General features: G+C 67.9%; 49 protein-coding genes (2 of these 49 only partly in view). 27 read left to right on the top strand and 22 right to left on the bottom strand.

The window, feature by feature from the left end:
* The 6 genes from IB268_RS12335 to IB268_RS12310 all read left to right on the top strand — a co-directional run.
* A protein-coding gene (locus IB268_RS12335) for a VWA domain-containing protein (protein ID WP_192354314.1) crosses the window boundary here: on the top strand, positions 1-387 show its final stretch. The gene continues 636 nt to the left of window position 1, outside the view; 387 of the gene's 1,023 nt are visible here — the last part of the coding sequence; the start codon falls outside the window, past its left edge; the stop codon is at positions 385-387.
* Positions 372-1,967: a VWA domain-containing protein gene (locus tag IB268_RS12330; protein ID WP_192354313.1), complete on the top strand. Its 1,596-nt coding sequence runs from the start codon at positions 372-374 to the stop codon at positions 1,965-1,967. Before IB268_RS12335 ends, IB268_RS12330 begins: the two co-directional genes overlap by 16 nt.
* On the top strand, positions 1,964-3,385 hold the full coding sequence (locus tag IB268_RS12325; RefSeq protein WP_175213401.1) for a BatD family protein: 1,422 nt from the start codon (positions 1,964-1,966) through the stop codon (positions 3,383-3,385). The genes IB268_RS12330 and IB268_RS12325 overlap by 4 nt, the downstream gene beginning before the upstream one ends.
* Positions 3,382-4,380 (top strand): HAD family phosphatase, encoded by a 999-nt coding sequence (locus IB268_RS12320; RefSeq protein ID WP_175213400.1) that lies wholly within the window; start codon positions 3,382-3,384, stop codon positions 4,378-4,380. The genes IB268_RS12325 and IB268_RS12320 overlap by 4 nt, the downstream gene beginning before the upstream one ends.
* Before the next feature lie 46 nt (positions 4,381-4,426).
* Positions 4,427-6,064, top strand: a complete 1,638-nt coding sequence (locus tag IB268_RS12315) for an arylsulfatase (RefSeq protein ID WP_175180961.1) — start codon at positions 4,427-4,429, stop codon at positions 6,062-6,064.
* 75 nt (positions 6,065-6,139) lie between these two features.
* The gene (locus IB268_RS12310) at positions 6,140-8,695 is read left to right on the top strand and encodes a fused MFS/spermidine synthase (protein WP_192354470.1); all 2,556 of its coding nucleotides are present in this window, start codon (positions 6,140-6,142) and stop codon (positions 8,693-8,695) included.
* A 2-nt stretch (positions 8,696-8,697) separates the two neighbouring features.
* Here the strand turns inward: IB268_RS12310 and IB268_RS12305 are convergent, their stop codons facing one another.
* The 3 genes from IB268_RS12305 to IB268_RS12295 form a co-directional block, all read right to left on the bottom strand.
* Positions 8,698-9,132 (bottom strand): hypothetical protein, encoded by a 435-nt coding sequence (locus IB268_RS12305; RefSeq protein ID WP_119449217.1) that lies wholly within the window; start codon positions 9,130-9,132, stop codon positions 8,698-8,700.
* A 219-nt stretch (positions 9,133-9,351) separates the two neighbouring features.
* A complete protein-coding gene (locus tag IB268_RS12300) occupies positions 9,352-9,990 on the bottom strand; it encodes an FMN-dependent NADH-azoreductase (protein ID WP_192354312.1) in 639 nt (212 codons plus the stop codon).
* Complete coding sequence (locus IB268_RS12295; protein WP_192354311.1) at positions 9,987-10,433, bottom strand: GNAT family N-acetyltransferase; 447 nt, start codon at positions 10,431-10,433, stop codon at positions 9,987-9,989. The genes IB268_RS12300 and IB268_RS12295 overlap by 4 nt, the downstream gene beginning before the upstream one ends.
* 93 nt (positions 10,434-10,526) lie before the next feature.
* Here IB268_RS12295 and IB268_RS12290 point away from each other — a divergent pair, with 93 nt between their 5' ends.
* Positions 10,527-11,957 (top strand): PLP-dependent aminotransferase family protein, encoded by a 1,431-nt coding sequence (locus IB268_RS12290; RefSeq protein ID WP_192354310.1) that lies wholly within the window; start codon positions 10,527-10,529, stop codon positions 11,955-11,957.
* Here the strand turns inward: IB268_RS12290 and IB268_RS12285 are convergent.
* Positions 11,954-12,433: a carboxymuconolactone decarboxylase family protein gene (locus IB268_RS12285; RefSeq protein WP_119449220.1), complete on the bottom strand. Its 480-nt coding sequence runs from the start codon at positions 12,431-12,433 to the stop codon at positions 11,954-11,956. The genes IB268_RS12290 and IB268_RS12285 overlap by 4 nt on opposite strands.
* A 109-nt stretch (positions 12,434-12,542) precedes the next feature.
* A complete protein-coding gene (locus IB268_RS12280) occupies positions 12,543-13,838 on the bottom strand; it encodes an ATP-binding protein (RefSeq protein ID WP_119449221.1) in 1,296 nt (431 codons plus the stop codon).
* A 226-nt stretch (positions 13,839-14,064) separates the two neighbouring features.
* On the opposite strand from IB268_RS12280, the gene chrA reads away from it, so the two are divergent.
* Positions 14,065-15,315 (top strand): chromate efflux transporter, encoded by a 1,251-nt coding sequence (chrA, locus tag IB268_RS12275; protein WP_054454855.1) that lies wholly within the window; start codon positions 14,065-14,067, stop codon positions 15,313-15,315.
* A 35-nt stretch (positions 15,316-15,350) separates the two neighbouring features.
* On the opposite strand, the gene IB268_RS12270 is transcribed toward chrA, so the two are convergent.
* Complete coding sequence (locus tag IB268_RS12270; RefSeq protein WP_054454340.1) at positions 15,351-16,145, bottom strand: enoyl-CoA hydratase; 795 nt, start codon at positions 16,143-16,145, stop codon at positions 15,351-15,353.
* A 53-nt stretch (positions 16,146-16,198) separates the two neighbouring features.
* Complete coding sequence (locus IB268_RS12265; protein ID WP_054454857.1) at positions 16,199-17,398, bottom strand: multidrug effflux MFS transporter; 1,200 nt, start codon at positions 17,396-17,398, stop codon at positions 16,199-16,201.
* 73 nt (positions 17,399-17,471) lie between these two features.
* On the opposite strand from IB268_RS12265, the gene IB268_RS12260 reads away from it, so the two are divergent.
* Complete coding sequence (locus IB268_RS12260; RefSeq protein WP_054454343.1) at positions 17,472-17,792, top strand: SelT/SelW/SelH family protein; 321 nt, start codon at positions 17,472-17,474, stop codon at positions 17,790-17,792.
* 55 nt (positions 17,793-17,847) lie between these two features.
* Here IB268_RS12260 and IB268_RS12255 read toward each other — a convergent pair whose 3' ends face one another.
* The 3 genes from IB268_RS12255 to IB268_RS12245 form a co-directional block, all read right to left on the bottom strand.
* On the bottom strand, positions 17,848-19,374 hold the full coding sequence (locus IB268_RS12255) for a tripartite tricarboxylate transporter permease (RefSeq protein ID WP_054454346.1): 1,527 nt from the start codon (positions 19,372-19,374) through the stop codon (positions 17,848-17,850).
* Positions 19,375-19,377: 3 nt separating this feature from the next.
* The gene (locus IB268_RS12250) at positions 19,378-19,848 is read right to left on the bottom strand and encodes a tripartite tricarboxylate transporter TctB family protein (protein ID WP_054454349.1); all 471 of its coding nucleotides are present in this window, start codon (positions 19,846-19,848) and stop codon (positions 19,378-19,380) included.
* Positions 19,849-20,098: 250 nt separating this feature from the next.
* Entirely contained in the window at positions 20,099-20,611 is a 513-nt protein-coding gene (locus tag IB268_RS12245; protein ID WP_054454352.1) for a GFA family protein, read from the bottom strand.
* Between the two features lie 404 nt (positions 20,612-21,015).
* Between IB268_RS12245 and IB268_RS12240 the strand changes: the two genes are divergently transcribed.
* On the top strand, positions 21,016-21,153 hold the full coding sequence (locus IB268_RS12240) for a hypothetical protein (RefSeq protein ID WP_166738303.1): 138 nt from the start codon (positions 21,016-21,018) through the stop codon (positions 21,151-21,153).
* A gap of 47 nt (positions 21,154-21,200) precedes the next feature.
* On the opposite strand, the gene IB268_RS12235 is transcribed toward IB268_RS12240, so the two are convergent.
* Both IB268_RS12235 and IB268_RS12230 read right to left on the bottom strand, forming a co-directional pair.
* Positions 21,201-22,751, bottom strand: coding sequence for a sensor domain-containing diguanylate cyclase (locus IB268_RS12235; RefSeq protein ID WP_192354309.1), 1,551 nt, complete (start codon positions 22,749-22,751; stop codon positions 21,201-21,203).
* Positions 22,752-22,798: 47 nt separating this feature from the next.
* A complete protein-coding gene (locus IB268_RS12230; RefSeq protein ID WP_192354308.1) occupies positions 22,799-23,881 on the bottom strand; it encodes a site-specific integrase in 1,083 nt (360 codons plus the stop codon).
* 147 nt (positions 23,882-24,028) lie between these two features.
* Here IB268_RS12230 and IB268_RS12225 point away from each other — a divergent pair, with 147 nt between their 5' ends.
* From IB268_RS12225 to IB268_RS12195, 7 genes are all read left to right on the top strand, one after another.
* Complete coding sequence (locus IB268_RS12225) at positions 24,029-25,063, top strand: DNA-binding protein (protein WP_175213397.1); 1,035 nt, start codon at positions 24,029-24,031, stop codon at positions 25,061-25,063.
* A gap of 160 nt (positions 25,064-25,223) precedes the next feature.
* Complete coding sequence (locus tag IB268_RS12220) at positions 25,224-26,672, top strand: transporter substrate-binding domain-containing protein (protein WP_119452036.1); 1,449 nt, start codon at positions 25,224-25,226, stop codon at positions 26,670-26,672.
* A 156-nt stretch (positions 26,673-26,828) separates the two neighbouring features.
* Positions 26,829-27,959, top strand: a complete 1,131-nt coding sequence (gene ydiK / locus IB268_RS12215) for an AI-2E family transporter YdiK (RefSeq protein WP_054454367.1) — start codon at positions 26,829-26,831, stop codon at positions 27,957-27,959.
* 267 nt (positions 27,960-28,226) lie between these two features.
* A complete protein-coding gene (locus IB268_RS12210) occupies positions 28,227-28,952 on the top strand; it encodes an RNA pseudouridine synthase (RefSeq protein ID WP_054454369.1) in 726 nt (241 codons plus the stop codon).
* Positions 28,953-29,164: 212 nt separating this feature from the next.
* Complete coding sequence (locus IB268_RS12205) at positions 29,165-30,106, top strand: LD-carboxypeptidase (protein WP_192354469.1); 942 nt, start codon at positions 29,165-29,167, stop codon at positions 30,104-30,106.
* A gap of 120 nt (positions 30,107-30,226) precedes the next feature.
* Positions 30,227-30,571, top strand: coding sequence for a helix-turn-helix transcriptional regulator (locus tag IB268_RS12200; RefSeq protein ID WP_192354307.1), 345 nt, complete (start codon positions 30,227-30,229; stop codon positions 30,569-30,571).
* A gap of 13 nt (positions 30,572-30,584) precedes the next feature.
* Positions 30,585-31,889 carry a type II toxin-antitoxin system HipA family toxin gene (locus IB268_RS12195; protein ID WP_244958647.1) on the top strand — a complete coding sequence of 435 codons (1,305 nt, stop codon included), beginning with the start codon at positions 30,585-30,587 and terminating at the stop codon, positions 31,887-31,889.
* 18 nt (positions 31,890-31,907) lie between these two features.
* Here the strand turns inward: IB268_RS12195 and IB268_RS12190 are convergent, their stop codons facing one another.
* Complete coding sequence (locus IB268_RS12190; RefSeq protein ID WP_225591365.1) at positions 31,908-32,771, bottom strand: cyclopropane-fatty-acyl-phospholipid synthase family protein; 864 nt, start codon at positions 32,769-32,771, stop codon at positions 31,908-31,910.
* 60 nt (positions 32,772-32,831) lie between these two features.
* Positions 32,832-34,130 (bottom strand): APC family permease, encoded by a 1,299-nt coding sequence (locus IB268_RS12185; RefSeq protein ID WP_054454863.1) that lies wholly within the window; start codon positions 34,128-34,130, stop codon positions 32,832-32,834.
* A gap of 450 nt (positions 34,131-34,580) precedes the next feature.
* Between IB268_RS12185 and IB268_RS12180 the strand changes: the two genes are divergently transcribed.
* Positions 34,581-34,967, top strand: coding sequence for a DUF6152 family protein (locus tag IB268_RS12180; protein ID WP_054454374.1), 387 nt, complete (start codon positions 34,581-34,583; stop codon positions 34,965-34,967).
* Between the two features lie 11 nt (positions 34,968-34,978).
* The gene (locus IB268_RS12175) at positions 34,979-35,467 is read left to right on the top strand and encodes a DUF6644 family protein (RefSeq protein ID WP_054454377.1); all 489 of its coding nucleotides are present in this window, start codon (positions 34,979-34,981) and stop codon (positions 35,465-35,467) included.
* A 43-nt stretch (positions 35,468-35,510) separates the two neighbouring features.
* Here IB268_RS12175 and IB268_RS12170 read toward each other — a convergent pair whose 3' ends face one another.
* Both IB268_RS12170 and IB268_RS12165 read right to left on the bottom strand, forming a co-directional pair.
* The gene (locus IB268_RS12170) at positions 35,511-36,101 is read right to left on the bottom strand and encodes a YceI family protein (RefSeq protein ID WP_054454380.1); all 591 of its coding nucleotides are present in this window, start codon (positions 36,099-36,101) and stop codon (positions 35,511-35,513) included.
* A 226-nt stretch (positions 36,102-36,327) separates the two neighbouring features.
* On the bottom strand, positions 36,328-36,954 hold the full coding sequence (locus IB268_RS12165) for a glutathione S-transferase family protein (protein WP_192354306.1): 627 nt from the start codon (positions 36,952-36,954) through the stop codon (positions 36,328-36,330).
* Positions 36,955-37,182: 228 nt separating this feature from the next.
* On the opposite strand from IB268_RS12165, the gene IB268_RS12160 reads away from it, so the two are divergent.
* Positions 37,183-37,587, top strand: a complete 405-nt coding sequence (locus tag IB268_RS12160) for a DUF2946 family protein (protein ID WP_054454382.1) — start codon at positions 37,183-37,185, stop codon at positions 37,585-37,587.
* Between the two features lie 247 nt (positions 37,588-37,834).
* Entirely contained in the window at positions 37,835-39,898 is a 2,064-nt protein-coding gene (locus tag IB268_RS12155; protein ID WP_192354305.1) for a TonB-dependent copper receptor, read from the top strand.
* A 23-nt stretch (positions 39,899-39,921) separates the two neighbouring features.
* Here the strand turns inward: IB268_RS12155 and IB268_RS12150 are convergent, their stop codons facing one another.
* From IB268_RS12150 to IB268_RS12125, 6 genes are read right to left on the bottom strand one after another with little or no spacing between them, the layout of a single operon-like run.
* Positions 39,922-41,295: an MmgE/PrpD family protein gene (locus tag IB268_RS12150; RefSeq protein ID WP_192354304.1), complete on the bottom strand. Its 1,374-nt coding sequence runs from the start codon at positions 41,293-41,295 to the stop codon at positions 39,922-39,924.
* A complete protein-coding gene (locus tag IB268_RS12145; protein WP_119452027.1) occupies positions 41,292-42,194 on the bottom strand; it encodes a polysaccharide deacetylase family protein in 903 nt (300 codons plus the stop codon). Before IB268_RS12145 ends, IB268_RS12150 begins: the two co-directional genes overlap by 4 nt.
* A gap of 28 nt (positions 42,195-42,222) precedes the next feature.
* Positions 42,223-43,008: an enoyl-CoA hydratase gene (locus IB268_RS12140; RefSeq protein WP_119452026.1), complete on the bottom strand. Its 786-nt coding sequence runs from the start codon at positions 43,006-43,008 to the stop codon at positions 42,223-42,225.
* Positions 43,005-44,201: a CaiB/BaiF CoA-transferase family protein gene (locus tag IB268_RS12135; RefSeq protein WP_054454392.1), complete on the bottom strand. Its 1,197-nt coding sequence runs from the start codon at positions 44,199-44,201 to the stop codon at positions 43,005-43,007. Before IB268_RS12135 ends, IB268_RS12140 begins: the two co-directional genes overlap by 4 nt.
* A 14-nt stretch (positions 44,202-44,215) precedes the next feature.
* On the bottom strand, positions 44,216-45,571 hold the full coding sequence (locus tag IB268_RS12130; protein WP_192354303.1) for an amidase: 1,356 nt from the start codon (positions 45,569-45,571) through the stop codon (positions 44,216-44,218).
* The gene (locus tag IB268_RS12125; RefSeq protein ID WP_192354302.1) at positions 45,564-45,734 is read right to left on the bottom strand and encodes a hypothetical protein; all 171 of its coding nucleotides are present in this window, start codon (positions 45,732-45,734) and stop codon (positions 45,564-45,566) included. Before IB268_RS12125 ends, IB268_RS12130 begins: the two co-directional genes overlap by 8 nt.
* 119 nt (positions 45,735-45,853) lie before the next feature.
* On the opposite strand from IB268_RS12125, the gene IB268_RS12120 reads away from it, so the two are divergent.
* The 6 genes from IB268_RS12120 to IB268_RS12095 all read left to right on the top strand — a co-directional run.
* On the top strand, positions 45,854-46,513 hold the full coding sequence (locus IB268_RS12120; RefSeq protein WP_054454398.1) for a GntR family transcriptional regulator: 660 nt from the start codon (positions 45,854-45,856) through the stop codon (positions 46,511-46,513).
* Between the two features lie 175 nt (positions 46,514-46,688).
* On the top strand, positions 46,689-48,011 hold the full coding sequence (locus tag IB268_RS12115) for an MFS transporter (protein WP_192327873.1): 1,323 nt from the start codon (positions 46,689-46,691) through the stop codon (positions 48,009-48,011).
* 286 nt (positions 48,012-48,297) lie between these two features.
* Entirely contained in the window at positions 48,298-49,374 is a 1,077-nt protein-coding gene (locus IB268_RS12110) for a BamA/TamA family outer membrane protein (protein WP_192354467.1), read from the top strand.
* Positions 49,371-49,658 (top strand): hypothetical protein, encoded by a 288-nt coding sequence (locus IB268_RS12105; protein WP_225588731.1) that lies wholly within the window; start codon positions 49,371-49,373, stop codon positions 49,656-49,658. Before IB268_RS12110 ends, IB268_RS12105 begins: the two co-directional genes overlap by 4 nt.
* 239 nt (positions 49,659-49,897) lie before the next feature.
* Positions 49,898-56,626 (top strand): autotransporter outer membrane beta-barrel domain-containing protein, encoded by a 6,729-nt coding sequence (locus IB268_RS12100; protein ID WP_192354301.1) that lies wholly within the window; start codon positions 49,898-49,900, stop codon positions 56,624-56,626.
* A gap of 132 nt (positions 56,627-56,758) precedes the next feature.
* On the top strand, positions 56,759-57,234 hold the 5' portion of the coding sequence (locus IB268_RS12095; protein WP_192354300.1) for a sigma-70 family RNA polymerase sigma factor. The gene runs 25 nt beyond the window's last position; the window shows 476 of its 501 coding nt (coding positions 1-476); the start codon lies at positions 56,759-56,761; the stop codon falls past the right edge of the window.

Below are 57,234 nucleotides of genomic sequence, written 5' to 3'. Positions count from 1 at the left end.
GTGCCGCCGGACCGCGCCGCGGCCATGGCGGCCGCGCGCCATATCGTCGTGCATACCGTGGGCATAGGCGATCCGCAGGCGCAGGGCGAGGAGAAGGTCGATTTCGACGCCTTGCGCGCGATCGCCGCCAAGACCGGCGGCCGCTTTTTCCAGGCGCAAGACCAGACGTCGCTACGGCAGGTCTACGCCGAACTGGACCGCATCACGCCGCACGAAGTGCGCGAATTGCGCCACCAGCCCAAGCAGGATTTCTTCTGGGTGCCGCTGGGCCTGGCGCTGTTGCTGCTGGCTGGCTGGCACTTGGCCGCGGCGCTGGGCGGCCGGCGGCGCGACGCCCGGCCGCAAGGGGATGCGCGCGTGGAGGAGGGCGGATGGAAATCGACCTGAGCGCCTTCCATTTCCTGCGCCCCTGGTGGCTGCTGGCGGTCGCGGCCGCGGCCTTTGTGCTTTGGCGGCGGCGCAACGAGGACGGCCGGCTCGGCTGGCGCAGCAACATCGCGCCGGCGCTGCTGCCATACCTGACGGTGCGCACGCCGGGCAGCCGCGGGCCGCGGCCCGCGCAACTGCTGGCCGCCTTGCTGGCGCTGGGCGGCATCGCCGCTGCCGGGCCGACGTGGCAGCAGGACCGCCCGGCATTCCTGGACAATCTTGCGCCCCTGATCGCGGCGGTCGACCTGTCGCCCTCGATGGACGCGGCGGATCTTCCGCCCAGCCGGCTGGAAGCCGCCAAGCGCAAGCTGCGCGATCTGCTGAAACGGCGCGCAGGCGCCAAGACCGGCCTGATCGTCTACGCCGGCTCGGCGCATCTGGTGTTGCCGCCGACCGACGATCCGGCTTTGCCCGACATGTTCGTGCAGGCCCTGTCCACCGGTCTCATCGCCGCGCCCGGCAAGGATGCAGCGGGCGCGATCTCGCTGGCCACGAGCCTGCTGCAATCGGGCGAGGCGGGCGGCACCCTGCTGCTGGTGACGGACGGCGCGGACACCGGCCAGCTGGCCGAAGTCGAGCGCCTGGCGCGGGCCAATTCCTTCCAGATCCTGGTGTGGGCGGCAGGCACGCGCGATGGCGGCGTGGTGCGCGACGCCCGCGGCCAGCCGCGCCTCGACGCGCAGGGCCGGCCCTTGCTGGGCAGTTTCGACGAGGATGCGCTGAAACAGCTGGCGCAAGCCGCCCGCGCGCCGCTGGGCAGCCTGACCCTGAACGACGACGACCTGGACTGGGTAACGCTGCATGCCGAACGGCACTTCCAGGAGGTGCAGGACGCGGACAAGCCGCTGCACTGGAAGGACGCCGGCTATTGGTTGTGCTGGCCGCTGGCGCTGCTGGCATTGCTGGCGCTGCGGCGCGGCTGGAACATCAACTGGACGGCCTGCCTGCTGCTCGCCGCCACGGCTACGCTGCATACCCCGCGCGCGGAAGCAGGCGCGCTGGCCGACGCCTTTTTCACGCCCGACCAGCAGGGCCGCTGGGCCTATGAACACAAGCGCTATGCCGAGGCTGCCGCCTTGTATGCCGATCCTTACTGGAAGGGTCGCGCCGCCTATGACGCCGGCGACTATCAGGCGGCGCTGGCCGCATTCGCCAAACTGGAAACGCCCGAAGGCGACTTCTATCTGGGCAATACCCAGGTCCGTCTGCGCAGCTACGACGCCGCGCTGGCGGCGTACGACCAGGCGCTGCGCCTGCGGCCGGATTTTCCCGAGGCGCGCGAAAACCGCGAACTGGTCGCCAGATTGATCGCCGCCGCCGAAAGCGAGCAACAGGACGACGACTCGGAGAAACCGGACGAGACCCGCGTGGACAGCGACAAGGGCGCGGGCAAGATGATCCGCACGCAGGCGCCGCAAGCCGCGTCCGACGAGGTCTGGCTGCGCAACCTGAGCCTGTCGCCGGCCGGCTTTCTGAAGCAGAAATTCGCGATCGAAGACGCACGCAAGGCCGCGCCGGCGCAGGGGAGGCAGCCATGATGCACCGCCATGCCGCGCTGCTGCGTTGCCTGGGCCTGCTGCTGATGCTGCAACTGGGCCTGTGCGTCGGCGTGGCGCGAGCCCAGCAGGCGGATGGCGGGCCGCAGTTGCACGCCGAGGCGCGCATAGCGGCATCGGGCGACCTGATGGCTGGCGCCACCGCCATCCTGCAGGTGGACGTGTTGACGTCGACCTGGTTCACCCAGCCCCCGCAGATGCCGGCCCTGGACATCCCTGGCGCGCTGGTGTCGGGGCCGTCAGGGCAGGCCACCATCATCCGCGCCACCATCGGCGGCGTGGCCTACAGCGGATTGCGCTACGCCTATCTGGTCAGTCCCGAGGCGGCGGGCGACCTGCGCGTGCCGGCCATCCGGGTCAGCGCGCAGGTGGGACAGGCGACTGCGCCCCTGGTTGCGCAGACGCGCCCGTTCGAGGCGCGCGCCGCCGGACCGCCAGGCGGGGTAGCCGGTCATGTCCTGGCGGCAAACTCGGTCCAGGCGACCCAGCAGATCCGCTATTCGGCCGAGCCTCCCGCCGTCGGCGACCACGTCAGCCGCGTCATCACCGTGCAGGCCCAGGGCGCCCAGGCCATGCTGATCCCGCCGCCTGCCGCGGCCGCCGTGCAGGGCCTCAAGCTGTACCCGTCCGAACCCGAATTGACGCAGATGTCCGACAGCCGCGGCGGTTTCCTCGGCGGACAGCGCATCGACCGCCTGGACTATGTGATCGAAAGCGGCGGCGCCCATGAACTGCCGGCGGTGGAAATCCGCTGGTGGAACGTCGCGGCCAACAAGGAAGAGCGCGTCACGCTGCCCGCGCAACGCTTCGAAGCGCGGGCGGGCGCCGCCTACCAGGCGCCATTCTCGGTCGAACAGGACCTGCGCGACATGGGCCGGCAAGTGCAGGTGCGCGTTCCGGGAGGATGGCTGGCGCTGGCCGCGGGCGCGGCGCTGGCGGCGTTGGCCTGGTGGCTGGGTGCGCCCTGGTTGCGGCGGACATTGGCCCGCCTGCGGGCCGGACTGCGGGCGCGGCGCGAACAATGGCACGCCTCCGAACCCTATGCGGCAATGACCTTGCGACGCTTGTTGGCGCAGCCCCAGCCGCGCATGGACGCGCTATACGCATGGCTGCGCCGAGCTTGCGGCGCAGCCACGATCGCGCAGGGGACGGCCGGCCTGGACCCGGCGCTGCGCCAATCCGCAGACGATGCGCTGCGAGCCTGCTATGGCCGGGAGCCAAACGCGGCGCGCGGCTGGCGCGGATTGCGCGGGATGTTCCCGCGTTGGCGCCGTGCCTTGCGCTCACCGGTACGAGAGGGCGGCGCACAAGACCTGCCTACGCTGAATCCCCGTTCGGCCGCAACATCGCGCGGACTTGCGGGCATGCCGCCCGCCGATACTCCAGGAGATCTCCCATGACGACGCCTTTGCTTGCCCGCCGCTGGTTCGCGCTGCTGCTCCTGTTGCTCCTGGCCGGGCTGGCGCGCGCGCAGACGCCGCTGCCTTCCTGGAACGAAGGACCTTCGCGCCAGGCCATTCTTGGATTCGTGCAAACCGTCACGACGGAGGGCAGCCCGGACTATGTGGCGCCGGCCGACCGCATCGCGGTGTTCGACAACGACGGCACGCTATGGAGCGAGCAACCTTTGTACTTCCAGCTGATCTTCGCGCTGGACCAGGTCAAGGCCATGGCGCCGCAGCATCCCGAATGGTCGACCGAGCAACCCTACAAGGCTGCGATCGAGGGCGACCGCCAGGCGCTTGCCGCCTCGGGCACCGAAGGACTGCTGAAGATCGTGGGCGCCACCCATACCAACATGACGACGCAGGCCTTCGGCGCGGAGGTCCGGCAATGGATCAAGACCGCCCGCCATCCGCGCTTCAAGCAGCCGTACACCAGCATGATCTATGCGCCGATGCTGGAGCTGCTGGACTATCTGCGCGGCAACGGCTTCAAGACTTACATCGTGTCGGGCGGCGAAGTGGAATTCATGCGGGCCTGGGCGCAGGACGTCTACGGCATTCCGCCCGAACAGGTGATAGGCACCACGTTCGTCACCGAGTTCCAGATGCAGGACGGCAAGCCCGTGCTGATGCGCACGCCCAAGCTCGACTTCAACGACGACGGCCCGGGCAAGCCCGTGGCCATCAACAAGTTCATCGGCCGCCAGCCCATATTCGCCTTCGGCAATTCCGACGGCGACCTGCAGATGCTGCAGTGGACGGCGGCCGGCAGCGGCAAGCGCTTCGCGGGCCTGGTGCATCACACCGACGCCCGGCGCGAATGGGCCTATGACCGGGATTCCAAGATCGGCAGGCTGGACCGCGCGCTGGATGAAGCGCAGCAAAAGGGTTGGGTAATCGTAGACATGGCAAAGGAGTGGAGAAGGGTATACGCATTTGAAACACAGTGATTCGTTTACGTGACTGGGAACCGCCCGCGAGGGTCAGGAGAAAGCGATGAACGCAAGAAAACTGTTGAGCGCGGCGCTCTTCGCCGCAACAGGCCTCATGGCACTGGCAAGCGCGCAGGCGCAGACCCAGGCGCCTGCGGCCAATCAGGGCCAGGCGGCGCCATCGGGCAAGAAGCCGAACATCCTGGTGATCTTCGGCGACGACATCGGGCAGGCGAATATCAGCGCCTATGCGCACGGCGTGGTCGGCTATCAGACGCCCAATATCGACCGCATCGCCAAGGAAGGCGCGATGTTCACGGATTACTACGCCGAGAACAGCTGCACGGCAGGCCGCTCGTCCTTCATCACGGGTCAATCGCCACTGCGTACCGGCTTGTCCAAGGTCGGCGCACCCGGCGCGACGGTCGGATTGCAGAAGGGCGACATCACCATAGCCGAGGCCTTGAAGTCGCAGGGCTACAACACGGCGCAGTTTGGTAAGAACCATCTTGGCGACCGCGACGAATACTTGCCGACGCGCCATGGCTTCGACGAGTTCTTTGGCAACCTGTATCACTTGAATGCCGAAGAAGAGCCCGAACGCCCGTACTGGCCCAAGGACCCCAACGATCCCTACGTGAAGAACTTTTCTCCGCGCGGCGTGATCAAGGCCACGGCCGACGGCAAGGTGCAGGACACGGGCGCCTTGACCACCAAGCGCATGGAGACCATCGACGACGAAACCGTTGGCGCCGCTATCGAGTACATCGACAAGCACGGCAAGGAAGACAAGCCGTTCTTCGTGTGGATGAACACCACGCGCATGCACATCTACACGCATATCCGGCCCGAACACAAGGGCAAGAGCGGCATGCCCGGCAATGACTACGCCGATGGCATGTGGGAGCATGACCAGGACGTGGGCAAGCTCTTGAAGAAGCTGGACGACATGGGCATCGCCGACAACACCATCGTCGTCTACACCACCGACAACGGACCCAACGCCTTCACCTGGCCGGATGCCGCCACTACGCCATTCCGCAGCGAAAAGGACTCCAACTGGGAAGGCGCGTTCCGCGTGCCAGCCATGGTCCGTTGGCCTGGCAAGATTCCCGCCGGGGAAGTCAAGCGCGGCATGGTATCCGGCATGGACTGGTTCCCGACTCTGCTGGCCGCCACCGGCGACGCCAACGTGAAGGAACGGCTGCTGGACGGCTGGGCGCCGCAGGCCGGCGGCACCAAGTTCAAAGTGCATCTGGACGGCTACAACCAGCTGGGCTATTTGACTGGCAAGCAGGACAAGAGTGCGCGCGACGAGTTCTTCTACTTCAACGACGACGGCCTGCTGGTAGGCATGCGTTGGGGCGATTGGAAGGCCGTGTTTTGCGAACAGCGCGCGCCGGGGAACTTCAACGTCTGGCAGGATCCCTTCGTCTGCCTGCGCGTGCCGAAAATCTTCAACCTGCGCATGGATCCGTATGAGCGTGCCGACATCACCTCGGATCAGTACAACGACTGGCTGGCCAAAAACTCCTACCTGACGGCCATCGCCACCATGAAGGCGTCAGCGTTCCTGGAGACCTTCATTACCTATCCGCCCAGCCAGCGGCCGGCCAGCTTCAGTGTGGACCAGGTGCAGGAGCGGGTGAACAAGGCTATGGAGAAACACTTCGAAGATATGGAGAAACAGAAGTCGAAGTAGCCGGTTCCGGCGCAAGCCGGGACAGTACCGGGCGGCGCCTGTCGCGCCGCCCGGCAACGCAGCAGGAGCAGCATGATGGGCATGGGGGCAAGCGAGGCAGCGATGCAGGGACATGATGTGGACGACAAGGCGGCGCAAGGGCGCGCCCTGACGGCGGTCCGGCCGGCCGCGCTGCTGTTCCTGTCCGGAACGGCGGCCCTGGTGTTCCAGGTGCTGTGGATCAAGCAGTTGTCGCTGGTGGTGGGCGTGGAGGTCAGCGCCATCGCCGGCGCTGTCAGCGCATTCTTCCTGGGCCTGGCGCTGGGCGGCTGGCTGTTGGGCCGCAAGGCGGACCAGTTGCGGCGCCCGGTACGCTTCTACGCCATGCTGGAAGCGGGCGTGGCGCTGTCCTGTGTCGCCGTCACATGGCTGCTGGCGCGCAGCGCCGCCGCCTTTGTCGCGGTCGAGGCCCATAGCAGCCTGGCGGCCTGGCTGGCGGTAGGGCTGATGCTGGCCGTCCCCGCATTCTTGATGGGCGGTACCTTGCCGGTGCTGCTGCGCGCCGTGAGCCGGCATCAGGGCACGGACGTGAGCCGCTCTGGCGGGGCGATGTACGCCGCGAATACCTGCGGCGCGATCCTGGGCGCATTGCTGCCCGCGTTTTTCCTGATTCCGCGCTTCGGCGTGCAAGGTGCGGCGCTGGCCGCGGCCTCGCTCAACGTGCTGGCGGCGCTGGGCGCCTGGATGCTGGACCGCAGGGCAGGCGGCAGCGCGGCGCCCGCCGACAATCCGCAGGCCGCTGCGGCGCCCTTGTCGGGCGAGGCGCGCCTGGCCGTGGCGCTGTACGCGGTGGCTGGCGCGGTGGCGCTGGGCTACGAAGTGATCTGGTCGCAGATGATCGTGCCCTTCATGAGCACGCGTGCGTTCGCCTTCGCCATCGTGCTGGCCACCTATCTGGCCGGGCTGGCCATCGGCGCGGCGCTCTATGCGCGCTGGGCCCATCGCGTGCGCAATCCCTGGCCGGTGTTCGGCTTCCTGATCGCTGGCGCAGGCCTGATCGCGGTGCTGGAGGTGGCCTTGCTGGGCAAATGGCTGATCGTGGCCCAGACGCAGGCGGAAGCGGCGGTCTTTCAATGGACGGGCAGCGGCTTTGCCGGCATGTGCGCGCGCTTCGCGGTGGCGGCGGCCAGCCTGGTGCTGGCGCCCACGCTGCTGCTGGGCGCGGCGTTTCCCGCCGTGCTGCGTATCGCGGTGGGCGACCGGCAAGTGGGGCGGGAAGCCGGGGCCGTGCTCGCCTGCAACACGCTGGGCGGCATCGCGGGCACCTTGTTGACGGGATTCCTGCTGTTGCCCGCCCTGGGGCTGGTACGCACGCTGAGCGTGCTGGCGGCCATCGCCGCGGCGGTGGGCGCCGTTGCCGCCTGGCGCGGGCGTGCGGACGGCCGCGCCGCCACCGGGTGGGCCACCGGCATCGCGGGCCTCGCCACGCTGGCGCTGATCGCCACGCTGCCGGCAGACCAGTTTGCGCGGCTACTGCCTGGGGCGAGCGGCGCGGGCCTGGTGTTCTACGAGGAAAGCCATGGCGGCACCGTGGCCGTGGTCGAGCGCGCCGGCAACGGCAACCGCTTCCACCGCCTCTACATCCAGGGCGTATCGAATTCGGGCGACGCCATGCCTTCGCTGCGCTACATGCGGCTGCAGGCGCTGCTGCCCTTGATCGTGCATGCGGGCGAACCCAAGTCCGCGCTGGTCGTGGGCTATGGCACCGGCATCACGGCGGGCGCCTTGTCGCAATACCGCGGGCTGGAAAAGCGGGCGGTCGCCGAGCTGCTGCCAGCGGTGCTGCGCGCCGCGCCGCACTTCCAGGGCACGTTCCAGGCCGCCACCGATCCTGGCCTGGACAAGCGGCTGCGCGACGGACGCCGCGAGCTGCAGGCCAGCGCCGAACGCTGGGACCTGATCACGCTGGAGCCGCCGCCGCCTTCCGCCGCGGGCGTGGTGAATCTGTATTCCCGCGACTTCTACCAACTGGCCGCAAGCCGGCTGGCGCCGCAAGGCATCGTGGCGCAATGGCTGCCGCTGCCCACGCAGAACGAAGACGACACCCGCGCGCTCATCGCCAGCTTCATCCAGGTGTTTCCGCATGCCCAGCTCTGGACCAGCGAACTGCATGAAATGCTGCTGCTGGGTTCCATGCAGCCGCTGACGCTGGACGCGGCCCGCATCCAGGCGCGCTACGGCCAGCCCGATACCGCCGCCGCGTTGCAGGCTGTGGGCGTGCCATCCGCCGCCGCCTTGTTGTCCACCTGGGTCACGGACCGGGAAGGCCTGGCGCGCTTTGCCGGCGATACCCCGGCCGTGACCGACGACCGCCCGGGCATCGAGTACGCGACCTGGGTCCGCCCGCGCGAAGTGGCGCGCGTCCTGCCCGCGCTGCTGGCCCTGCGCAGCGAACCGCCGCTGACCGGCGCGTCCGACGCGCTGCGCGCCGACATGGAACTGGAGCGGGCGCGGCTCGACACGTTCTACCGGGCGTCGCTGGCGGCCTATGTGGGGGATCGTGAAACCTGGGGCAGGGAAATGAACAAGCTGGCGCGCGATGATGGCGACAACGCCTACTACCGCTGGTTCATGCCCAGCGCCAGGCAGTAGGGCTAACTACATATGCGCCGCCATGGCGCGACCCCGTGGGGCGAGCAATAGCCCGCGCAGGGCGTCGCCATCGACATGCCGCTCTGGCAGCGCAGGTCCGGCGCCCGTTCGCCATAGGGCACCATGCCCTGGCAATCGCATGAGGCAAGGCCGGCTCCGGACGGCAGTTTCTTGGGCAGCTCCGGCACAGCGGCGCGTTCGGCCTTGGCCTTGGGCGCGGGCGGCGGCGCTTCGTCGTTCGCATCGGCGCGCTCGATCACGCCCCGGACCTTGGCCGTCGGCATGCTGCAGGCTTTGGCAATGGCGTTGACCGTGCGGCCGTCGTTGGCCATCGCCACGATCTTCTTGTCGCTGCAGGCCGCCTCGGCGCGCGGCGCGGCGAGGACCCACAGCGCAAGCGCGGCCGCCAGGAAAATACCAGGACTGGTCAGTGTCATTGCACGCCTCCTGCACCCATGCCCGAATGAGGAAGTACGGCGTAGTCTGGTCAGGCGAGAGGGTTCTGGCCAAGAGCGTAGTGCCGGCTATTTGGGGGTGTCAACGCAGCCCGATTGCCTAATACTTCTTGCGTAAGCGGGCTCGGCGCCGGCGCTATTCCTAAGCATGAGGCGGCTTGGTGCGCGCGCCATGATGCGCGGGCACCAGCCCCGGCGCGATCAAGCTGCCGCGAATTCCGGATGCAGACCCGCCGCGAACGGATGCGCGACGATCTCCGATTGCGCCTGCGCGCGGGCCGCCTGCAACGCGTCCGCGCCCCGCGCCGTGCCCTGCACCGAAAAGAACGTCACGTTCTTCAGGCCCATCGTGCCCAGCACGTGCCTAAGATAAGGCGTGAGAAAGTCCGGCTGGCTTTGCCCGTCGCAGCCGAAGTCGCCGCCGGACGAGATCGCCACGTATACCGGACGGTCCTCCAGGCTGCCTTCCTTGCCGCGCGCCGTGATCTGGAAGGTGCTGCGCACCCGCACCACGTGGTCGATCCAGGTTTTCAACGATGCCGGCACGGTGAAGTTGTGCATCGGAGTCGCGATGACGACGTGGGTCGCGGCCTGCAGGGACTGGATCAGTTCGGTTGAGCGGCCCAGCGCGCCCCGATTCTCGCGTCCGTCCGTGGGGTCCTGGCGCGCGCTCAGCGTGGCGGCGTAGTCGGAGTCGACCAGGGGCAGGGCGGTCGCGTCGACGTCGACCACGGCCGCGTCGGGCGCGGCGGCGGTGAATTGGTCGACGATGGCTTGCGACAGGCGATAGCTTTCGGAGGCGCGGCCGCGCGGGCTGCAGATGATGCGCAGGATATTCATGAGGCGGAGGTTTCCAGGGATTTGCTGAATCGGATGGCGCTGGTCAACAGACCGGCGCGGAAATAGAAGCGTTGGGCCAGGGCGTTGCCCAGGCCGGTGTCGAGCACCAGGCGGGCGCAGCCGTGGCCGCGCGCGGCGGCGTCCAGGGCTTGCAGGAGCCGGGCGCCCCAGCGTTCGCCGCGGCGGCCGTCCGCCACCACCAGGTCGTCCACGTACAGAAAGCGGCCGTAGATCAGGTTTTCCTGCACGCGGTAGCCGGCCAGCGCGACGGCTTGGCCATGGTCCATGGCGGCCAGCAGCCGGTAGCCGTCGGCGCGCATGCGGCACACGCGTTCGACGAAATCGGCTTCGTTTTTCAGATGGGGCCTGAGCTCGCGCATGAGCGGCAGGCAGGCCCTTAGGTCCTGCGGGCTTTCGAGGTGTTGCATAGTGGCGTCGGTCATGGATGCACTGGCGGTGTCAGGGTTCAAGTGCAGTCATGTTAGGAGCCGCATGCCATAATTAGAAGGGCCATAAATTGAATTCTGGACTATGCCATGATCAGCCCGCAGCCCCAGGACCCGCCCGTGCCGCCGGACGGCGCCGAGCCTCTGTACCGCCAGGTCTACGAGCGCTTTCGCGGCGCCATCGCGCAGGGCACGCTCAAGCCAGGCGACCGCATTCCATCGGCGCGGGCGCTGGCCAAGGAGATGGGCGTGGCGCGCGGCACGGTGGAGGTCGCGTATTCACTGCTGGCGTCGGAAGGCTATATCCAGGCGCGCGGCCAGGCCGGCACGGTGGTGGCGCCCGACCTGCAGCCCCAGCACGCGCCGCCGCCCGCCGTGGCCATTCCTGCCGAGACGCCCGGCGACGGCCCGGGCTGGCGCGAACCCTCGGGCCTGCGGCCGTTCCAGATGGGCTTGCCGGCGCTGGATGAATTTCCCCGCAAGCTCTGGGCCCGCCTGGGCGCGCGGCAACTGCGCGGCCTGCAGGCCGGGGACCTGGCCTATCCGCCCAGCGGCGGCCTGCCAGCCCTGCGCAGCGCGACCGCCGCCTATCTGCAAGTGGCGCGCGGCATCCATTGCCAGCCCTCGCAGGTGTTCATCACCACCGGCTACAACAGCACGATGGCGCTGATCCTGCAGACGCTGTTCGAAGCCGGCGACCAGGTCTGGATGGAAGATCCAGGCTATCCGCCAACCCGCGCGCTGCTGGAGCAGGCGCGCTTGAAGCCTGTGCCCGTGCCGGTGGACCAGGACGGCATCATGGTCGGCGCCGGCATCGAGCGGGCGGGGCGGGCGCGCGGCGCGGTGGTGACGCCTGCCCATCAAAGCCCCTTGAGCATGTCCTTGTCATTGCCGCGCCGGCAGGCCTTGCTGGACTGGGCCGAACGCTGCGGGGCCTGGATCGTGGAAGACGATTACGACGGCGAATACCGCTACGTCGGCCGTCCGCTGCCGGCCTTGAAGAGCCTGGATACGCAGGAGCGGGTGTTGTATGCGGGCACCTTCAGCAAGGTGCTGTTTCCCGGCCTGCGGCTGGCCTATCTGGTGGTGCCCGAGGCGCAGGCTGGACGCTTCGCGCAGTCCGCGCGCTTGCAGGCGGGCGCTGCGCCTGGCCTGACCCAGGCCATATTGAGCGCCTTCATGGCCGAAGGCCATTTCGGCCGCCACATCCAGCGCATGCGCAAGCTGTACGCGGAACGGCGCGCCGCGACCGTGGCGGGCCTGAATGATGCGCTGGAGCAGCGCCTGCGGATCGAGCCGCAGCCCGGCGGCATGCATCTGGTGGCGCGCCTGGAAGACGGCCAGAGCGACGTGGGGTTGGCCGGGCGGATGGAAGAGCAGGGCATGTATGCGGGCGTATTGTCGCGCTGGCACGCCGCCCCGCAGGGGCAATCGGCGCTGCTGCTCAGCTTCACCAATATCGCCACGCAGGCGCAGGCCCGTGAACTGGGTCTGCGCATACTGCAGCTGATGCAGTCCTAGTTCAGCCCGGCCTTGTCCAGGCCGTAGGCCGCGTCGGCCGAACCCGGCACGGTGCGCAATGCCACGTTCAGCCGGTTCCAGCCGTTGATCCCGACCACCAGCAGGGTCAGGTCGGAAATTTCCTTTTCGGACAGCTGCGCGCGCACGTCCTCATAGACCGCATCCGATACGCCCTGCGCCGACAGGGTGGTGACCGCCTCGGTCCAGGCCAGCGCGGCGCGCTCGCGCGGCGAGAACAGTGTGGACTCGCGCCAGATGGCGATGTGATGCAGGCGCAGTTCGCGCTCGCCGGCGATGCGGGCCTGCTTGACGTGCATGTCCAGGCAAAAGCCGCAGCCGTTGATTTGCGACGCGCGGATATCCACCAGTTCGCCGACCTCCTGCACGATGGGGGTCTTCTTCAGCGACATGCTGAATTCCAGGTACTTCCTGGACTGTTCCTCGGATACCTGGAAGTAATTCAAACGCTGGGTCATGTTCCTACCTTTTCGATGCGTGTTGCCGAGCGGAATCTCGTGCCGACAGGATGCCGCGGCTTGGACCAGGAAGGTAGTGCCATAAATGGAGTTTTCGCCTGGGCCATGCTCAGGCCGGCCAGCGCAACACGAAGCGTGCGCCGCCCAGGGGGCTGTCGTGGATTTCGATACCGCCGCCGTGGCTGGCGGCCACTCGCCAGACGATGGCCAGGCCCAGGCCGGCGCCGCCGGTGCCGCGGTCGCGGCTTTCATCCAGGCGGATGAAGGGTTCGAACACGCGTGTCCGGTCGGCGGGCGCGATGCCGCCGCCGTCGTCGTCCACGATCAGCTCGAAGCCGCCCGACGGGCACTGGGTGAGCTTGACCTCCACGTGGCGGCTGGCGTAGCGCACCGCGTTCTGCACCAGGTTCAGCAAGGCCCGGCTCATGTAGCGCGGATGCAGCCGCACGCGCGGCGGGTAGTCGCGATGCACATGGCACTGGATCGCACGCGCCTCGGCCTGGTGCGCCACCTGCGCCAGCGCTTCGCCCAGCCAGTCGCAGGTGTCCACGGTTTCCAGCCGGACGGTGTCGTCGGTGGGGCGTTCCAGCCGCGCATAGACCAGCAATTCGGCCACCAGCGTTTCCAGTTCGCAGATGTCGGCCTGCATGTCGCGCAGTATCTGGTGCCGCTTGGGCAGGTGCTGGTCCTGGCCCAGCATGGCGACCTCGAAGGACAGTCGCGCCAGCGGCGTGCGCAATTCGTGGGAGACCGCGTTGGTCAGGCTGCGCTGGTTTTCGACCAGCGCCGAAATGCGCTCGGCCATCTGGTTGAAGCTTTCGCCCACGTGCCGCATGCCGGCCAGGCGCGACAGCCGCACCCGCGCGCCCAGGTCTCCCTGGCCCATGCGCAGCGTGGCGTTGCGCAGCCGGTCCAGGTCGCGCCACAGGGGCAGGGCCCACAGCAGCAGCAGGATGATGCCCACGATCAGGCTCAGCGCGGTCCAGACGCCGACGGTGACCCATCGCTCCAGCACCGGCGCGCGCGGCAGGCGGACTTCCAGCCACTGCCGGGGCTGGCCCGCCAAGGGCGCGAGATAGACGTTGTAATCGTCGCGCATGATGATGCCCAGCGTGGCCAATTGCCGCTGTTCCTCTGTGCTGGGCGTGACGTCGGCATCGGCCAGCAGACCCAGGCCCAGGCCGTAAAGCGGCTGGATGTCGTCGCGCAGGCGCTCGGCGCGAGCGGCCGGCGCAATGCTGTCGAGTTCCGTGCGCAGCACATGCATCTGTCCCCGGACAGCCTGGTACGACAGATCCGCGCTGACCGAATCCAGCAGATACATCAAGCTGCGTTCCACCAGCTGCGACCCCGCGACATAACCGATGGCGGCGACGACGAAGATGCGGATCGCGAACTTGAACATGGGGGATACGGCCGGATGAGGACTCGCGATGCTAGGGGCATGCCGCCGGGCAGTCCGCCGATATTTGTAGGGTATTTGTAAAGTTGTTTGTAGCGGCTACGCGGGCGAGGTAAACCCGCCATATGGCCCGGCCCGTTCAGGCGGTTGAATCCGCCGCGGCGCCCGGCTATAAGCATGGGGCGGGGGCAGGACCCTCATGCCCCGCCTGCCGATGAAGCCGAATCCCATGCCGCCGCTGCCTCCCCACCAAGACGAACACGTCGCCAGCAAGCCCGCCACTGCCACGCGCGAGCAGCCCGGCCGGGGGTCCTGTCTGGAAGTCTTCCTGGTATTCCTGCGCCTCGGGCTGACGTCCTTCGGCGGGCCGGTGGCGCACCTGGCGTATTTCCGCACGGAATTCGTGGAGCGCAGGCGCTGGCTGGACGACTATGCGTATTCCGACCTGGTGGCGCTGTGCCAGTTCCTGCCGGGGCCGGCCAGCAGCCAGGTCGGCATGGCGATAGGCCTGAAACGCGCCGGATGGGCCGGCATGCTGGCGGCCTGGGTGGCGTTCACGCTGCCCACGGCCGTGGCGCTGATCCTCTTCGCGCTGGGGCTGGCGCAGTTCGGCTGGCTGTCCGCGTCGGGCGCCATCCATGGACTGAAGATCGCCGCGGTGGCCATCATTGCGCAAGCGGTCTGGGGCATGGGCCGCTCGCTCTGTCCTGACCGCGAACGGGCGGGACTGGCGGTGGCGGCGGCGCTCATCACCATCCTCATGCCGACGACCCTGGGGCAATTGAGCGCGATCCTGCTGGGCGCCATCGCCGGCCTGGCCGCGCTGCAGGTGCCGCCGCGACCTGCGCTGGCGGTGCCGCCGTTGAATGTGTCGCGCCGCGCGGGATACACGGCCCTGGCGCTGTTCGTGCTGCTGCTGGCGGTCTTGCCGGCCTGGGCGGCGATCAGCGGCATGCCGCTGGCGCAGCAGCTCTCAGGCTTCTACCGCGCGGGCGCGCTGGTGTTCGGCGGCGGCCACGTGGTGCTGCCCTTGCTGGAATCCGCCTCGGTGGCGGGAGGCATGGTTTCCAACGCCGATTTCCTGGCAGGCTATGGCGCGGCGCAGGCCATGCCGGGGCCGCTGTTCGCCTTTGCCGCCTTCCTGGGCGCGATGTCGTCGGGCCCCTTGTCGGGCTGGGCCGGCGGACTGGTGTTGCTGGCGGCGATCTTCCTGCCGGGCGCCTTGCTGGTGGCGGCGGCGCTGCCGTTCTGGGAAAGCCTGCGGCGGCGGCCCGGCGTGCGCAACCTGATCGCGGGCGTGAACGCGAGCGTCGTGGGCATCCTGCTATCGGCCCTGTACGACCCGGTCTGGACCAGCGCCATCCGCGATCGGGTGGATTTCGGCCTGGCCTTGCTGCTGTTCGGCCTGCTGGTCTATGCACGCTGGTCGCCCGTCTGGGTGGTGCTGCTGGCCGCGGCCGGCGGCTGGGCCTTGGCCTAGCGGAGCCGCGGGCGGCGCGGCCCCGCAGCGTCGAATCAGGACTGCCAGCGCGGCGGACGTTTTTGCAGGAAGGCGTCTATGCCTTCGCAGGCGTCGGCTTCCATCATGTTGCGCGCCATCACGTCGCCCGCATAGTCGTAGGCATCCGCCAGCGCCATCTGCCGCTGCTTGTAGAACATGCGCTTGCCGTAGCGGATGGCCGTGGGGCTCTTGGCCAGGATGTCATCCACCAGTGCGCGCACGCGCTGATCCAGTTGCGCCTCGGGCACGGCGTCGTTGATGAGGCCCCAATCCCTGGCCTGGCCGGCATCGATGAAGCGCGCCGTCACCAGCATTTCGAAGGCGCGCTTGGCCGATACGTTACGACTGAGGGCGACAGCGGGCGTGGAGCAGAACAGGCCGACGTTGATGCCCGACACCGCGAACTTCGCCGTGTCGGCCGCCACGGCCAGGTCGCAGCTGGCCACCAGTTGGCAGCCCGCCGCGGTGGCGATGCCGTGCACCTTGGCGATCACCGGCACCGGCAATGCCTGCAAACCTTGCATCACGGCGCTGCATTTCCTGAAAAGGTCGCGGTAATAATCCAGCGAGGGCTGGCTGCGCATTTCGCGCAGGTCGTGGCCGGCGCAGAACGCCCGGCCGCTGGATTCAAGCACCACGCAGCGCACGCCGGCATCGCGCGACAAAGCGTCGATCTCCGCCTGCAGCGCGGCCAGCATGCCTTCGGACAGCGCGTTGAACTGGCCCGGGCGGTTCAGGCGCAGCGTCACCACGCCGCCTTCGGCGTGGCGCGCCAGGATCGGCTCTTGCGCCGCTTGTTCGTTATTCATGTCGTCTCCAGGGTGGGCTATCCCTGGATAGTAGAGGCTTACGCGGCTCGGCGTCAGCCCGCAGCCAGGCGCCGCGCCATGCCCGGCGACAGGCACAGCAGCGGCCCGACGATGACCGCGCCGATCAGCGCCATCGCCGCTTGGGGCGCCATGCCGCTGTCCAGCAAAAGGGTGGCGATGACGGCCGATCCGCTCATCTGGAACAAGCCATACACCGCGGCCGCGGTGCCGGCGCGCTCGGCGAAGGGCTCCAGCGCCAGGCTCAGCCCGGATCCCAGCGCGAGCGAAAAGCCCACGGTCAACACCGCCACCGGCAACATGAAGATCCAGGCCGACAAGGGCAGCCACAGCCAAGCGGCCAGGTGCATGGCGGCGGCCGCGAGCAGGGCGGCCATGCCCACGCGCACCATGGTGTGGCGGCCATAGCGCGCGATGAAGGCGGGAGCCAGGAAGAAGGCGCCGATGTTGATCGCCGCGTTGCCGCCGAACCAGGCGGAGAAGCCCAGTTCGGAATAGCCCAGCTGCTGCACCAGCACCACGGGCGCGGCGGATACGAACACCAGGATCATCGCCATGCCGGCCATGCCGAACGCCGCGAAGTACAGAAAGCGTCCGCTGGCCGCGATCGGCGCATAGCGGCGCAGGCTGTAGAGCGGGCCTTGCTGTCTGGGAGGCGCGGCGCGCGTTTCCTCGAAGCGGATCGCCAGAAAGCCGGCCAGCGTCAGGGCGAACAGCACCATGAAGACGAAGGTGCTGCGCCAGCCCGCATGCACGGCCAGCGCGCCGCCCACCATGGGCGCCAGCGCGGGCACGGTGCATAAGGCGCCGTTCAAATAGCTGTAGACGCGCGCGCCCACCGCGGGACTGAAGCAGTCGCGCACCGCGGCAAAGGCCACCAGCGAGGCCGAGCACGCGCCCAGCCCCTGGATCACGCGCGCGGCATAGAACACGTCCAGCGACGTGGCCGCGGCGCCCAGCGCCGAGCCCAGCAGATACGCCAGCGCGCCGCCCAGCGCAACTGGCCGCCGGCCATAGCGGTCGGCCAGCGGGCCGATCAGAATCTGGCCCACGCCGACGGCGAAGATGAAGAGGGTGATGCTGGCTTGCAGCGCGGTGACAGGCTGGCCGTAATCCTGCGCCATGACGGGCAGGGAGGGCAGATAGATGTCGATGCCCATGGGCGTAAGCGTGACCAGCCCCATCAGGAGGCCGATCAGCCAGCGTTGGCCGCGGGGGGATAATGCAGACTTCATGGCAGGCTCGGGGTCCATCGCAGACCCGGGAAAACCCGATATTATCCATGAACCGGCGTAGAATCTTCCAGCTATGAACACACCCGCCCTGCGCCCCCGCATCGTCATCCATTACTGCACGCAGTGCCAGTGGCTGCTGCGCGCCGGCTGGATGGCCCAGGAACTCTTGTCCACCTTTTCCATCGATCTGGGCGAGGTCGTGCTGCAGCCCGGCACCGGCGGGATCTTCCAGGTCACCTACAACGGCGACCTGATCTGGGACCGCAAGAGCGATGGCGGCTTCCCCTCGGCCAAGGAACTGAAGCAGCGCGTGCGCGATCGTCTGGATCCCGGGCGCACGCTGGGCCATATCGACGGCCACACCGCCGGCCCGCTGGCCGCGCCCGACGCCTGAAGCGCATACGGACCGGCCCCGCAGGAGCCGGTCCGTCGCCACGCAGCGGCAGTCGTCAGGCGGAAGACTCCGCTTGCGCCAGGCCCACACGCTGCTTGCGTTGGCGCATGGCCGACACCACCAGCAGCGCAATCAACCCCACGCACGCCACCACGAAGCCCAGGCTGATGGGCCGCGAGACGAAGATCGTCAGGTCGCCGCGCGACAGCAGCAGGGCGCGGCGGAAGTTCTCTTCCACCATGGGGCCAAGCACGAAGCCCAGCAACAGCGGCGCGGGTTCGAAGCGCATGCGGATCAGCGCGTAGCCCGCCGCGCCGAACAAGGTCACCATGGCCACGTCGAACAGATTGTTGTTGGTGCTGTAGACGCCCACGCAAACAAAGAACAGCGCCGCCGGGAACAGGTAGCGGAACGGCACCGTCAGCAGCCGCACCCACATGCCGATCAGCGGCAGGTTCAACAGCAGCAACAGCACGTTGCCGACCCAGAAGCTGGCGATCAGCCCCCAGAACATGTCGGCGTGCTCCACCATCATCTGCGGTCCCGGCTGGATGCCGTGGATGATCAGCGCGCCCAGCATCAACGCCATCACCGGATCGCCAGGGATGCCCAGGCTCATGGTGGGAATGAAGCTGGTCTGGGTCGAGGCGCTGGTGGCCGCTTCCGGTCCGGCGATGCCCTCGATGGCGCCGCGGCCGAAGCGGCGCGGCTCGCGCGCCACCTTCTTTTCCGTCGCATACGAAATGAACGAGGCGATGGTAGGGCCGGTGCCGGGCAGGATGCCGAAGGCCGCGCCGATTGCCGTGCCGCGCACCAGCGCGCCGCGCGACTGCTTGATGTCGCCGGCTTCGGGCCGCATCGACTTCATGCTGATCTTGGCGGTGGTCACCTTGGCGTCGCCGCCGATGCGGTTGATGTTCTTCAGGAAGTCCGCCACGCCGAAGAGACCCATGGCCAGCGCCACGATCTGTAGGCCGTCGGACAGTTCCAGGATGCCGAAGTGAAAACGCATCGTGCCGGTGTTGACGTCGGTGCCCACCACGCCCAGCAGCAGGCCCACCACCACCATCGCCACGCCCTTGATCGCCGACCCCTTGGCCAAGGTGGCGCCGGCCAGCAGGCCCAGCATCATCATGGAGAAGTACTCGGCGGGGCCGAACTTGAAGGCCACGTCAACCAGCATGGGCGAGAACAGAATCATCGCCAGGATGCCGACCGACGCGCCGCAGAACGACGAGAACATCAGCATGAACAGCGCCGAGCCAGCCTTGCCGTTGCGCGCCAGCGGATTGCCGTCCAGGCAGGCCACCGCGTGTGATGCGGTGCCAGGCAGGTTCAGCATGATGGAGGTAATGCCGCCGCCGTACTGCGAACCGTAGTAGATGCCTGACAGCATCACCAGCGCCGCCGTGGGCGTCATGGTGTAGGTCAGCGGCAGCAGGATGGAGATCGCGGCCAGCACGCCCATGCCCGGCAGCACGCCGATAAGGTTGCCCATGAACACGCCGAACACGGCCCACATGAGGTTGTCCAGCGCGAAGGCGACGGAGAACCCGTGCATCAGGTTGTTGAAGATTTCCATCGATCAGCCCCAGCGGAACAGCGGAAACTGCAGTTGCAGCGCCCAGGAGAAAACGGCCACGCCCAGCACGGTCACACCGGCGGCCAGCAGCGCCGCGCTGCGCGGCGTGTGCTGGCGGTCGCCCATCGCGGAAATGAAGACCAGCGCGAAGGTCGCGGGCACCAGGCCGCCGTATTTGCCCACCAGGATGAAGGCCATGAGTCCGCCGATGATGCAGCCCCAGCCGCGCCAGTCGGGCGGAGGCTCGTCCTCGGCGTCGTCATCGGCTGCCGCGGGCGCCGCGGCCATGCGCGCGATGATCAGGCCCAACAGCACCAGCAGCACGCCCAGGATCGCCGGGAACATCCCTGGCCCCATGCGCGCCAGGCTGCCGATGTTGTAGGTGGATGCCTGCGCGATGGCGCCCAGGCCCAGCACGATCATCGTGCCGGCGGCCCAGACTTCGCGCCGCGCGGCGCTGCGTTTGGATTGCATCTGTAGTCCTCCCGTTGTTGTGCTTTTGCCTGACTACGTTCTGAACAAAAGCTGACTTTTGAATGAACGCGGAAGTCTAGGAATTCAAACTTCCGTTCACCTTTCAGGGACACGGGATATGCGCCAAACAGGCTTTTTTTCCGCAAAAACGGGGGAAATCCCTAAGCGCGCGAGGATTGCGGGCAGGGTCGATGCGCGGCGCGCAGACGGGTGTTGCGGCGTTGCGCCGCGCGTTGTTGCGGCGGGGTATTCAGCCCTTGGGCGTCCAGGGCTTGCGCGGGCTGCCGGCCAGCGCGGCGTCAAGGCGCTGCCTGGCGGCCTGGGGCCAGCAGGCGTCCATGTCGTAGAACGCTTCGGCCGCCGGCACGTCGTCCGGTATGCCCACCCACGGGTGCTTGGAGCGCACGAAGCAATGCGCGCCAGGCGGGAAGTCGGCGGCGCGGTCCAGCGTGCCCGCATAGATCAGCGCCACCGTTTCGCCGAACCCCGGGTGATGGCTCCACAACAGGCCCAGGCAGGCCGCGCAGCGCACGACCACGACCGTCTCGCCATCATTGGCGTTCTTGTCCGCGGGATGGCGGCGCAGCTCGCCCCGCAACTGGTGCACGCGGTCGGATTCGATCACCGCGTTCATCGCAAAGGCGGTGCCGGCGTGCCGTTGGCACACGGTGCAATGGCAGCAATGCACGAACATGGGCGGGCTGGCGAGGCGGTAGCGGACCGCGCCGCAATCGCAGCCGCCCTCGATGGGAGCGTGGGTCACGATCAGTCTCCGGACAATGGGCGCATCCAGTGTATGAAGGCCCGTCCGGCAGCGGGAGTGGCGATCGCGTCATGTTGCGGGGGCATTTGCGTCATTGGCCATTGTCGGCGTCGACGCGTCAGGGGCAGGGCGCCGGCCTTTGTGGTCCACGCCAGAATCGCTTGCTATTTCAGGCAATTTAATGCTAAAATTCAGCATCTTTCGGCAAAATCATAACAAAACCAAGTGCCAGAAGATTTGTAAGTCGCTGGCGGCCGCGGCCGCCATTTTCGTTTGCGTTGCCTGCGCGCATGCCCCCCGCGCTCCGATGGCATCCATTGGAAACAGCATCCATGGCACGCACGAATCTCATGCATTGCGCTTTGCGCGGGGGAAAGCCATGCGTCCTGAACAGGAGAACGTTCATGTCTCATCAACTCGTTGGCAAGAAGTGGCAATTCGAGATTCCTCCCCTGGACTGGAAGGCGCCCGAGACCAATAAGGAAGCGGACATCAAGACCGTTGCCGCGGACGCCGATGCCGCCGAAGACCAGGACGCCTGACCCGGCGTTGCCATAACCCTGAAATAGCCGCCGGGCGGGCAGGGGCGTCAGCCCGCGTGCGTCACCACGCGATTTCGCCCCTGCTGCTTGGCCGCGTACAGCGCGGCATCCGCAGCCTGGAAGACCAGATCCACGTCCGCGCTGCCGGCCGTCCAGTGCGCCACGCCGGCTGACACCGTGATTTCCGGAGAGCCGCTCGCACGGCGCATCTCCGTGGTCTTGCGCAGGCGCTCAGCCATGCCCGTTGCTTCCCTGGGGCCCGCGCCGGGCAGCAGGATCAGGAATTCCTCGCCGCCGTTGCGGCAGAGTATGTCTGTCGGGCGCGAACAGTCGCGCATCAACTGCGCCATTCCCTGTATCGCCTCGTCGCCCACCGTGTGGCCGTAGGTGTCATTGACTCGCTTGAAATGGTCGATGTCCAGCGCGATCACCGCAAAGGGGGTGTCGGCCGCCTGCAGCGCATCCACCGCCTGACGCGTGCCGCGACGGTTGCGCAGCCCGGTCAGCGGATCGGTAATGCTGGCCTGGTTGAGCTTGCCGATCTTGTCCTGCAGGCTCGAGTAGCTGCGGATCACCGCGCGCTTGAGGCGCTGCGCCTCGAAGTACCAGGCTTTCACCGAGCGCACCCGCTGCATGGCCACCGCCATGTCGTGGTGCTCGACATTGGTGGCCAGTTGCGACAGCGGCTGCGAAATCTTGCGCGCACACCACCAGATCGCCAACAGGAACAGCAGGGCGAAGGGCGCCGCGTAGCGGATCAGCGCCCAGATGAGATCGTGCAAGGGCTCCAGCGTGGCCAACGCCGGGCGCTGCGCGATTATTCCCCAGCCGCTGCGCGAGACGTGGGCATAGCCGGCCAGCATGTCCACCCCGCGCGTGTTGATCAGGCGCTGCGCGCCATCCTCCCCGCGCATCACCGCCGCCACGGCGGGATTGCTGGTGACGTCCTCGCCGACGCGGTCGTTCTCGGCGTGATAGATCAGCCGCCCCTCGTTATCCACCACGTACAGATAAGACCCGTCCTGATAGGGATGCTTGCCCAGCAGGTTGTGCAGCGCGCCTTCGTTGCGCAGGTAGATCGTGCCCGACACGTAGCCCAGGTAGATGCCGCTTTCGGAATGAATGGGATACGAGACGTTGATCAGCAGGTTGCCGGCAACGGACACATAGGGCTTGCTGATCAGGGGCTTGCGCGTCTGCAACGCCATGCGGCTGGCGGCGTTGTCGACCCGCGTTCCCTGGAAGCTGCGGATGGCCTGGCTGGCCGCCACCATGACGCCGTCGGCGCGGATGATGGCGACCGTGTTGAAGCTGTCCGTCTGCTCCCGCAGGCGCGCGACTTCCGCGTTCAAGACTTCCGGCGCATCGAAGCGCCAGGCGACATGGCGGGCGCTGTACTCCAGTTGCTGCAGGGCCGAGTCCAGGAAGGTGCCCGCGCTCTCCGCCAGCTTGGCGGCGTACACCCGGTTGGATTCCAGCGTATTGGCGATGAGCTGTTCACGCTGCACCCGGTAACTGGCGTATAGGGCGTTGGCGGTAGCGGCGAGGGCGCTGCATACGGTAAGCGCAAGCACCAGCCCGCGTAGGTTGATTCGCATGAAGATCGTGTCGGGCAGGATTCGGGTTGCGGCGAGTGCGCGGGATTTTACCCGCGCGGGGCGTCCGGCTCGTCCAGCAGCCGGGCCGCGGGCGATTCGGCCGCCGCCCCGGCGCGGAAGTAGCCCATGACGGTGGCCACGCTGGCATGTCCGGTCATGGCCATGGTGTCGCCCAGCGGCACGTTGCGCCGTCCCGCCTCGGTCACGAATCCCGAGCGCAGGCTGTGCGCCGAAAACTCGCCTTCCAGGCCGGCCAGCTTGCAGCGTTCCTGCACGATGTCCCGTACCGCGGCCGCGGCCAGCGGCTCGCCCAGCACGTCGCCGCGCCGCACGCGCCGGAACAGCGGACCTTGCGTGATGCCGCTGGCGCGCAGCCAGGCGTCAAGCGCCTGGGCAGCCACGCCGACGATGGGCTTCTGGTCATTGGCGCGCACGGCGCCCGCCTGGTTGGTCTTGGAATACGCCAGCGCGTACAGAAACCCCTCGGCCGTGCGCCGCGTGTTTTCCATCGTGGCATGAACGACTTCGGAGCGCCTGCGCCCGCCGCTGGCCCAGGCGAACAGCAGCAGGGCGCGGTCACGCATGCCACGCAGGGAATCGTCACAGGTGGCCAGCATGGCCTCCAGCGGTTCGCGCGTGAGCGCCACCTTCTTGGCCGGCGCCGCGCCGCGCCGGGCATAGGCGCGCCGCGTCCTGGCAAGCAGCTCGCGCACCGCGGCCGCGCGGCAGGGGTTGGGGTGGGCTTGAAGTTCGTGCGCCTTGGACAGCACGGAAATGCGCTGCAGCAGCGTGTTGAGGCTGGGCGCGCCCAGCCTGCCTTTGGCTTTGAGCCGGACCAGTTCCTGATCCAACGCCAGCGGCAATTCCCATTTCAGGCCTTGCTCGGTGGAGCGCTGGGCATGGTCCACCACGAACTGGATCACGGCGGCTTCCGGCAAGGGCAGGGCAAAGGGGCGCGCATAGCGCAGCTCGAACCAGGCGCTCCAGTAGCGGATGGCGGCGCGGTAGCTGGCGACCGTATTGGCCGAACTGCCTTCGCGCAACAGCGCGCTGGCGGCGGCATCAGCCTGGGCGTCCAGGGTGAGCGGGTCCAGAACGGGCAGCGGCGCCTGCGTTTTCAGCTGTGTCATGGTTGAAGAGGGTGGGAAAATCGCATTTCATACATATTATTATGTATGCTGTATGATATCTAACATAAATATCAAATTACTCTCGATAAGGTTCCATTATCGTGGGTAATTATCCCGCAAATGCCGAATTCGGCACGGAGCAAGCGCATGGCCACCGGAATTACCGAAACTGACGTCTGGACCGCCGCCGACGCCTTGCTGCTGGAGGGCGCGCGGCCCACCATCGAACGGGTGCGACAGAAGATCGGCCGGGGCTCGCCGAATACCGTCAGCCCCTATCTGGAAACCTGGTTCCGGGCCTTGGGCGCGCGCATCAAGGACCCGGGCGCGTTTGCAGCGCCGGCTGCCGTCCCGGACCCCGTGGCGCAGGCCGCCTCGCACTTCTGGGAAGCCGCCTTGTCCGAGGCCCGCGCCCAACAGGAACAGGCCTATCGCGGGCGCTGGGAAGAACTGGCGCGGGAAGGGGAGCAATTGGCCTCGGACGCCGAACAGCTGCAGCAACGCGAAGCCCAGCTAGCGCACCGCGAACAGGATCTGCAGGAAGCTCTCAGGGTGGCGACCTCCCAATTGGCGGCCGCCGAAGACCGGCTGCAGTCGGCCGAACAGCAGCTGCGCCAACGCGACGAACTGCTCAGGCGCAACCAGCTGCAGCTGGAAGACGCCCGCAGCGCCACGCAGGCGGCGCTGGCGGAGAACGAGAAGACCCGCGCCCAGCATGCGCAAGCGCTCGATGCGCTGGAAACCCGTCATACCGCCCACGAACGCCGCTGGCTCAATGAGCTGGACAGCGAACGCGGCACGGTCAAGCGCTTGCAGGCGCGGCTGGACGATGCGCAGGCGGCCAGCCAACAGCAGGCGGCGCAGGCGCGCAAGGGGCTGGAACAGGAACAGCATCAGCGCCGCCAGGCGGAACAAGAGGCGCAAGCCCTGCGCACCGAAGTCCAGGCTATGCAAGTGCGCCAGCAAGCCGATCAGGCCGCGGCCGATACGGCCTTGACGGCGGCGCGCGATCGCGAAAGGACGCTGGAATCCCGGCTGGCGGCCGCCGAGCAGCGCTCATCCGACTGCCTCGCGCAGTTGAAAGGGAAGGACGAACAACTGGGCGAGCTGACCCGGCATCTGATGGCGCAGGCCCAGCGGCAGGACGCCGGTCATGCGCCGCCGAAACCCGCGCAGCCCTAGCGGTCCGTTGGATGCCGTCCGCATTGCACGCCGCAGCGGAAAGAATCCGTTGCATGAACCCCGGCCGCCCGATATTGTTGTAGCCACGGCCCGGCGCGCAACGCGCCTTGCCGCGCGGCATACCTGACTTGCCGCAGTAACCGGGCCTGCCGGAGGAACTATGTCATTTCGCGTGATTGCCTCGATGCTTTGCGCGCTGTTGCTGTGGTTGCCTCCATCGCCTGGATACGCCCAGACGGCGAAGGCCAAAGGCGATCCGCTGGCGCTGGCCTACAACATGAAGCCCTGGACCGGGGACTTCGACGGCATGGTCAAGCGCCGGCAAGTCCGGGTGCTGGTGCCCTACAATAAGACCCTGTACTTCCTGGACAAAGGCGGCACGCAGCGCGGCATCATCGCGGACATGATGACCGAGTTCGAGAACGACCTGAACCGGCAGCTCAAGACCAAGAACATCCGCGTGTACGTGGTGTTCCTGCCGACCTCGCGCGAACGCCTGATTCCCGATCTGCTGGCGGGCAAGGGCGACATCATCGCCGCCAATCTGACGGTCACTGAAGAACGCCAGAAGCTGGTGGACTTTTCCACGCCGCTGGCGTCGGGCGTGCGGGAGCTGGTCGTGGCCGCGCCAGGCGCGCCCGAGCTCAAGTCGCTGGACGACCTTTCCGGGCAGGAGCTCTTCATCAGCCCCGTCAGCAGCTACTACGGCAGCATCAAGAAGCTGAACGCGGATCTGGCGGCCAGGGGCCTGAAGCCCGCCATCATCCGTGACGCGCCGGGCACTTTCGAGACCGACGACATCCTGGAGATGGCCAGCGCGGACCTGGTCAAGTACACGGTCGCCGACCGCTACCTGGCGAATTTCTGGAAACAGATCTTCCCGCAGATCCGGGTCTACGAAAATCTGGAGGTCGACAGCGGCAGCGATATTGCCTTCGCCTTCCGCAAGAACTCGCCCAAGCTCGCGGCGGCGCTCAACCCCTTCATGGAGAAGAACCGCGTCGGCACCTCTTTCGGCAACCAGCAGCTGACCAAGTACCTGAAATCCGTGAAGTGGGTAAAGGCCGCCACCGATCCGGAGGAAATCGAAAAATTCCACCGCCTCGCTGACTTCTTCCGCAAGTATGGGGACCAATACAACATAGACTGGCTGCTGATGATGGCGCAGGGCTACCAGGAGTCCCGGCTGGACCAGGGCGCCAAAAGCTCGGTCGGGGCGATAGGCGTCATGCAGATCATGCCGGCCACCGGCAAGGAACTGAAAGTAGGTGACATCCGGCGCGAGGAATACAACATCCATGGCGGCGTCAAATACATCCGTTTCATGATCGACCAGTACTACGCGAAAGAGCCCATGACGGACCTGAACAAGGGGCTGTTCGCCTTCGCGGCCTACAACGCCGGCCCCGGCCGGATCAACCAATTGCGCAAGGACGCCGCCGCCCGCGGACTGGACCCGAACGTCTGGTTCGACAATGTGGAACGGGTGGCAGCCGAGCGCATCGGGCGTGAAACGGTGCAGTACGTGAGCAACATCTACAAGTACTACATCGCCTACACGCTGATCCGCGCGCAGGGCGCGGGCGACGGCGCGGGCGCCCCGCGTTAGCCGCAGGCGCCGCCGCTTGCGGGCGGCCGGTATATATACGCGCCGGATTTTCGGATAAATTCGCCAAAGACGCATTCAGGTGTACCAACCGGGCATATGCCCAACCGGCATCGATGCGCTACAAACCAGGGCTGCCGGCCCTGTCAGGAGCAGCGGTTGAATCCTCTTCCACGCCAGACGGTCGATCTCGCCCGCATCATCCTCGTCATCGTGATCCTGGCCGGCCTGATGGCAGGCAGCCTCTACATCCTGCGCCCGTTCCTGCCCGGCCTGGTCTGGGCAACCACGATCGTCGTGGCGACCTGGCCGGTCATGCTGGCGATCCAGCGCTATTGCGGCGGGCGGCGCTGGATGGGCACCCTGACGATGCTGGTCATCCTGCTGTTCGTCATCGTGCTGCCGCTTTACGAGGTGATCTCGACGCTGGCCTTGCACAGCAGCTCGATCATGGCGGCGGTCAAGAGCCTGCCCGACTACGCGCTGCTGGCGCCGCCCGCCTGGGTCCACGGCATTCCGCTGGTCGGCCCCAAGATTGCGCAGGAATGGCAGACCCTGTCGGACGCCGGCGCCGGCGGCCTGCTGGCCAAACTGGAACCGTACCTGACCAGCGCCGCGGCCTGGCTGCTCGGGCATGCCGCCATCGTCGGCGCCTTCATGATGCACATGCTGATCACGGTGGTCGTGGCCGGCATCCTCTACACCAAGGGCGAAGTGGCGGTCGATTTCGTGCGGCGCTTCTTCAACCGGCTGGCGGGCCAGCGCGGCCTGGCGGCCGTCAAGCTTGCCGGGCAGGCGATACGCGCCGTGGCCCTGGGCATCGTCGTGACCGCCGTGGTGCAGTCCGGGCTGGGCGGGATCGGCTTGTGGATCGCGGGCGTGCCGGCTGCCGGCATCCTTACCGCGCTGATGGTGATGCTGTGCCTGGCGCAACTGGGGCCTTTCCTGCCCATGCTGGCCGGCGTGGTCTGGCTGTTCCAGAACGACATGAAGCTGGCGGCCGCGGTGCTGCTGGTCTGGTCGGTGCTGGTGGCGATGCTGGACAACCTGCTGCGGCCGCTGCTCATCAAGCGCGGGGTCAACCTGTCCTTGCTGCTGATCCTGGTGGGCGTGCTGGGCGGCTTGTTTGCCTTCGGCATCGTGGGCCTGTTCATCGGCCCGGTGATCCTGGCGGTGACCCATACGCTGCTCAAGGCCTGGATCGACGAAGTGCCGCCGCCCGCCGCGCTGGACGCGGAAACGCAACCGGCGGCAACGCCCGCGGGACACGCCGAATTCCCGCCGGTCTGAACGCCGCCCGCATCGGCTGCCAGCCAGGCCGCGGCCGGCAGCCTGCCGGGGAAGGGCGTAACATCTGCCTCACGTCGCGGGCGCAAGGCCCGCTTTTCTGGCAACACCCCGGCAATACCTCATGACGATGCACCCACTGGCGCCGCTGCAAGGCGGCTATTCTTTCCGGTCCGAACGGCGGTCCGAATCACGGTCCGAACTGCGGCTCGATTCATGGCCTGACTCCACGCCCGGCCCCGCGGCTTCCCAGCACAAGGCGGTGGTGCGATGAGCGAAAGCGTACGCCTGGCCAAGCGCTTGGCCACCGAACTGTCCTGCTCGCGCGGCGACGCAGAACGCTACATAGAAGGCGGCTGGGTCGCCGTGGATGGCAAGCAGGTCGAGGAGCCGGGCTATCGGGTGGCGCCCGGCCAGTCCGTGGGCCTGCTGCCAGGCGCGCGCCTGGAAGACGCGCGTCCCGTGACCATCCTGCTGCACAAGCCCGCCGGCCTCTACGCCAATGACGAGCCCGGCTCTGCGCGCGACCTGATCCTGCCCGAAAACCTGATGCCCGGCGACCGTTCCGGGCAGCGCTACCTGAAGCGCATGCTTAATGGCCTGAAGCTGGTCACGCCGCTGGAACGCGCAGCCAGCGGCCTGGTCGTCTACACGCAGGAATACCCGATCGCGCGCAAGCTGGTGGAAGAAGGGCGCTACGTGGAGCAGGAGTACGTGGCCCAGGTGTCCGGCCAGCTCAGCGCCGCCGACCTGGCGCGCCTGCAGCGCGGCATGGCTTATGACGGCCGCGCCGCCACGCCCATGAAGGTCAGCTGGCAGAACGAAACCCATCTGCGCTTCGCCCTGAAGACGCCTGCGCCAGGCTTCATCGAATACGTGTGCGACGCGGCGGGATTGCGCCTGCAGGCCCTGCGCCGCATCCGCATCGGCCGCCTGCCGATGGCGGGCCTGGCCCTCGGCCAGTGGCGCTACCGCCTGGACTACGAACGTTTCTGACGGCAGCAGGGATGACCATGGAACAAGCGCCGCAAGGCCTGCCACCACAGCGAAATACCGGACGCAGGGGTTTTCTGATCAACACCGGGGCCCTGTGCCTGTCCGCGGCCTTGGCCGGCTGCGCGGCGCCCAAGCCGCCGCCGCGCCGCGCGCCGCAATCGGCCAAGCCCGGTTCCGCGGCGCCCCCGGTTGCCAGCGGCGCAGCAACGCCAGTGCCCGCGCTCAAGCCCGGTGCGCGCGTCGCCATCGTGGCGCCCGCGTCCGCCGCGCTGGATGCCGCGGATGACGCGGCCGAATGGTTGCTGGCGCGAGGCTATGTGCCGCAGGTCATGCCGGCCTCGCGTTCGCGGCTGGACGCCCCCTATGACTATCTGGCGGGTTCGGACGCCGACCGCTTGGCCGACCTGCATGCGGCCTTCGCCGCGCCGGATATCGGCGCCGTCTGGTGCCTGCAGGGCGGCTTCGGTTCGTGGCGCCTGCTGGATCAGCTGGACTTCGATCTGCTGCGCCGCCACCCCAAGCCGTTCATCGGCTACAGCGACATCACGGCGCTGCACCTGGCCATGCAGCGCCGCGCCGGCTTCGTCACGTTCCACGGGCCGATGCTGGCGCAGGACCTGCTGGCCGGCAAGCGTGAACCCACCGAATCGCATTTGCTGTCCATGGTCAGCGGCCAGGTGGGGCAGGGAGCGTGGATCACGCCGCCGCCCTATGCCACCGCCACGGAACTGATACCGGGCACGGCGACCGGGCGGCTGATCGGCGGCAATCTGGCGCTGATCGGCGCACTGATCGGGTCCGATTGCGAAATCGACACCAGCGGCGGAATTCTTTTCATCGAGGACGTGAACGAAGCCTTGCCCCGCATCGACCGCTTGTTGAGCCAACTGGCCGCCGCTGGCAAGTTCGACGACCTCAAAGGCGTGCTGGTTGGCAACTTCACCCGCATCCTCGGCGTGCCGGGCGACGATGCCCAGGCGCAGGGGCTGCTGTATCCGCTGATACTCGACCAGTTCCGCTCGCGCGGCATTCCGGTGCTGGCCGGATGGCCCAGCGGCCATGGCGATCCGAACCTGACCTTGCCGCTGGGCGCACAGGTCACGCTGGACACGGCGCGTGGCGGATTGCGGCTGGAACAGGCGATTGTAGTTTGACCTGTTTTGCTAATTTTATGAGTCATAAATTACACTAATGCCTCATTAATAGAGCATTCTTAATTCCTAATATGTCTCATTAATAGTGCAAACGAACAAACAAAGCACTATTATTGACTCATGAAAAAGAAGATCGAACCCAGCTTCGATGCCGCCAGTGCGCTTGCGCGCCTTGGCGCCAACATCCGCACCGCCCGGCTGCGCCGCGCCGAAACCGAATCCACGCTGGCCGCCCGCATGGGCGTGTCGCGCGCCACCATCACGCGCCTGGAACGCGGCGACGGCGGCGTGTCCCTGGCGCTGGCCATTGAAGCCTTGCTGCAGTACGGCTATGCGGACCAGATCTACGCCCTGGGCGATCCCGACCTGGACGGCGTAGGCAAACGCCTGGACGCGGTGCGCCGGCCCAGCCGGGGCAGCGGCAAGACGCCCAACACGCACCGCGCCGATCCTACCCAGCTGTAGCGCCACGCAAATCGTGAAAGCAAGAAAGCACAAATCGGTGGAAAGCGAGCTGTATGTCTACGTCGACATCCGCGGCGAGGCCGTGCTCGCCGGCCTGCTGACGCTGGACGATTCGGATGAAAGCCGCTTCTACGCCGAGTTCACCTATGTGCAGTCCTATGTGAACGATCAGCGCGCCTTTGCGCTGGATCCGCTGAACCTGCCGCTGGTGGACGCGCGCACCACCTTCCGCACCGAAAGCCGCTACGAAACGCTGGGCGCGATCTTTGACGCCGCCCCCGACGCATGGGGCCGCAACGTCATGCGCGTGGACAACGCCGGCGCCCGCGTGACCGAGGACGAAGTCCTGCTCAAGGGACGCGGGATGGGCGTGGGGGCGTTGTTCTTCAGCGCCCGCCGGCTTACGCCGAACATGCGCAAGACCTATCGCCTGCCGGAACTCAGCCAGGTGGAATCGCTTGCGGACCTGCTCACCGATATCGATCAGGGCGTCAAGCCCAAGGGCCTGTACCGCGACATCCTGGGCAGCTCCTGGGACATCGGCGGCGCGCGCCCCAAGACCATCGTGCGCGACGAGCGCGGCGAAATGTGGATCGCCAAGTTTCCGCGCAAGGGGGATTCCTACGACCGCCAGCGCGTCGAATACGCCAATCTGCAGATGGCGCGCGCCATCGGCCTGACGGTGCCCGAGATCCGCCTGGCTGAAACGCATCTGGGCGCGGTGCTGCTGACGCACCGCTTCGACCGCGAGCTGCTGCCGGCCGGGCAGGGCGCGACTCCCATCGTCGCGCGCCGCCATTTCCTCAGCGGCGCCTCCCTGATCAGCCCCTCGGCGCAGATCGGCAAACGCGAACTCGACGAGGCGCGCGGCAAGGCCACGTATTCCTACGCGCGGCTGGCGGACGTCACGCGCCGGATTTCGTCCAACCCGGTGCGGGACTTGAAGGAACTGTACGCGCGCATGATCCTGAACGTCGCCGTCCACAACACCGACGACCACTTGAAGAACGTCGGCTTCCTGAAGGACGAGGGCGCGCAGACCTACCGGCTGTCGCCCCTGTTCGACGTGGTTACGCAGGAAGGCTCCGCCAGGCACTACCTGCACATCGGCGCAGCCGGCCGGGAAAGCTCATTCCAGAACTGCCTGAGCGAATACCGGCGCTTCGGCCTGCGGTCTGAAGCCGTCGCTCGCGGCATCCTTGAGCACGTGCGCGAGGTGGTGGAGCAACGCCAGCGCTACTACGCCATGGCCGGGATGACGGCGCAGGAAATCGGGCATGTGGAAGCATCCTTGACGGCCTGGCGCCACGCGGCATAACCCGTCCGCGTCGCGGCCCTACACCCGCTTGGCCGACCAGTTCCCCCGGCCGGCGGCGCTGCCGCTCATCTGCTTGCCATTCACCGTCCCGGTATAGCGCACGCCGTTGGCGACAAAGGAGATCTCGGCGCCATTCAGCCGCGCCTCCGAAATCGGCGCGCCGCCCAGCTTGCCCGACAGGCGCTGGTAGCGCTGCTCCAGCTGCAGGGGCTGGCCGTCCACCTCCCAGTTGCCCGCCACCTTGGCGGGCACGATCCACAAGAGCGCCGTGCAGTAGGTGCTGCAGTCCTGCCGGATGGTTTCCTCGGCGTCCGGCTCCCAATCGCCCATGCGGAAGGAGTTCGACACGATGCGGGTGCCGGGCGCCAATTCCAGCAGCTTGGGCCGCAGTTTTTCGTTGATGGTCGACAGCAGGAACATGGTGATCACGTCCGCCTGCGACAGATCGGTGGCGAACAGGTCCGCCGTCACGAAGGTGGCGCGGTCGGCAACGCCGGCGCGCTGCGCGTTGCGGCGCGACAGTTCGACCAGGTCCGGGTTGTACTCGATGCCCTGGGCCGTCAGGCCGCGCTGGGCCGCGGTGATGACGGTGCGCCCGTCGCCCGAGCCCAGGTCCATCAATTTGTCCTTGGGCGTGACCTTGGCCATGTCCAGCATGGTATCGACCAGGGCCTGCGGCGTAGGCACCCAGATGACGTCCTTGCCGTCCTGGCCCACGTCCGGCACGTACTCTTTCTGTTCCGAGGGCTGCGCGGCGGCGGCCAGCGACGGCAGCGGGACGCATGCCAGGGCCAGCGCGGCCGCCGACGCGAGCACGGCGCCGCGCAGGGGCGGCATGGCGCTACGGGCGGCGGATCTGAAGGACTGAATCGCGATGTGCATGATGTGGACTCCTTGCAGGTAAGGCATGCGGACGGGATCGCCGCCCCGGGGAAACCTTGGTCAGGCCCGCGGCGGCGCGGGCCCCAGCAGGCGCAGCAGCGGCAGGCCCGCCGCCAGCACCGCCAGCCCGATCAGCGCGCCGGCGCCGGCGTACATGGCGCTGGAAACCACCAGGCCGGCGCAGGTCAGCGCCAGCAGCAGCGGGGGCAAGGGATAGAGCGGCACGCGGAACGGGCGCGGCCGATCCGGATCGATGCGCCGCAGGCGCCACACCGAGGCCGCAACCAGCAGCATGAAGATCCAGAACACCGGTGCGGTATAGGCCACCAGGGTCTGCACGCTGTTCTGGCTGAAGGCGCCCAGCGCGATCAGCGCAAGCGTGATCGCGCCCTGGACCAGCAGTGCGGATGCGGGCGTCTCGCCTTGCGCGTTCCACGCCGCCAGCGCGCGCAGCCGCGGCACGTCGCGGCCCAGGGCGCAATACACCCGCGCGCCGGTGATGATGGTGCCGTTGATGGTGCTGAGCGCCGTGGCGCAGATCGTCAGGCTGAGCAGGGCTGCAGCGTAGGGGCCGGCCGCCAGCTGCATCACGTCCGCCCCCAGCGCCGGCGTATCGCGCAGCCCCTGCAGGCCGAAGATCTCCAGCAGCGCCAGGTTGGTCAGCACGTACGCGCCCGTCACCAGCAGCGTGCCGATCAGCAGCACCCGGCTCATGTTGCGGCCCGGGTCGCGCAGCTCGCCGCTGAGATAGGCGGCTTCGTTCCAGCCGCCATAAGTCAGCAGCACGAACACCATGCCCATGCCCAGCAGGCCCGCGGTATTGCCGGTCAAAGGCCCCGGTTCGGCAGCGCTGCGCAGCGGGCTGTCTCCCGCGGCGGCCAGGCTGGCGATCAGCACCGCCGCCAAGGCCGCCACCGTCAGCGCAGTGAACACCCATTGCAACCGCTTGGAATAGCGCGTGCCCGCCACGTTCAAGGCGGTCAGCGCCACCACCGATATCGCCGCGTGCAGGGCGGGGCCGTACGGACCAAGGGGCGCGAGCCGTTGCGCGTAATCGCCATAGATATAGGCGACCACGGCGATGGCGCCCGTCTGGATGACAGAGCAACGCGCCCAGGCGAACATCAGTCCCACCTGCCGGCCCCAGGCCCGTGTCAGGTACAGGTATTCGCCGCCCGCGCCGGGATAGGCCGAGCCCAGCTCGCCGTAGCAAAGCGCGCCGACCAGCATCACCAGGCCGCCCGCGCACCACAAGGCGATGTACATCGCCTCGGAACTCGCGTGCTGCGCCACCAGCGGCGGAAAGCCGAAAATGCCGATCCCGATCACCACGCCCACCAGCACCATGGTGGCATCCATCACCGACAAGCCGGCCGGCGCGCGCGGCTGGAGCAACAGGGCCGGATTCGCGGGCGAACGCAGGGTGGGCTGTGTCATCGGATGCTCTCGGTTGGGCGCGGCGGGCGCGTGCAGACGGCGCCATTTGGGGACGGTGCCTGACAATCACCTGAACAATTTGCGACCGTATTCCGTGCGGGAAAGTTTCTCCGGGTTTTCCCGTGAGAATCGATGATTTCTCTAATTCAGCATAGATTCAGCATAATCTAAGTTCTTAGAATAATTGACTAACCAATTGATTAATATGATTTTAATGTCATATTTAATGTCCTTTATTTAAAGTAATTTCTCATCAATGAATCAAGCTCGATATGCAACGCCTCCCGCGCTATGCTGATTGCGGCGGACGCGCGCCACACGAGCGGCCGCCGCAAAGGAAGGGGAGCCAAACCGCAATTCAGGAGCAGCGACATGAAGCTATCCATACGCGTGGCCACGGCAGCGCTGGCGCTTTCCGGACTGATGGGCCTGGCGCCCGCCGCGATGGCCCACCACGGCTGGTCGTGGGCCGAATCCGAACAGATGACGTTGCAAGGCACGGTCCAGCAAGTGCAGATCGCGCCCCCGCATCCCTGGCTGGACGTACGCGCCGACGACGGCGTCTGGCGCGTGGAGCTGGGCAATCCCACCCAGACCAAGGACGCCGGATTCGTCGAAGGTTCGGCCAAACCGGGCGATGCCATCGTCGCCGTCGGCAACCGCGACCGCGAGTCGGACGCCAAGCGCATGAAAGCCGTCCAGATCAAGGTAGGCGGCAAGACCTACGACATCTATCCCAGCCGCATCAAGAAGCCCTGACCGGCCGGGCCATGCCTGAGCTGCTGCGTCTTGCGCTGGAACAGCTTCAGACCCTGCCGCCGTCGATCTGGCTGCGGCGGTGGAGCACGCTGTATCTGCTGGTGAACGCCGCCCATATCGGCGCCATCGGCCTGCTCATAGGCTCCATCGTTCCGCTGGACCTGCGCCTCCTGGGGTGGCTCAAGCCTGGACCGCTGGCTGTGCTGGCGCCGGTGTTGGCGCGGACTGCGGCAGCGGGCCTGGCGCTGGCGGCGTTGACGGGCGCCATGCTTTTCAGCGTCCAGCCGCTGGAGTACCTGGCGAATCCCGCGTTCGGGATCAAGATGGGTCTGCTGGCCGCGGGTGCGATCAATGCCGTGCTTGCACGGCGCAGCCTGGCCTGGCAGACGGTGCGGGATCAGGGCAGTGCGACGGGCGCCATGCGCGTGCGCGCAGGCGCTTCGCTGTTTTTATGGCTGGCTTGCCTGGTGGCGGGGCGCTGGATCGGGTTCCTGTCTTAGGAGCCAGGGCCTTGCGCGTGCGGCGATCGCAGCGCCCGGAAAATCAACGTGCGGCGTCGGCCACGGCCTCGACCGTGATGCGCAGTTGCACTTCGTCGCTCACGCCGGGCGCAAACGCGTCCACGCCGAAATCGCTGCGCTTGACCACCGTCATGGCGTCAAAGCCGATGGCCGGACGCTGCGCCATGGGATGGATGCCTTGCTTGTTCTGGCGCGCCTGCAGCACCACCGGTTTTTCGATGTTCTTGATGCGCAGGACGCCACTGATGCTGAGATTGCCGTTGCCGTGGTCGGTGACCGAGGTGCTCTTGAACTGGATGTCCGGGTACTTGGCCGCCTGGAAGAACTCGGCGCCTTGCAGCATTTCGTCCAGCTTGGGTACGTGCGACGTCAGGCGCGCCACCGGCACGCGCAGGTCGACGGCCGACTTTGCGGGCTGCGCGGCGTCGTAGCGGATCACGCCCGTCACGGCCCCGGCATGCGCGGTGGGCTTGGAGAAACCCAGGTGGTCCCAGGTCACCACGACTTCCGTGTGTTCCGGGTCGATCTGGTAATCCACGGGCGCGGCGTGCGCCGGCAGGCTGCCCAAGGCCAGCAGCGAGGCGGCCAGAAATGCTGCGTAGGTGTGCTTCATTCGATTCTCGGTATGTTCGGCGTCCGGAGGAGCCGGGACGCGCATTCCGTCAGCCCGTCAGCTTAAAACGCGCTGACAGCAACGGCACGGAAGAAGGATAGGAAAGGATGCAATACCGCGCTAGTCCGCCGGAACTGACTGCAGCGTTCCAGTTTTGATGCCAATCAAACCGATACGATCGGCGGCATTGCTGGCCGGGCGCCGCGCGCCGGCCAGCCCGCCGCCGTCAGGAAGCCTGCGCTTCGGCCAGTGCGCGCTGCACGGCAGGTCTTGCCGCAACCCGGGCCAGATAGGCCGCAAGCTTGGGGAACTGCGCGAGGTCGACGCCGTCGCCCTCCAACCAGCTGCCGATGGTGTAGAGATAACCGTCGACCACGCTGTAGCGCTCGCCCGCCGCCCAGGGGCCGGCGATCTGCGATTCCAGGTAGGCGGCGCAGGCGGTCATGGTCTGCGGTACCTTGGCCTGCATGGCGGCATGCGCGGCCGGATCGTCGGCCCAGCGCGCGCCGCGGCGCTTGTGCGCGTGCGCCACGTGCGCGGTGGACGCCAGATAGCTGGCCAGCTCCTGCATGCGCGCGAAGGCGAAAGGATCGTCGACCGGCGCCAGCTGCGCGGCCGGAAAGCTTTGCGCCACGAAGGCGAGCAGGGCGGGCGTCTCGGTCAGCACGCCGTGCTCGGTCGCCAGCGCCGGCACGCGGCCCTTGGCGTTGACGCGCAGGTACTCGGGGCTCTGTTGCTGCGCAGCGCCCATGTCCAGCTTGACCAGGTCGAAGTCGGCGCCCGCTTCATGGAGCGCGATATGCGTCGCCAGCGCACAGGTGCCAGGGGCTGTGTAAAAAGTCCAACGGGACATCCGCATCCTCTACTTTCTATGGTTGAAAAGCCAAGTCGCCACTACGGGCTGCCGGCTACAGGGTAGCCCGATCACCTGCCTGCGCCAAGCTTGGCGGCGACGCGCACGAAGCGGCGGCATTGTCTGATCTACATCAGACGGCAATCCGAATTGGCTGCGCGTTGCCATCCATGCGCGGGATCTGCTCCGCCCTGCGTGATAGCATCTGCGCCGATAAGGAACCGCCGAATGCATGCATCTGCCTATGCCCGTAGACGTTGGGTCGCGCTGGTCGCGATGGCCCTGTTCGTCTTCCAGGCGCTGATCGCGTCTTCGGCGCTGGCGGCCTCGGGCATCGGAACGGGCAAGCCCGGTGTCACCACCATCGTCTGCACGGCCAGCGGCCCACGCGTGGTGACGCTGGATGCCGATGGGCAAAAGCAGGGCGCGCAGCAGCACAGCGGCGCCTTGCCGCACTGCTGCAGCGCAGGCTGCGCCATGCTGAGCGACGCGCTGCCGCCCGAAATCGTGCTGCTGGCCTGGCTCCTGCCAGCCGCAGCTCCCGCGGTCCATCCCCCCGCCGCCGAACCCCACGTTGCAAGCGCCTTGACCCGGCTGCCGCAACGGTCGCGCGCGCCGCCGCCATCCGCCTGACCCTCTCCCCAGACTTCCACGACACGCCATCCGCGCAGCCCGCCAACCCGCGGGCCTGAGCGGTTGCGCCAGCGTCGTCCGCACGCAGCAGGCCAAGGTCCTTTTGCGCCGCGCGGGGAGGGCCCCCACTTCGTCACGCCCATGCGCAGACAGCGCGCTCCTGCCACTCCTTTCTTAAATAAAGGGAGGCGGCCGCGCTGCCCGTCCGCGCCTGCCACCGCACGTTCCCGATCGACAGACACCAGACATGACCACAAACCAAGAATTCCTGCGCGCGAGTTGCCTGGCCGCCGCAGTGGCCGCCTCATCTCCCGCCTGGCCCCAAGCCGCCGACACGCCCGACGTCTACACCACCGATCCCGTGGTCATCACGGGCGTGGAACCCAGCGCGCCCTTGACCTTCACCACGGATCCCAAGATTCCGCGCCAGCCGCTGCCGGCCAGCGACGGGACCGACTATCTGAAGACGATTCCCGGCTTCTCGGCCATCCGCAATGGCGGCACCAACGGCGATCCCGTGCTGCGCGGCATGTTCGGCTCGCGCTTGAATCTGCTGACCAATGGCACCTCCATGCCGGGCGCGTGCCCTGCGCGCATGGACGCGCCCAGTTCCTATATCTCGCCCGAGAACTTCGACCAGCTCACGGTCATCAAGGGACCGCAGACCGTGCTGTGGGGACCCGGCGCGTCGGCCGGGACGGTCAAGTTCGACCGCGACACGCCCCGTTTCACGGCAGCCGGCGTGCGATTCGACGGCAGCCTGACGGGCGGCTCGTTCGGCCGCAACGACCAGGCCGCCGACCTGACCGTGGGCAACGACAAGGTCTACACGCGCATCACCGCCAACCATTCCCACTCCCAGGACTACAAGGACGGCGACGGCAACACCGTGCCTTCGCGCTGGGACAAGTGGAACGCCGACCTGACCCTGGGTTTCACGCCCGACGCCGACACGCTGTACGAACTGACCGCGGGCACGGGCGATGGCGAAGCGCGCTATGCCGGCCGCGGCATGGACGGCTCCCAGTTCAAGCGCGAGAGCTTCGGCCTGCGCTTCGAGAAGCGCAACCTGGGACCCGTGCTGAGCAAGGTCGAGGCGCAGTTGTACTACAACTACGCCGACCACGTGATGGATAACTACACGCTGCGCGCGCCGGACCCCATGAGCGCCATGCCCATGGCCATGGCGGCCGACGTGGACCGCGCGACCTGGGGCGGCCGCTACGCCGGCACCTGGGAACTGACGCCGGATATCAGTCTGGTCACCGGCCTGGATTTCCAGCAGAGCCGCCATCGCTCCCGCAGCGGCACCGATACCGTGCCGTACAGCAGCCAGAGCTGGGTCAAGGACGCCGACTTTTCCAACACCGGACTGTTCGGCGAACTGACCTGGCGCGTCGCGCCGGACAGCCGCGTCATCGGCGGCGCACGGGTCGACTGGGCTTCGGCCAAGGACTTCCGCCAGGACACGGGCTCGATGATGATGCCCATGCCCAATCCCACAGCGGATGAGCGCCGCAAGGACACGCTGCCCAGCGGCTTCCTGCGCTATGAGCAGGATCTGGCCTCGCTGCCGGCCACGGTCTATGTGGGCCTGGGCCACGTCGAGCGCTTCCCCGATTACTGGGAGCTGTTCTCTCCGGACCAGGGACCTGCCGGGTCCGTCAACGCCTTCCAGGGCGTGAAGCCCGAGAAAACCACCCAGCTGGATTTCGGCGCCCAGTACAAAACCGAAGCGCTGGACGCCTGGTTCTCAGGCTACGCCGGTTACGTCAATGACTTCATCCTGTTCAGCTACACCTCGGGCGGCATGATGGGTCCGGCGTCGCAGGCCAGCAATGTCGACGCACGCATTGCAGGCGGCGAACTCGGCGTCTCATACAAGCCCGCGTCCGCGTGGAAACTGGGCGCGACGCTCGCGTATGCCTGGGGCGAGAACCGCAGCGACGGCAGGGCGCTGCCACAAATGCCGCCGCTGGAGGCCAGGCTCAGCGCTGCCTACGATGACGGCACCTGGTCGGCCGGGGCGCTGTGGCGCATCGTGGCCGCGCAAAAACGCTACGCCTTGAATGAGGGCAACGTAGTCGGCAAGGACTTCGGCCCGAGCGCTGGCTTCGGCGTTTTCTCCGTCAACGGCGGCTATGCGGTCAACAAGCAGGTCCGCCTGTCGCTGGGCGTGGACAATCTGTTCAACAAAACCTACAGCGAACACTTGAACCTGGCGGGGAATGCGGGTTTCGGCTATGCCGCCAACACCGCAGTCAATGAGCCGGGCCGCACGGTCTGGGCGCGCGTGAGCTTCAAGTACTGACGCGCCCAGTCCGGAACACGCCGTCAGGACGAACGCCCGGTTGTCAGCAGACGGATGATGCCGCGCAGGTCCTGTTCGGCCTCCAGCCCGCGCAGTCGTCGCGCCAGCTCCCGTGTCTGGCCGGCGGGCAGCGGCGGCTGCGCGGACGCGCAGCAGGCTTCGAACTTGGCGTCCTGTTCCGCCACGCCCAAGGGGCGTTCCGGACTGCCGGGAAAGGCCGGCATGTCGACCGCGAACTCGCGGCCGTCCTTCAGCCGCAATTCCACGCGCTGCGGGCTCATGGCGTTGGGGTCCGGATTGCCGTCATCCAGCACCTGGACACGGGCGGCCAGTTCGAAAGTCCCGGCCTCGGCCAGCGCGTCGGGATCGAAGTCGGGTATGCCGACCCGGCCGCGCAGCAGGGCAGCAGCGATGGCATAGCCCATGCAGAGCCGGGCCGTGGCGGAATCCATGCCCGGATGGGCCGGCCGTCCCACCAGGCGCACGATCAGCGACGACGCGCGGACCGTGATCCGGTCCACGTCCCCGGGCTGCAGCGCATGGGCGCGCATGAGGTCCAGCACGGCGCCGATGCCGCTATGGGTGGCCCGGCCGGTCGGGTAGGGCTTGTGGCTCATGCGGGTGATCTGGAACACCCGGCCCACGTCCGCGCGAACCGCGTCCCAGTCGGCCTGGCCGGCGTCATACAGCGCGAAGTAGCCATAAGGGCCTTCCAGGATGTCGCGCGGACCGGGAAAGCCCGCGCGCGCCAGCTCGAAGGCCGTAACCGCCGCCCTGGCGTTCAGGCCGACCTGCAGGCCCACCGCGGGCGAGCCTTCGATATGCGCCTGCATGGTGCCGGAGAGATGGCTGTACGCCAGCCCCAGCGCATCGCGCGTGGCGCTCTCATCCAACCCGCCAAGCTTGCACAGCGTGGCCGTGGCGCCCAGGCCGCCGCACATGGCCGGCCGGAAAAAACGCATGGGCGCGCGCTGGGCCAGCGCGACATAGATGGCGAAGTCCAATCCGGCGGCGACCGCGGTGATCAATCGGGGACCATCGACGCCGCCTTCGCGTTCGGCATAGCCCAGCGCCGCCGGCACGATGCAGGCAAACGCGTGCACCACGGCCCGGTCGTGGATCGCGTCGAACTCCTGGTTGAACACTTGATATGCGTTCAGCATGACCGCGCTGGCCAGCGGCAGCCGCTCGCCGCTGCCCCAGACGGTCGCTTCCGCGCCCTGGCCCAGGGCCTGGGCCGCCTGGCGCAGCGAGGGCATGCGGGGATGGCGCGAGCCGGATAGCCCGACACCAACCGCATCCAGGATGAAGGTCTTGGCCGCTTCCACCGCCGCAGGCGGCAGGTCCTCGTAATGGGTGCGCAGCAAATGCGCGACCAGGGTATCGATGGCGTTCATGCGGCGGCTCCGTCGGGCTGGACGGGAACCTGGGCGGCGTACCAGTCATACATCGCGGCGCCGGTGACGAAGGTAGTCATCGGGTGCTTTTGCAGCAGGTCCAGCATGGTGAGCAGGTCGGCGTAGCGGTGCGGCACGCCCATCAGATGGGGATGCAGTCCCAGCGTGAGGACGCGCGGACGGCCCGCGGTCCGGGCCTCGTCGGCATACAGGTCCAGCGTCCGCTCCAGGCGCCGGCTGAATTCCCCGGTGGCGTGCTTTTCCACGGCGTGGATGACCGAGTCGTTCAGTTCCAGCGCGTACGGCAAGGCCAGCAAGGGCCTGCCGGCGGTCCGCATCCAGTTGGGCAGATCGTCCAGGCACCAGTCGAACAGGTAGTCGATGCCGGCCTGGGCCAGGAGATCCGGCGTGTCCAGCGTTTCGCGCAGGCCCGGCGAGAGCCAGCCGCGCGGCCGGCGGCCGCTGAAGCGCTCGATCCGGTCCAGCGCCGCGGCGATGGTGCGGGCCTGGCCGTCGCCGTCCTCTTGCGACAAAGCGCGCTGGTGGATGCCGTGGCCGATGAATTCCCAGCCGGCCTCCAGCAGCGCCTGGGCCGCCTCGGGGTAGGCATCGATGACGGAGGCGTTCAGGCTGGCCGAGGCAGGCAGGCCGCGGCCGCGGATGGCGTCGATAATCCGCGGCAGCCCGCAGCGCAGGCCATATTCGGCCCAGCTGTAGTTGGGCACGTCCGGCACCGTCTCGCGCCCGTGCGGCGCGGTCAGCAGGGTGCGGGGCATGGGCTGGTCGAACGGCCAGTGCTCCACATTGACGACCAGGTGCACCAGGATGGCCCGGCCGTCCAGCGCCGCCAGGGGTGGGCGCTGGCTGGAAAGCATGAAAGGAATGCGTGGATTGTTCATGGCATCTTGCTCATGGTTCAAAGACGGCTCAGCGGCCAAGGAAGACCGGGTCGCGTTTTTCGGCGAATGCCCGCCGGCCTTCGGCGTAGTCCTCGCTGGCGAAGCACCGGGCCACCAGGGCGTCGATCGCATCGAGCTGCGCGGGCGCGGGCGGATTCATGGTCGCCAGTATGGCTGCCTTTGCCGCGCGCAGGGAGAGGGGCGCATTGGCGGCGATGGCGCGCACCCGGGCCTGCGACTGGCGGACGAAATCGTCGTCGGCGTACCGTTCGTGGACCAGGCCGCGGCGTTCGGCCTGCTCGGCGTCAAGGATGCGGGCGGTATAGAACAGGTCGAAGGCGGACGCCGCGCCCACCACGCCCGCCAGCCTGCGCATGTCGGCATAGGAGTAGCCCAGCCCCAATCTTGCGGCCGGCATGCGGAAGCGGGCGCTGGCGCTGGCATAGCGCAGGTCGCAGGCCAGCGCCAGGCCGATGCCGCCGCCCATGCAGGCGCCTTGTATCAGCGCAACGGTAGGCGCGGCGAAGTCCGCCAGCAATTGCTGCGCATCCGCCACCGCCTGGTTGTACCGGGCGACCGCGGCCGCGCCGTCGCGGGCCTGGTCGAACTCGCTGATGTCGGCCCCGGACACGAAGGCCCGGGTACCCGCGCCGGTCAGCGCCAGCACCCGGACTGCGGCGCCGTCGAGTTCACGCAGCGCTGCGGCCAACTGCAGCCACATGTCCAGCGTCATTGCGTTGCGCCGTTCGGGATGGCAGACCGTCAGGGTTGCAATGCCGTCCTGGAAATCCACCTGGATCTGGCCGCCGCTCATACCACGCCCTCTTCATACAGGCGCTCGATGTCGTCCGCGGCATAGCCCATCTCCGCGAGCATTTCGCGGGTGTGCTCGCCCCAGCCTGGCGCGGGCCGTCTGATCTGGGCGGGCGTGCGCGTCAAGGCCACGGGCTGCGAGATCAGCCGGTACTGGTGTCCGGCATCGTCGGCAACCGGCTGCGCCACGCCCAGGTGGCGCACCTGTTCGTCCTCGAACACCTGCGGAATGCTGTAGACCGGGCCTGCAGGCACCCCGGCGCGGTTCAGCAGGCCAACCCAGTGCGCGACGCTCTGTTGGCTAAAGCGCTGCGCCAGGGATTCATTGAGCGCACCGCGGTTCGCCACGCGCAACTTCTCGGTCGCGTAGCGCGGGTCTTCCAGCCATTGCGGCGCATCCAGGCACTCGCACAGGCGGCGCCAGTTGCCTTCGCCGGACGCGCCCAGGTTGAATGCGCCGTCGCTGGCCTCGAACAGCCCCATCGGGCTGCTGGTCGGATGGTCATTGCCTGCCTGCACCGGCGTGTCGCCGTCGTTCAGATAGCGCGCAGCCTGGAAGTCCATCAGCGCGATCTGCGTGTGCAGCAGGGAACTGTGGACCCATTGGCCCACGCCGGAGTGTTCGCGTTCCAGCAGGGCCAGCAGGACGCCGACCGCGGCATAGATGCCGGTGCCGCAATCTGCGACCGCGAGTCCCGCGCGCAGCGGACCGCCGCCGGCAAAGCCCGTGACCGACATGAGCCCGCCCATGCCCTGGATGATCTGGTCAAAACCCGGTCGGTCCGCATAGGGACCGTCCTGGCCAAAGCCGGAGATGCTGGCCAGGATGATGCGGGGATTGATGGCGCGCAGGGCGTCGTAGTCCACCCCAAGGCGCGCCTTGACGTCGGGCCGCCAGTTTTCCACCACCACGTCGGCAGTGGCCACCAACTGTTTGAAGACGGCCAGGCCTTCGGGCTTCTTCAGGTTCAGCGTCATCGACCGCTTGTTGCGGTTCAGGTTCTGGAAGTCGCCGCCAGTACGGTCCGCGGCGAACATGGCTTCATTGGGATCGATCCCGGCCGGCGGTTCGATGCGGATCACGTCCGCGCCGAAGTCGGCCAGGATGCGCACGCAGGTCGGGCCTGCGCGCACGCGCGAGAGGTCCAGCACGCGAAAGCGCGCCAGGGTGGGGGAGGCATTGATTCTGGCCATGATGAGTCCGTGGATTAGCGTTGCAGAATGGCGGAAAAGGGCAGGGCGTACTGATGCGCGAAGGCCAGCAGCAGGGCTTCGCTGCCGGGCGCTCCGACCGCTTGCACGCAGACAGGGCGGCCTTGCGCATCGATGCCGACGGGCAGGACCAGCGCCGGCAGCCCCAGGTAGTTGAGGTAGGCGTGATGGCGGTGCAGCGCGCCGAGGGCGCGGGGATCGAAATCGGGGCTGCTGGTGGTGACCGCGGCGCGGTCCGGCACGCCTTGCGGCAGGCAGGGCGTCAGCAATAGATCGGCGTCGGCCAGACAGGTGGCAAGGAAGGCCGCGCGCAGTGGCGCGATCTGCGACAAGGCATGGCGATACCAGACCGCCGGCATGGCCCAGCCCGGCAGCGCGATGGCCTGGGTGGCCGGCGCCAGCGAGGCCAGATCACGGCGCACGCTGCCCGCGAGCGTGGCGGCGGCTTCGGCATGAAGCACGATCTGCGCCAGACGGTTCAAGCGGTCCAGGTCGGGCGCGGGGCGCAAGCCGATGCGTTGCGGATCGGGCAGGCCGCGTTCGAATCGCGCCATCGTCTCGGCCACGTCGGCGCGCGCTCCGGCAGTCGCCAGCGTCGAGGCCAGCCTCCAACGCCGCGGCCTGGATAGTTCCCGTTCGATCAGCGCCATGTCCGCGGGCAACGCGGACGCGGTTGGCGGCGTTGGCAGCAACGCGGCGTAGACGCAGGCCGCATCCAGCGCGCTGCGGCCCATCACGCCCACCGTGTCCAAGGTAGGCGCCAAGGCCGCCACGCCGTCGGCCGGGATCGCCCCCGGAGTCGGCTTGAGTCCCACCAGGCCGCAGGTCGCGGCCGGCATGCGCACAGAGCCGGCCGTATCGGTGCCCAGCGTCGCGGGGACCAGGCCTGCGGCAACCGCGACCGCACAACCGCTGGACGATCCGCCCACCGCGGCGGCGGCGTCCAGCGGATTGGCCAGCGGCGCGCCGTGGGGGTTCTCGGCCGTCGCACCGCAGGCATGCTCGGCCATCGCCAGCGCGCCCAGGTTCAGCGCGCCGTGTTCCTGCAAGCGGCGCAGCGCCGTGGCCATCGGCCCTGGGGCTTCGTCGCGCAACGGCCGCCCGCGCCCCGGGGCGTGCATGCCGGTCTGGAAGGCATCCTTGTGCGCCAAGGCCACGCCTTCAAGCAGGCCGCCAGGACGCACGGTCAGCGCAGAGGGTTGATAGGTGCGCGTGGCGCAGAGCAGGTCGGCCGCCCGGCGCTGGAACGCCGCAGCCTGGGTCGAGACCAATGCCACGCGTGCGCCGGGCGCGGCCTGGGCGTAGTTTCGACGCATGTCGGCCACGGAAAGATGCAGCAGAGAATCAGGCATCGTCGCCCCCGCAGCCGTCGATCTCGGCCTGCACGGCGGCAAGGCGCAAAAGCGTGCGTGCGACCGCCGCTTGCGTCTCCACTGGTACCGCCAGGCCATGCGTCTTGCAGGCCAGGGCGACCCAGGCCTGCCATTCCTGCTTGGGCGAGTCTTCCATGCTCATTACCTCCTGCCGCGTTTTGCTCGTTAAAATAAAAGTCTAGTCTCATAAATATATTTATAGAAGTCAAGAAAATACTATGCCTAGCGTGAATTTTCTTACCCCCTACACCGGAGTCCGCCATGAAAGCCGCTGAGCGCATCCGCCTGTCAGTCGAAGAGTCCATCCGCGATGGCAGCCTGCTGCCGGGAGATCCGGTCGATGAACAGATGCTGATGCAGACCTACGACGTCTCCCGCACACCGGTGCGCGAGGCGCTGCTGCAGTTGCAGGCGCAAGGGCTGGTGGCCAGCCTGCCGCGTGGCGGCATGGTGGTGGCGAAGATGGACGTGGCCCAGTTGCTGGCGATGTGGGAGCTGCTGGCGGAGCTGGAAGGCATAGGCGCGCGCCTGGCCTGCGAACGCATGACGCCCGCCGAACGCGACGAGCTGGCGGCCATCCATGAACGCGCCGCGGCCGTGGTGCGGCGCGAGGACACCGACGCCTGGCAGGAACACAACCGGCGCTTCCACGATGCCCTGTACCTGGGCGCCCGCAATCCCTATCTGCGCCAGGAGATCCTGCGCATGCGGTCGCGCACCGGCGCCTACCGGCTGCACGCCTTTTCCGCTTTCGGCCGCCTGGCCTCGTCATGGGAACAGCATGGCCAACTGCTCGAAGCCATCCAGGCGCAGGACCCGGCGCGCGCGGCCGCGGTCATGACGCAGCACATGAGCCCCGGGCAGGGCGCCACCAGCTTCGCGTCCTTCATCGCCGCGCTGCCCAAGAACCTGTTGGCCTGAAGACGCGGCGGCGGACCTCGCCCCGCGGCGGCCACCGCGGGTTAATCCTGATTATTGTATTTTTTCATAATGGCAAAATATATTTATAGCAGACAAAAACATCTGCTCGCGTAACCTTGCCCCGGTATCGGCGGGCTAGGGCGCTCCCCTGATCCGCTCCACCGAGGAACCCGCTATGGATGCTGTTTCACCGCAACCCCTGTCCGCGCCGGCACACGACGCCGCGCCGGCCGCCGATCCTGGCCAGATGCACCGCAAGGTCGCCTGGCGCCTCATTCCCTTCCTGATCTTCCTGTTCCTGCTGGCGTGGATCGACCGCGTCAACGTGGGCTTCGCCAAGCTGCAGATGCTGCAGGACCTGCGCTTCAGCGAAGCGGTGTACGGCCTGGGGGCGGGCATCTTCTTCATCGGCTACTTCATCTTCGAAGTGCCCAGCAACCTGCTGCTGCAACGCATCGGCGCGCGCAAGACGCTGGCGCGCATCACGATCCTGTGGGGCCTGACCTCGATGGCGATGGCGTTCGTGACCACGCCCACTTCCTTCTATGTCCTGCGCTTTCTGCTGGGCGCCTTCGAAGCGGGCTTCTTCCCCGGCGTCATGCTTTATTTGACGTACTGGATACCGGCAGGCAGGCGAGGGCGCATCAATGGCTGGTTCATGACGTCGTTCGGCATCGCCGGCATCGTCGGCGGGCCGATAGCCGGACTCATCATGAGCGGCATGGACGGGGTGGCGCCGCTGCGCAACTGGCAATGGCTGTTCGTGCTGGAAGGCATTCCTTCGGTGATCGCCGGACTGGTGGTGCTGGCCTATCTGCCGGACCGCCCCCAGCAGGCGCGCTGGCTCAGCGCGGCGGAAAAGGCCGCGCTGACGGCCGAGCTGGACAGTGAACGCCTGGACCCCGGCAAACACGCCAGCTTCGCCCAGGCCCTGCGCCTGCCTGCCTTGTGGCTGTGCACCGCGGCGTACTTCTGCATCGTCGGCGGCAATGCGACGCTGGCGTTCTGGATGCCTTCCATCGTGCGCGAGCTGGGCGTGCAAGGCGCGCTGAACATAGGCCTGTTGTCGGCCATCCCGTTCATCCTGGGCACGGCCGCGATGGTGATCAACGGCGCCCATTCCGACTCCACCCGCGAACGCCGGTTGCATTGCGCCGGCGCCACCCTGGTCGGCGCGGTCGGCCTGTCCTTGACCGGCGCCTACATCGGCAGCCCCGTGCTGGCGATGGGCGCCTTGAGCATCGCCGCCATCGGCGTGCTGGGGGCGTTCCCCGTCTTCTGGGCCATCCCGGCGGCATTCCTGACCGGCACCGCCGCGGCGGGCGGCATCGCCTTCATCAATTCGGTCGGCAACCTGGCCGGCTTCGCCACGCCGTTCATGATGGGCTGGCTCAAGGAATGGACGGGCGGCGTGGCCGCAGGCCTGTATGTCGTGGCCGGCATGCAGCTTGTCGCCACGGCGGTCGTCGCGCTGACGATGCGCAGGCTCGCGGTCTAGGCAGCGGTGGCGGAAGTAGTGCGCAAGATCCGGCGCCGTGTCATCATCGGCGGTGCACGACTGAACGCGCGGCTCCAGTCTCATTCTTGCGAGCCGCCCGACATCGCCGGACTGCGGCACTACAACGGGGAAGGACTCCGTGCGCCAGGAATGCAGACACGCCCGAGACAGCGCCTCCAGGGGGGCCGAGCCCGCCACGGGCGGCGCGGCACGCCGGGGCCATCCGGTCACCTGGCCGCGACTGGCCAGGCAAATCCTGATCCTGCTGTGCACGGGCCCGGCTTTCATGGGCGCGGCGTTGGCGCAAGCGGACGCCGACGCGGACGCGAACGGCGGCGGCCTGGACATGGGCGACTTCCTGTTGCGCCAGAACGGCGCGCTGCCGGTACCCGTGATCATCACCGAGCCCGCCGTGGGCTATGGCGGCGGCGTGATGCTGCTGTACTTCTCCGAACCGGCGGGTGAGGCCGCCTCCCAGGGCCAGCCGGAAGGCAAAAGCAAGGCGCCGCCCAATGTCACCGGCATTGGCGCCTTGGCCACCGAAAACGGCACGCGCGGCGGCGCGCTGTTCCATTTCCGCAGTTGGGACGCCGACCGCTACCGCTACCTGGGCGCGCTGGCCCAGGGACGCGCAAACCTGGAGTACTACGGCGCCTCCAGCCACGGACGCAGCTACGAGGTGAAGGGCACCTTCCTGATGCAGCAGGTCCTGGCCCGGGTGGGCGACACGCCCTGGTACGTCGGACCGCGCTATACCTATTTCCGCTCGAACACCCGGTTCACCGGCAGCCAGGCTGGCGAACTGTCCAAGGCCGAATTGGCGGGCCGCATCGGCAAGGCCGGCGTGGTGGTGGACTACGACACGCGCGACAATATGTTCTATCCCAATCGGGGCAGCTATGCCGAGTTGGAGGCCCAGTTCTCGCGCAGCTGGCTGGGCAGCGACCAGGCCTTCGAAAGCTACCGCACGCGCGGCTACACCTGGCTGCCGCTGGCCCCGCGCTGGACCCTGGGCCTGCGCGGCGACGGCCAGTTCACGCGCGGCACGGTGCCGTTCTACGCCCAGCCTTACGTCGACCTGCGCGGCGTGGCGCGGGGCCGCTACCAGGACCGCGACGCGCTGACCTTCGAAACAGAATTGCGCTGGGACGCCACCCCGCGCTGGTCCATACTGGGGTTCAGCGGCGTGGGCAAGGCCTACGGAAACTGGAAATCCTTTGCCGATTCCACCAATGTCGTCAGCATCGGCACAGGCTTCCGGTATCTGATAGCCGCCAAGCTGGGATTGGCGGTGGGAATAGACATCGCCCACAGCAAGGACCAGAACGCCTTTTACATCCAGGTTGGGAGTGCATGGCGATGAAGACAGATGACGATAGTTCCATGTTGCAGGCCGGCACGTCCCAGCTCGGCAACCTGCTGCAATTCCTGGCCTGGATCGCCGAACGGCCGCGCACCTATGCGCAGACCATGGACGCCTGGCGCAGTTCGTGTCCGCGCCTGTCCGCCTGGGAAGACGCGACCGCCAACGGGCTGGTGGACGTTCCCCGCCGCGCGGATGTCGAACCGGTGGTTGTCCTGACACCCAAAGGGCAGATGCTGCTGGCATCTTCGGACGGCGCCAGGCGGACGCCAGCGCGCCCCTGACACGGCCGGCCGAAGGCTTTACGCCGCATTCAATCTTTACTTACATTTGTGGCCGCGCATGCGGTAACAGTGTGGTTTTCTTTGCGGATTTCGTCGAAAAAAAGCACTGATTCGTCGAAAAAAAGTTGCGCGAGATGCGCTGCCTGCGGATTCTAGTGGCGAAACTTTGCCAGTTACTACTGAGCGCGCGCCCGCCGACCCGGGTAAACCGCGCTCGGGTCACAAGAATCCGCTCATCCATGAAGCCCTCATCACGCCCGGCGCACAGCCCCAGTCTGCCTTTTCCCCTGCTGCGGCAGAACACGTTGCGGCTGGCCATCGCGTCCGCGCTGGGCGCCTGCGCCTGGAGCGTAGCGGGCGGCGCACAGGCCGGCTATGCATGCGCAGGCGGCCCCACCCTGAACGTGCCGTCCGGCAACTACCCAAGCGCCCAGGCCATCTGCGAGGGCGACAGCGGCGTAGACCATGACAACGAAAAGAACGGCCAGAACGGACCGGACGTGTCGGTCACGTCCTCGGGCAACTACAACGCCGACGAGAACCAGACCCGGCTGAACCCGGTGGGCGTGGTCACGGCCATATCGCGCGGCGGCGACGGCGTGGACGAAGGCACGGCAGGAGACGGCGGCCACATTACCGTATCCAGCACGGGCGACATCGCGCTCAACGGCACGGCGCTCAGCAATTTCAACAGCCTGATCATGGCAGTCTCGTCCGGCGGCATCGGCGACCCCGCCAACGACAACAACGACTCGAACGGCGGACACGGCGGACTGGGCCAGAACGTCACCGTGACCAATTCCGGCAACCTGACGATGTCCGGTTCCCTGCCCACGCCGCGCCAAGGCCTGTACGGCATCAACGCGCGGGCCCTGGGCGGGGCCGGCGGCGACCAGAACGATCCGACGCTGGAATACGGCGACCAGGTGGGCGGCAATGGCGGCAACGCCAGCACGGTCACGGTCAGCAACACCGGCGTCATCAACCTGGGCAGCAGCGCCACGCGGCTGCGCACCTATGCCAACGGAGCTGCCATCTACGCGAATTCCGTGGGCGGCATGGGCGGCTACAACAACGGCAATGCCGGCACCGGCGGCACCGTGCAAGTGACGCACCAGGGCCAGGCCAACAGCTACTGGCAGGTCTTCGACAGCGCCACGGTCTTTGGCATCTACGCGCAAAGCATAGGCGGCGACGGCACCGCGTCGACCGACAACAGCGATAACGGCGGCAATGGCGGCGGCAACTCCGACACCTGGACCCAGAAGGTGACCGTGGACGTGAATGGCTCCGTGCTGCTGGACGTGGCCGGTTCGGCGGCCGGCGCGACCGTGCAGGGCGCCGGCGTCGCCGCCCGCGCCATCGGCGGCAAGGGCGGCAAAGGCCCGGACAAGGACCATTCCGGCGGCAATGGCGGCGCGGGCGGCGCCGTGGCGATCAATCTCTATCAGGGCGGCAGCGTCGCGACCCGCGGCGACAACCTGCCCGGCCTGGCGGCACAAAGCCTGGGCGGGCAGGGCGGCGACGGCACCGACAGCACCAAGCTGGCCGGGCAGGGCGGGGGCGGCGGGTTTGGCGGCAACGCCAGCGCCGTCAACATTTCCACCGCCAGCGGCAGCGCCATCAGCACGACGGGCAATTTTTCCACCGGCATCGTGGCGCAGTCGGTCGGCGGCGGCGGCGGCACGGGCAGCGACTTCGTGTCGGTGTTGGGTGGCCAGGGCGGCAATGGCGGCAATGGCGGCAACGCTGGCGCGGTCAATGTGGCGACAGGCGCCACGGTCACCACTGGCGGCAACCACGCCTACGGCGTGCTGGCCCAGTCCATTGCCGGCAGCGGCGGGGCGGGCGGCGCGGACACGGCCGAACTGGTTTCCTTGGGCGGGGACGGCGCGGGCGGCGGCGCGGCCGGCCAGGTCACCCTGAGCAACACGGGGTCCATCGCCACCTCGGGCTACAACTCGCACGGCATGATAGGCCAGTCCATCGGCGGCGGCGGCGGGGCCTCGGGCAGCGCCACTGGCCTGCTCAGCGTAGGCGGCAGCTCGGCCGGGGCCACCGGCTCGTCGGGCAGCACGGTGGTGATCGGCAATACCGGCTCCATCACGACGGCCGGCAACGCCGCCATCGGCCTGGTGGCCCAGTCCATCGGCGGCGGCGGCGGCAGCGGCGGCGACAGTATCGGCGTGCTGGGCGTGGGCGGCGGCGGCGCCGGGGGCGGTGCGGGTGGCAACGTCATCATCCAGGACCTGGGCTCGATCCAGACCGCGGGCCAATTCGGCGCGGGCGTGCTGGCCCAGTCCGTGGGCGGCGGCGGCGGCAACGGCGGCGATACCTTCACCGCATCGGTGGGCGTATCGGTGGCGATCGGCGGCAGCGCCAGCGGCGGCGGCAACGGCGGCACGGTCTGCATGAGCAACCAGGGCGGCTGCGGCGGCACATTGACGTACTCGACCGCGAACCTCACCACCCACGGCAACTACGCACCCGGCATCATCGCGCAAAGCATCGGCGGCGGCGGCGGCACGGGCGGCAGCGTCAAGAACGCCAGCGTGGCATCCTTCGCGGCGCTGCAATTGGGCGGTAGCGGCGGCGCGGGCGGCAATGCCGCCGAGGTCAAGGTGGGTTACAGCAATCTCAACATCAGCACTGGCGGCGCCCACTCGGCCGGCATCCTGGCCCAATCCATAGGCGGAGGCGGCGGCAACGGCGGCGACGCCAGCTATTACGACGTCACGGTGGGCTTCAATGCCGCGGTGGTGTTGGGCGGCAGCGGCGGCTCGGGCGGCACCGGCTATTCCTCCATCGTGAACCTGAGCGGCTCCCACGTCGCCACGGGCATGGACTACGCCAGCCCGAACATCGATCCCTCGACCTACGCGCCCAACGATTCCTTCGGCATCCTGGCGCAGACCATAGGCGGGGGCGGCGGCAATGGCGGCAGCTCCAGCGCCAGCGACCTGGTGGTGGCGGTACCCACCGGCGAGGGCGCGTCCCTGGCGTTCAATTTCGAAGCCGCGGTGGGCGGCAGCGGCGGGGCGGGCGGCAGCGCCTGCCCGCCGGGGGATGGCGCGTGCGTCACCCAGGTCAACCTCAGCAACGGTTCCACGGTCGCCACCTTGGGCGACGGCTCCCACGCCGTGATGGCGCAGTCCATCGGCGGCGGGGGCGGCAATGGCGGCGATTCGTCCGTGCTGTCCACCGTGCTCGGCGATGCGACCACGATCTCGCTGTCGGCTGGCATGACGCTGGGCGGTTCCGGCTCGGCAGGCGGCAACGGCGGCGCGGTGGCCGTGAGCCTGGGCGATGCCAACGGCGCCTATGTCGGCATGCCGCCGTCGTTGCTGACCCCGCCTGGCGTGCGCGTCCCCCCGGCATCCACCATCGTGACCTATGGCGACTACGCCAATGGCGTGCTGGCGCAATCCATAGGCGGAGGCGGCGGCAACGGCGGGGTCGGCAGCAGCAACGCCTACACCCACGGCGGGCCCACCAACGTCAAGCTGACCCTGGCCCTGGGCGGTACCGGCGGCTCGGGCGGCACCGGCGGCAATGTGGACGTGACGCTGAATCCCAACTTCGCCATCCGCACGCTGGGCTCGGGTTCGCGCGGCATCGTGGCGCAGTCCATCGGCGGCGGCGGCGGGGCCTCGCAGGGCGGCACGCTGAATGTGGCTGGCAGCGCCGAAGAGCGTCCGTCAGCCCGTCTGCAGGTGGGCCTGGGCGCGACCGGCGGTTCCGGCGCCACTGGCGGCAGCATCAATGCGACATTGCAAGGCGCCATCCGCACCGAAGGCGGCGACGCCGATGGCGTGCTGCTGCAATCGATCGGCGGCGGCGGCGGGCTGGGCGGATCGCTGGGCGCCGACGCCTCGTCCTATCCCATCCTGGACCGCATCGGCAATCACAGCGACAACAAGGAACGGCTCGACGACGAAAACAGCACTTACCAATTCGGCGTGGACGTGGGCGGCACCGGCGGCACGGGCGGCCATGCCGGCAACGTCACCGTGAACTACGCGGGCAAGATCGCCACCGCCGGCGACTGGGCCGACGGCCTGGTGGCCCAATCCATAGGCGGGGGCGGCGGCGTGGGCGGATCGTCCAGCGCCTCGGGCAGCAAGATCAAGGCCAACGCGATCATCGGCGTGGGCGGCAGCGGCGGCGCCGGCGGCAATGGCGGCGTCCTGAGCTTCCTCTTCGACGACGACCATGGCAACAGCGTCGCCACCACCGGCTACAACGCCTATGGCGTGCTGCTGCAATCGATCGGCGGCGGCGGCGGGCAGGGCGGCGATGGCTCGGACCAGGCCCAAGGCACCATCACCGTCGGCGCCTCGTTTGGCGGCACAGGCGGCGTGGCCGGCAACGGCGGCAACATCCTGACCTCTGGCGGCGGAAGCTGGCTGAATGTCCAGACCGCGGGCGACGACTCCCCGGCGCTGGCGATGCAATCTATCGGCGGAGGCGGCGGCACGGCCGGGGCGGGCAACAGCAGCTCCAAGCTGCAGCAGGACAGCCATTCCATGAGCGTCGCAGTGGGCGGCAACGGCGGCTTGTCCGGCTCGGGCGGCGCCATCGACGTCACCACCGGCATCGCCGCCACCACGCAAGGCGCGCGCGCCTATGGCGTGCTGGCCCAATCGATCGGCGGCGGCGGCGGGCTGGGCGGCGCGGGCGACGCCAGCAACCTGTCTGGCGTGTCGCTGGGCGGGCGCGGCGGCGCGGCGGGCGACGGCGGCGCCGTGACCCTGACCTTGAATGCCGGCAGCCACATCAGCACCAGCGGCGCGGGCTCCCATGGCCTGATCGCCCAGTCCATCGGCGGCGGCGGAGGCATCGCGGGCGACACCAGCAAGGGCTTGCAGCTGGACTCGGGCGGCTGGATCCCAGGCAGCGGGCAGACGGGTGGCAACGGCAACGGCGGCGCGGTTAACCTCAATGTCGCCAGCAACATCACGACCCAGGGGGCCTACGCCTTCGGCGTGATCGCCCAATCCATCGGCGGCGGGGGCGGGCTGGGCGGCAATGCCGCCGGCGGCTTCGCCGGCAGCACGGCAGGCGCGGGCAGTACGGGAACCGGCGGGAACGTCACGCTGACGCAGAGCGGCAGCATCGCCGCCACCGGCGCCGGCGCCACCGGCATCTTTGCGCAAAGCGCCGGTCCGCAAGGTTCGGGCCAGGTCGCGGTCACCGTCGACGGTTCGGTCAGCGGCGGCACCGGCGCGGGCGCATATGGCGTCTGGATCGTGGGCGACAAGCAGAACACGCTGACCGTGGGCTCGGCGGGCATGATCATCGCCGGCGCAGGCGGCAGCGCCGTACGCTATGACGGCGCCGCCCTGCAGCAGGCCAAGACCGTGAGCTTCCTGGCCAGCGCCCCCGGCGCCAGCCTGTCCGTCAACAATGCGGGGACCGTGCTGGGCAACATCGAATGCGGCGGCGGCGCGGGCGGCATCGCCTGCAACGCCTGGAACGCCGCCAGCGGCACCCTGAGCGACGCCACGCTTTATCAGGCCAACATCGACAACGCGGGGCTGGTCGCCATAGGCAGGTCCGGCGCCTTCGACACGCTCACGGTTACGGGGAATTTCAACCTGCAGGCCGGCGGCCTGCTGCAGGCGGACGTGGACTTCGCCAACCTCAAATCGCCGAGCATGGTGGTGCAGGGCGATACCCGCCTGAACGGCCAGGTCAATGTCCAGCCCATCACCTTGCTGCCCGATCACGAAGTCACCGTGGCGACGCTGCAAGGCGATGTGCAAGGCAGCCCCGTTGCCAAGGACAGCCCGGTGATCGACTACGACGCCAGGCTGGACGGCAAGAACGTGCGCGTGCGCGCAACGCAGGCCGACTTCGCCGCGCCGTCCATGCAATTGGCCGCCAACCAGCGCTCGGTTGCGAATCATCTGCAAGGCGCCTGGAACCTGGGTGGCAACGCCGCCATGGCGTCCTTGTTCGCGGCGCTGGACATGGCCTCCCGCGAAAGCGCCGACACCTATTCGAACCGGCTGTCCGACCTGTCGGCCGGCGTCACCGTGGCGCCTGCCGCGCAGATGCAGGCCAGCATGGCGCGCTTTACCGGCGCCATGATGTCGTGCCCGGCATTCCAGGGCGGCGACGCGCTGACCGGCGAGCAGGATTGCCTGTGGGGCCAGGTGTCCGGCATCAATACCAACCAGGACGGCGACGGCGGGGTCTCCGGATTTTCGTTCGATGGCGTCACCTACCAGTTCGGCGGCCAGCGCCAGGTCAGTCCGGGCTGGTTCCTGGGCGGGTCCGTTGCCTACCAAAATAGCCATCTGAGCGGCGACGACGGACGGGTCAGCGGCAAGGGCGACAGCGGTTATGCCGGCGTGGTGGTCAAGCGCGAAACCGGACCCTGGACCCTGTCCGCGGCCCTGGGCGGCGGCTACGGCCAGTACGACATCAACCGCAGCATCCGCATCCCCGGCATGCAAAGCACGGCCGACTCGGACCTGGACGTCTACGGCGCGGCCTTGCGCCTGCGTATCGCGCGCACCTACGCCGGGGAACACGTTTACCTGAAACCCTATGTGGACGTGGACGCGTCCTACACCCACATGCCCGGCTACAGCGAATCCCGCGACGCCCTGCATCTGGACGTGGAAAGCAGCAACGAATTCGTCATGGCCCTGTCGCCGACGCTGGAACTGGGCGGCAAGGTGGCGCTGAAGAACGGCGCAACCATGCGCCCCTACATGTATGGCGGCGTGTCGTTCCTGTCCAAGGACGAGTACACGGTCAAGTCGCGCTTGCAGGGCGCGCCGGCAGGCTCGGGGGCCTTCGAGACCTCGGTGCCCATGGACGACGTCATCGGCCGCATCGGCGCGGGCCTGCAGGTATCCAACGCGGGCGGCCTGGACTTCCGGTTGCAGTACGACGGGGATTTTTCGTCCCACATACAAAGCCATCGCGGCACGTTGAAGGTGATGGTGCCGTTCTGAACGCCCCGCAGGGCTCCGCGCGATTCGATACTGCGAACGGTTCTTGGTATCATTTAGCCCCGCTGGCCGCCGGGCTGAATCCGGCCAGGCCGCCATTCCGTGTCATCGCGCTGCCTATCGGGGCGTTCGAGCATGTCCAAGCCCCTACAGCCGCTCCAGCTACTCTGCGAAAACCACTACGACTGGCTCTGCCAATGGTGGCGGCATCGCCTCGGCCATGGCCATGAGGCCGCGGACTTCGCGCACGACACCTTTCTGCGCGTGCTGCGCCATCCCGAGGAAGTCCGCACGCTGCGCCAGCCCAGGGCGTATCTGACCACCATCGCGCGGGGGCTGCTCAACGATCACTGGCGCCGCCGCTCGCTGGAACGCGCCTGGCTCGAGGCCATGGCCGCGCTGCCGCCCGAATTGGAAGCCTCGCCCGAGATGCTGCTGGGCGTGCAGCAAGCGCTGCAACAGTTGGACCGCATGCTCGGCAATCTGGCGCCGCAGGCGCGCGAGGTGTTCGTCCTGTCGCAACTGGAAGGGCTCACCTACGTCGAAATCGCCGCCCGCACCGGCTTGAGCGACCGCACGGTGAAACGCTACATGGCCCAGGGCTTCGAAAT

Origin of the sequence: Achromobacter sp. ACM01 (genome assembly GCF_014851745.1) — a bacterium.
Classification (GTDB): domain Bacteria; phylum Pseudomonadota; class Gammaproteobacteria; order Burkholderiales; family Burkholderiaceae_B; genus Achromobacter; species Achromobacter aegrifaciens.
The sequence above is the reverse complement of the archived record's forward strand: the minus strand, read 5'-3'. Positions and strand labels throughout refer to the sequence as shown.

What these genes read in the sequence shown, in the direction of transcription:
- IB268_RS12330 (WP_192354313.1), top strand. Translation starts at nt 372, where the DNA reads ATGGAAATCGACCTGAGCGCCTTCCATTTCCTGCGCCCCTGGTGGCTG.
- IB268_RS12325 (WP_175213401.1), top strand. Translation starts at nt 1,964, where the DNA reads ATGATGCACCGCCATGCCGCGCTGCTGCGTTGCCTGGGCCTGCTGCTG.
- IB268_RS12320 (WP_175213400.1), top strand. Translation starts at nt 3,382, where the DNA reads ATGACGACGCCTTTGCTTGCCCGCCGCTGGTTCGCGCTGCTGCTCCTG.
- IB268_RS12315 (WP_175180961.1), top strand. Translation starts at nt 4,427, where the DNA reads ATGAACGCAAGAAAACTGTTGAGCGCGGCGCTCTTCGCCGCAACAGGC.
- IB268_RS12310 (WP_192354470.1), top strand. Translation starts at nt 6,140, where the DNA reads ATGGGCATGGGGGCAAGCGAGGCAGCGATGCAGGGACATGATGTGGAC.
- IB268_RS12305 (WP_119449217.1), bottom strand. Translation starts at nt 9,132, where the DNA reads ATGACACTGACCAGTCCTGGTATTTTCCTGGCGGCCGCGCTTGCGCTG.
- IB268_RS12300 (WP_192354312.1), bottom strand. Translation starts at nt 9,990, where the DNA reads ATGAATATCCTGCGCATCATCTGCAGCCCGCGCGGCCGCGCCTCCGAA.
- IB268_RS12295 (WP_192354311.1), bottom strand. Translation starts at nt 10,433, where the DNA reads ATGACCGACGCCACTATGCAACACCTCGAAAGCCCGCAGGACCTAAGG.
- IB268_RS12290 (WP_192354310.1), top strand. Translation starts at nt 10,527, where the DNA reads ATGATCAGCCCGCAGCCCCAGGACCCGCCCGTGCCGCCGGACGGCGCC.
- IB268_RS12285 (WP_119449220.1), bottom strand. Translation starts at nt 12,433, where the DNA reads ATGACCCAGCGTTTGAATTACTTCCAGGTATCCGAGGAACAGTCCAGG.
- IB268_RS12280 (WP_119449221.1), bottom strand. Translation starts at nt 13,838, where the DNA reads ATGTTCAAGTTCGCGATCCGCATCTTCGTCGTCGCCGCCATCGGTTAT.
- chrA (WP_054454855.1), top strand. Translation starts at nt 14,065, where the DNA reads ATGCCGCCGCTGCCTCCCCACCAAGACGAACACGTCGCCAGCAAGCCC.
- IB268_RS12270 (WP_054454340.1), bottom strand. Translation starts at nt 16,145, where the DNA reads ATGAATAACGAACAAGCGGCGCAAGAGCCGATCCTGGCGCGCCACGCC.
- IB268_RS12265 (WP_054454857.1), bottom strand. Translation starts at nt 17,398, where the DNA reads ATGAAGTCTGCATTATCCCCCCGCGGCCAACGCTGGCTGATCGGCCTC.
- IB268_RS12260 (WP_054454343.1), top strand. Translation starts at nt 17,472, where the DNA reads ATGAACACACCCGCCCTGCGCCCCCGCATCGTCATCCATTACTGCACG.
- IB268_RS12255 (WP_054454346.1), bottom strand. Translation starts at nt 19,374, where the DNA reads ATGGAAATCTTCAACAACCTGATGCACGGGTTCTCCGTCGCCTTCGCG.
- IB268_RS12250 (WP_054454349.1), bottom strand. Translation starts at nt 19,848, where the DNA reads ATGCAATCCAAACGCAGCGCCGCGCGGCGCGAAGTCTGGGCCGCCGGC.
- IB268_RS12240 (WP_166738303.1), top strand. Translation starts at nt 21,016, where the DNA reads ATGTCTCATCAACTCGTTGGCAAGAAGTGGCAATTCGAGATTCCTCCC.
- IB268_RS12235 (WP_192354309.1), bottom strand. Translation starts at nt 22,751, where the DNA reads ATGCGAATCAACCTACGCGGGCTGGTGCTTGCGCTTACCGTATGCAGC.
- IB268_RS12230 (WP_192354308.1), bottom strand. Translation starts at nt 23,881, where the DNA reads ATGACACAGCTGAAAACGCAGGCGCCGCTGCCCGTTCTGGACCCGCTC.
- IB268_RS12225 (WP_175213397.1), top strand. Translation starts at nt 24,029, where the DNA reads ATGGCCACCGGAATTACCGAAACTGACGTCTGGACCGCCGCCGACGCC.
- IB268_RS12220 (WP_119452036.1), top strand. Translation starts at nt 25,224, where the DNA reads ATGTCATTTCGCGTGATTGCCTCGATGCTTTGCGCGCTGTTGCTGTGG.
- IB268_RS12210 (WP_054454369.1), top strand. Translation starts at nt 28,227, where the DNA reads ATGAGCGAAAGCGTACGCCTGGCCAAGCGCTTGGCCACCGAACTGTCC.
- IB268_RS12200 (WP_192354307.1), top strand. Translation starts at nt 30,227, where the DNA reads ATGAAAAAGAAGATCGAACCCAGCTTCGATGCCGCCAGTGCGCTTGCG.
- IB268_RS12190 (WP_225591365.1), bottom strand. Translation starts at nt 32,771, where the DNA reads ATGCACATCGCGATTCAGTCCTTCAGATCCGCCGCCCGTAGCGCCATG.
- IB268_RS12185 (WP_054454863.1), bottom strand. Translation starts at nt 34,130, where the DNA reads ATGGATGCCACCATGGTGCTGGTGGGCGTGGTGATCGGGATCGGCATT.
- IB268_RS12180 (WP_054454374.1), top strand. Translation starts at nt 34,581, where the DNA reads ATGAAGCTATCCATACGCGTGGCCACGGCAGCGCTGGCGCTTTCCGGA.
- IB268_RS12175 (WP_054454377.1), top strand. Translation starts at nt 34,979, where the DNA reads ATGCCTGAGCTGCTGCGTCTTGCGCTGGAACAGCTTCAGACCCTGCCG.
- IB268_RS12170 (WP_054454380.1), bottom strand. Translation starts at nt 36,101, where the DNA reads ATGAAGCACACCTACGCAGCATTTCTGGCCGCCTCGCTGCTGGCCTTG.
- IB268_RS12165 (WP_192354306.1), bottom strand. Translation starts at nt 36,954, where the DNA reads ATGTCCCGTTGGACTTTTTACACAGCCCCTGGCACCTGTGCGCTGGCG.
- IB268_RS12160 (WP_054454382.1), top strand. Translation starts at nt 37,183, where the DNA reads ATGCATGCATCTGCCTATGCCCGTAGACGTTGGGTCGCGCTGGTCGCG.
- IB268_RS12155 (WP_192354305.1), top strand. Translation starts at nt 37,835, where the DNA reads ATGACCACAAACCAAGAATTCCTGCGCGCGAGTTGCCTGGCCGCCGCA.
- IB268_RS12150 (WP_192354304.1), bottom strand. Translation starts at nt 41,295, where the DNA reads ATGAACGCCATCGATACCCTGGTCGCGCATTTGCTGCGCACCCATTAC.
- IB268_RS12145 (WP_119452027.1), bottom strand. Translation starts at nt 42,194, where the DNA reads ATGAACAATCCACGCATTCCTTTCATGCTTTCCAGCCAGCGCCCACCC.
- IB268_RS12140 (WP_119452026.1), bottom strand. Translation starts at nt 43,008, where the DNA reads ATGAGCGGCGGCCAGATCCAGGTGGATTTCCAGGACGGCATTGCAACC.
- IB268_RS12135 (WP_054454392.1), bottom strand. Translation starts at nt 44,201, where the DNA reads ATGGCCAGAATCAATGCCTCCCCCACCCTGGCGCGCTTTCGCGTGCTG.
- IB268_RS12130 (WP_192354303.1), bottom strand. Translation starts at nt 45,571, where the DNA reads ATGCCTGATTCTCTGCTGCATCTTTCCGTGGCCGACATGCGTCGAAAC.
- IB268_RS12125 (WP_192354302.1), bottom strand. Translation starts at nt 45,734, where the DNA reads ATGAGCATGGAAGACTCGCCCAAGCAGGAATGGCAGGCCTGGGTCGCC.
- IB268_RS12120 (WP_054454398.1), top strand. Translation starts at nt 45,854, where the DNA reads ATGAAAGCCGCTGAGCGCATCCGCCTGTCAGTCGAAGAGTCCATCCGC.
- IB268_RS12115 (WP_192327873.1), top strand. Translation starts at nt 46,689, where the DNA reads ATGGATGCTGTTTCACCGCAACCCCTGTCCGCGCCGGCACACGACGCC.
- IB268_RS12110 (WP_192354467.1), top strand. Translation starts at nt 48,298, where the DNA reads ATGGGCGCGGCGTTGGCGCAAGCGGACGCCGACGCGGACGCGAACGGC.
- IB268_RS12105 (WP_225588731.1), top strand. Translation starts at nt 49,371, where the DNA reads ATGAAGACAGATGACGATAGTTCCATGTTGCAGGCCGGCACGTCCCAG.
- IB268_RS12100 (WP_192354301.1), top strand. Translation starts at nt 49,898, where the DNA reads ATGAAGCCCTCATCACGCCCGGCGCACAGCCCCAGTCTGCCTTTTCCC.